Here is a 57,671-nt window from a genome sequence, read left to right as displayed (position 1 = left end):
ATGTCACTTGATGATTATATGTACCATCTGATGTCCAATCGCCACTCTTATAGAAATTATAAGTTGCCACAGAAGTATCGTTCGCTGCGTACTTATAACTTTCCAACAATGTCGCATGCGTAAAGATACCCTTATTATTTACTGTAGTATCCGGAAGCTTAATCTCCGAGAATCCCATGTTGATCTGATGTCCATTTTCCGAACCCGCATTTCCAATAATACTGGATGCCACTGCAGTTCCTTCTGTATAACCACTCGTTGATAAGTTCTTTATTTCTGTTTTTGTATAACTTCCAATCTGATTGATTAATAATGGTGCATACGATGAATCTGTATAATCTGTAATTTTCAAGCCCGACAAAACAATGTTGCTCAAATTCATCTTTGCAGTGTTCTGTCTACCGTTTGACTCCGAGCCTTGAACCATACCGGAAAATAGTACTCCGGATGCATTGGAATTTACTTTTCCTATGCTTCCTGCAAATGTAACATTGCTCAGTGTAATACTTGTAGCGGTCTCGTTTACTGAATGATCCAAGAATAATCCACAATGCATCATATAATGCTGCGACTGTGTTGTTGCCTGTGTTGATTTATTATTTGTTTCTGCCTGCTCAATCTGTTCATTATAAAATGTAATGGTTGCACCAGTTATTTGAACCCCCGTGTTCAAATGAATCGGATAATAGCTGTATTTATCCATATTCAACGTACCGCTGATTGTTGGATTTGAACTCTCTTGATTGTTGAATGTATAAAAATATTTTTTAATATTGGAATTCGCATACACTGCACAGCTCCATAACACCAGTTCTTCCGGTGTATCGATTTCACTGGTATTATTTTTTGTATATTCATCTAAATCATAATAATATCTGCTGTTTGCATTTATCTTATGTGATTTCCCAAAATTTGTACGATTTTGATAGGTCTTACAAGTAGTATTTTCTTTTACACCATTACGGTCTTTTGTTGCAATTGAGACAATACCATTTTCATCATTGTTAGCAATTTTTTCTTTTGAAGCTGCTGTATATGCTACAAACTCATCGAAAACAGCATTACTTCCACATTGCAAGTCCAAATTTGCATCCAGTTTGTAGGAATCATCCCAATCTGCAGTTGTTCTAAGATAAAGGGCACCATCCTCTTTATCATTTTTTTCATCTTTGTTGAATTTAACAGTGCTTTTTTCTCCATGGCAGACAAGCAAACCCAAATCATTACCGCAGTTGATGTTTAACGCCTGGATGTCTATCCCCTTGCTGCGAATTTCCCATAAACCACTTGCCTTATACGCCAGTCCACCAACACTTGCTTTTGGTGCTTCTATCTTTGTATTGTTTTTCACTGTCAAACTGGTTGTAGTAGCAGTATTATCACTTGCAAATGTAACTGCAGAACGCGCCCATACACCTCCAAGCAGCCCTCCGCATGCCGTCTGAGCATTTGAGGCCGTAATAGAGAATCCATCGAATGTAAGTGATTTGATATTTACTTGAGTACTCGTATCTTTATCACTTCCATCCGGAGGCATAAAACCTACCAGTCCACCTACATAAGCATACATCGATGCATCCGTAACAATTTTCCCTCCAATTGTTACGCCATTACACTCTAGTGATCCTGCAGACATATATCCAGCCGCAGCACCAACATATGTTAGCTTACCGCTGCCTGCATTACTAAGTGTAATGTCACTTTTTATACATGTATTTTCGTTTAATTTTACCTTTCCTGCACTGCCAAACAAACCACCAATGCAACTTATTTTGGAATCGCCCTGTGCGTCAAAAGCAATCGCGGTTGTTACTTGAACATTACTTATAACAGTCTCATTTATTTCTTGTCTTGCCGCGATACTGCCAAGCCACATATTACCATTACTGACGCCCGCATTAATGCTTCCAGTTATAGTTAAATTACTTACATTTCCTCCCATACGAGAAAACAAACCTATATTTGTATGTTTCGAACCTGAGGAATATATTTTCCCACAACCCTCTGTATCATTGGTTGCTATGTTTTCCCCTTTAAATCCATAGGTTTCGCCAATTGACAATGTCAATGTATGGGTATTACCATTGATATTTCCTGTGTACGCACTATCATCTATATCTCTTGAAATTCCTATAATTCCAGTGTTCTTCAAATTAACATCTGCGGTGAAGTTGATATTTTTACTCTGTAACGTTGTCCAGTTCTTATCTGTTAAATTTGAGTCTGCTGAAAAAAAGCCTCTGGAATTCCATGCAATTGAAAGCAATGCCAGATCTTCTTTCGAATTGATTGTAATCTCTGTATCACTCAAGCTGAAGTTTTGGTTTTTATATTGGATTGCATGATCTCCATTAATAGATAATAATTCACTATCCAATCCACCCTGTTCATCCGATATCGTTGTACTAGCCTTTAAGCGAATTACCTCTCCATAATTTCCAATATCATTAATTTTAAAATTTTTAGAATTTTTATTACTTCGAATATATTTCCATCCATTGCCATTTCCATCACCATGAGCAAATATAAGTGCACAATCTTGCATGCCAACAAGTTGTCCAACATATTCTGATTCTTTATAAGTCACATTTGACAAGTCTGTTGTTCCAGATATTTCAAGTATGCTTCCGGATGAAGCATTTCCGACAATTCCGCCACCAGCACTAAGCTTTGAATTACCTGAAATAGTCACTTTTACAGAATCAGCAATACTCAAGATACTGTTTGACGACAAATGCCCTACTACTCCTCCGAAACCGCATGCCTCATTTTTTGCAGTTGTGTTTGATACTGTTATCTCAGCATCGCTAACTTGCAGGTAAACATTTTTTCCAATTTCACCAACAATACCGCCTTGATAATAAGAGTTTCCATTAGTTGTAGAATTGCTTTTTACATGATTGATAATCAATGAAGACATTTTATTATCACTGATTACTTTTCCAATCACTGTTCCATAAGTGCCGCCATCCCCAGCTGTATACTCCGCTTTACCTTCTCTTTTCGCACCATCTGAACCGCTTATTTCATATTGAATATCACCTTGAAGTTCTAAAACCCCAAAATATCCTCCTATGTTTCCATCGTTAACACCTATAGCAGCTCCGTTTGTTTTTGTGATTGTTGTCACTTTCGGTGTTCCGGCTATTGCAATTTGCATCGGTAATTGTTTCACGGTATGATTGTTTGCTTTTACAATATAATCTCCGATAAGACCTCCCACAGCAGAATCTGTTTTATCTACACCAGGAGATACAGTTGGTGCCTCTACAGTGATGGTATTGTTGCCAGACAATGTAGAATTAACAACTTTCCCTGCAAATCCACCTGCATATTTCCCTTTTATAGTTGGGTTCGTAATCGTAATATTCTGATTCACCTGAATTTCAGCAGTTTCACTCATTTCACCGACAATACTTCCCGCACTGCCAGATGAACTGTTTACTGTAAGGTTTGAAATATTCGCTCCACCAATGGATGTAAGGTCAAGAATACCACCTTCCATCTTTCCAATCAGACCGCCTGCTGCACCGCTATCTGTATTTATCGTTGTTTCCGTTGGAAATACATATCCATCTAATTTAATCGTACCGCTTTCCAACGTGTTACAGATGAGTCCGATGTTGTCGTTACTTGTTGAACTTCCGGCTTGTACCTTATCTCGATATGTAACAACATTTCCTATCGTAAGGCAAGCTTCTGTTTCATTTGTTGCTTTCTTCACTGTTCCAAGCAAGCTTCCGTTTCCTGACGTGAATGTAATTGGAATTGTTCTATCGCTTTTCGTTCCATCGCTTTCCAGCAAGTACGTCTCGGCAAACATTGGTTTGGGTTCGTCTCCTAGCCACTCAACAGAAAGATTGTTGTCTATAGTAGCTTGCGAAGAAATCCCACGGAACAGGGTTGTGTTTGTTTTTATTGCTGGTGTCTGTCCTGTAATCGTGCCTTTAAAAGGAGAATCCGTGCTTCCCAATCCAAGATAGGTATAATCCTGACTGGCAATTGCTGCTGTATTTAAATACTCCGATAAATCTGTACCCTTCTCTATTTTTGTCGAAAGATTAAACACTCCGGTAGTATTAATATTAATTGTTTTATTTTGTATTTCATTTTGAGCACAATGTGAAAGCAAAATCAACTGTTGTGGGGATGTGATTGTTGCAGTTTTAGTAGTATCCGTATAAAATTTTAAGTTATTTAAGGAAATCGTGTCGGATATTTCCTGTGCTTCTGCTTCTGTCTCTGTTTCCGAAGCTTGCTGGCTTGCATCCTCCGCTGCTATTTCGGATGATGGTTCCTGCTTTGTTGTTTCCTCTTCTTGTGTTTCATTTGTAAGATCTGAATCCGAATTAGACGAAGCTGTGTCCTTTTCATTTGCATCTGGTGTTGTATTCTTTTCATCCGCTTTATTTTCCGTATCTGTCTTCTCGGATGAACTTACACTTTCTGCATCTGCGTGAGAAACTTCGTCTGAGTTTTCTGCCGATATCATATTCAAAGATGTGTTAACATTATTTGCATTGACTTCCGTATAATCCAGCAATATACTTCCTGCAAGAAGATTCACTGCCAGTATACCAGCTATAATTCTTCTGTATTTCAACATCGTTACTCCTTTTAAGCTATCTTATCTAAGGTATAATCACTGTGCTTTTTGTGTTGCTATAAATTGAATCATCTTCTCCATATCAGACCAGTTCTCTGCTATTTTGGACTTATCCTTTATATAAAACGATATCAAAAAGTCCCCGGTTCCATTTGACTGGTCCATTTTAAATTTTAATTCGCCGTTTGCTAAATCCTTACTCGTAATAAGATTCTGCGTTTCGAGTTTTTCTACAAAAAACTTATCAATCTCCAATACAGCAGCATTCCATGTCAGCACTGCATCCGCTGCTCCGCTTGAAATTGATATTCCATAATTAAAGCCATCGTATTGCTCCGGTTTTCCTTCCGCTTTATCCAAAAATATTCCTTCTGCCCTGAAGGTAACTTTTGATGCAGTTGTACATGGAACTAATGTTGCCGCCAGAAATTGATTGTTTGTAAGTGCAGCCTTCTCCGGTATAGCAGTGGCCGTAATTTGCAATTTATCGATTTCATTTCCCGGAAATGTAACAGTAAATACATCTTCGTTCGCTGTACGTCCAATCAATGTTTTCTTAATCTCACATACATTATTATCAGGTGTAATTGAAGTTGTGTCACTTTCTACTTTGTATCCATTACCTGCACCATTTTTAAATTCTATCCTCATTGTATAGGTAATATCTTTCTGGCTTACGAGGCTTGTGTTTCCATTCGCGTAATTGTATACATGTATATTAAACGAAACAGATTCCTTTTTCTTCTCATCCGTACCATATACAATATTTTTTGCAACATACGCATTTCCCGATGATCCTTTTGTGTAAAGCTGCAAATAATTTGATGTAAAACTGACTATCTCTGTATCTCTGTTTCGTGCTGTTCCTCTTTGATAGGCTTGTCTGGTGTATGCAGCATAAGTTGCGATTACCAGCAAAAGCACACCGACTAAACTGATTCCCACCACAGCGGTTCTTTTTTTATTAGGTTTCTCTGATAGATTCATATCGTATTCCTTCATTATCATTCTGCAATCTTCGCCAATATGTAAAATATATCTGTTTCTTTTTCTTTTGTTGTCTCTATCCAACTAACTTCACAGACATAATATGTTCTATATGTTTTTCCATTTTTTATCGAATTTGTTTTGTTTGTAGTCAGCGGCTGACTTGCAAGCCAATATACAGGTTCTGCGTGTATCTGAACCAGGTCATCAGTTTCATAATTTTTATCATGGTAGATATTATTCGCATATTTGTAATCAGAGTCTGTCTTATCTAGATTAAGATAACTGCCAGCTATTGCTGTGTTGTCGTACTTATATGTATGACCTTCGTCTGTTACAGTTTCTGTTCCATTATCTGAAACTTTGTAAATATTAAATGTAAGTCCTTTTAAATTTGTCGTGTGCGCAATTTCTAACCAATGCTTATCTGCACTTGTCTGAACACAGAAGACCCTCTTCACAGTAACTTGATCTCCTGTTTTTTCATCTTCTGTATAATTCAGATCAATGGAGCTCATCTCCGTTCCATCCGGACCTAAAATTGAAATATCGGATGGCTCTTTTATCGCTAATAATGTGCCCATATCCGACTGATAATAGAACCACGCACCAACTAACGCTGCAAATAAAATCAATACCAGGATTGTAGAAAACAATGTGTATCGAAATTTCTTTTTTTTCGCAGTTAAATTGTCTTTATCTTGCTTTTCTTTCGAATCATTACTCATTCTTCTAATTCCTTATTCTACTTTTACTTAATTTGCTTTTATTCCAACATAAATGTACTTTGCATTCGTACCAATATACTCATCTGCCTTATTGTAGTAGTTACTGCACTGGTCCAGCGTATCTTGTGCCATGTCTTTATTGATAGGAGATCCAACCTGAACCTTACCGGATTCATCATAAAACAATTTGTTTTGGCTCGTTTCTATTGTTCTTTGACTATTGATAAATGTATTGATTCTGGCATAATCACTGTCACTTGTCTGATTTGCCGCATCCGTGAACAAGTCTCCCTGCGTACTTTTCTGCGTATATACATAATTTCGGAAATACTGCGGCCAGATCCAATATATTGTCACTTTGTATGGAACATCTTTTTTGAAGGAACTATTCTTTGGTGCTTCTATCACGAAAGACTCATCCGCCTTCAGCCATTTTTGATATCCGTCTACATCGTCCAACTGTTGAAAGAAAAGAATATGTCCCTGAATCAGATTCTGCAATGTCGTATCCTCTGACTTTACGGCTCTTCTATCCGCATTCTCCTCGGTTGTATACACGTATCCATTTATATCAAATGAAACCGTCACAGACTTTACATTGTCTTTTTTAGGGATTATATAAAACTCCAGTTTTCCATTCGCCCCCGGCAAAATACTCTCCTGCGAATCCAGATACCAGGCAAGACTTCCTGTGCCGACATGATATGTTTGTTCCTTCTGCACTTCCGTTCCGTTCTCTATATAAGAAGCATATGTTTTTTCGGTCCCGGCACTGAGAATATTTTTTTTACTTTCATCTATCAAATAAAAAGCTTCTGCCGTCTGACGTCCCCCGACACTTGCAAGTTCAAACAATCGGTCATCCTGTGCCGATACACTTGTCCCGGTTGATGTTACCTTACTGTTCGACATAAACCATGCGATGCCAAGTGCTATCACTGCAATCAATGCCACAAATGCAAATACAAAGCCTTGCTTTAGCTTTCTTTTGTTTACCGCAATCTCTTCCAGCAATTCATCGCTTGTTTTTTCCTTTATGGAATTGTCCTGCTTTCTTTGATTTCGCATAGACAATGCTGCTCCTCCTTATAAAATCATATAGATATTCAGTGTTATAATAACACAGTTCTCTGCGTGATTCAACAAAAAACGACCAACGGGGGTGACCAACGGGGACGGGGTTAGTGGCTTTCTCATGTATGAGAAAGCCACTAACCCCGTCCCCATTGGTCACCCCCATTGGTCATCCTTGATCCTCTACAGCCACTGTTTTAAGACATCATTTAGCTTATTCATATCAAGCGGTTTTGCGATATGTTCGTTCATCCCCGTATTTTTTGCCAGCTGTACATCCTCGGCAAATGCATTTGCCGTCATGGCGATGATTGGCACTTCCTCTGGCACCCGGAAGTGAACGGATTGCCGCAGTTGCTTCATAGCCATTCATAATTGGCATCTGGATATCCATAAATGTGAGATCATACTCATTTTCGGGAGCATTTATAACTTTTTCGACCGCAATTTTTCCATTTTCGGCGACATCGATCTCTGCACCTGTCATCCCCAGAATCTCTGCAGCAATCTCGCGATTCAGTTCGTTGTCTTCTACAATAAGAATCCTTTTTCCTGTGTAATCTACCTTAGCAAATTCCTCAAGATAATCGCGTGCGTTTTTCTCTTTCTTCTCCGAGGTGAATTGCCGCAAGGCGGCTGTCAAACGCGAACGGAATAATGGTTTTGCTATAAATGCATCTACTCCTGCCACTCTTGCATCTTCTTCAATCTCACTAAATTCAAAGGATGTGAGAATGATGATTGTAACTTCTTTTCCTACCCGCTCCCGAATCTTTCTGGCTGTCTCAATGCCATCCATTTCCGGCATCTTCCAATCCAGAATCACTGCGAAGTAATCGCTGTTCATTTCATGACGTGCATAGCAGCGTTCCACAGCTTCTTTCCCTGTAAGTACCCATTCACCTTCTATCCCTATATCCTTAAGGGTTGCAATCGTACTTTCGCAACAGGTCTTGTCATTATCTACAACCAGAACCGGCAGATTGATCAGTTCTTTTTCCTGCTCTTTTCTACTCTCCTGGAGTTTTAAATAAATCGTTACCGTGATTTTTGTTCCTTTGTTTAAAGTACTGTCAACGGTAATATTTCCATTCATCAGGTTGATAATATTTCTGGCGATTGCCATTCCCAGACCCGTTCCTTGAACTTTGGTCGTCCTATGATCATCTGCACGACTAAAAGGTTCAAACATAATCTCTTGGTATTCGGGAGTCATCCCAATTCCGTTATCCTCGATGCAAAACTCATAGCATCCAAGTTTTGAAAATCCATTTGGCTTTTCTTTAATAGAAAATGTAATATTTCCTCTATCCGGGGTGTACTTGATGGCATTACTCATCAGATTAACAAACGCTTGCTGGATTCTTAAGCTGTCACCACAGACTGCTTCGTGTTCAATGTGTTCGATATGCACTTCAAAATTGTGTCCGTGCTCGTCTATTCCCGGCTTTGTAAGTGTGACCAAATTGTCAACCAGCTCTGACAAATTGAAATCTTCCTCCGCTAGAGACATTTTCCCGCTTTCGATTCGTGCCATATCTAGAACTTCATTGATTAGTCCCAATAAATGACGGCTCGACTTTGTAATTTTGCCAAGGCATTCTATCACTTTATCCTGATTTTCAATATTTGCCCCTGCAATGGCAGTCAAACCGATAATTGCATTCATCGGTGTCCGAATATCGTGAGACATATTTGAGAGAAAATCTGTCTTGGCGCGGCTTGCATTTTCTGCGGTCTGATATGCCTCCTTCAATGCCTTGTGCGATTCGATTTCCGCCTTTTTCTCTTGAGATACGTCCATAGATGCCAATAGAACCTTCGCCAGTTTTGTGCCTTTCCATTCTAATGGAATGAAAGACGCAATTTTATAAGTATTTTCATCCAACGAACAATATTCAAATTTATAAATGTCTCTTTCATCTGTCAGATTCTTCCGTAGATTTTCTGAAGACAGCAGAACCTCTATCGGTTCCAATGGTTCCAGCGTCTTATATTTTGCAGCCACCTGCCCCGCAAAATCGTGATACGTTCCAGATGGTTTGTATATCATTTCCCCCTGCAGATTATAAAATTTGTATTGATCTTCTTCCAGATTACAGACTACAAAACGGTCTACCAGACGCACCATACTCTTGATTAAGAGTTCCATGGATGCATTGTCAGATGCCATCTGCATTCGTCTCATAGTCTCAGCTTTTGACTCAGTGATATCTCTCAGGAAAATCATTGCGTATTCGGAATCTTCAATCTCGCCACGCATGACGACGTTGCGGACCCATCGTTCTTCCCCATTCAAAATGATACGACATTCCTGGCACAACTCCGTCTCAAGCCCTTTTAATTTTTCTGTGATGTATGAACGATTGTAGAAATCCGTTACCGTCTTTTTATCTTCTTCGATAACATAATTATCTACAAAAAACGTAACCAGTTCATCCCATGTATGACTCTGCTCAAAAGCCGTCATCAAGGAAGATTCCACTTTAAATGTATCAAATGTATTTTTTTCAAGATTTACATAGTATTCACAAAGATTTGCACTTGTGAACGCACGGTGAAAGGCTGCCAACTTCTGTGCCTGCATCACCGCAAATGCATTATCTCCCTGCTTCATTTCATCTATATATTTATTCATAAAACTTATTTTTATCCTCTCATGTTTAATGCCACCCGGGACGGGGTTTTCTGGCTTTTTTCACCTTCCTAATTTTTATCCTGCGAGGTCAAAAAAAGCCAGAAAACCCCGTCCCTAAATGGCATCTCGTCTAAACTGCCCCAAATATTCTGTTACTGATTTGCTCATTTCCTTCGAAAAGTCTGAATTATACTTTCGATTACAAAATGCGCTACACCACTCTTCGTAGGTGCTGTTTTTACACTTATATGCAAACATCTCTCGCAATTCATCCCCGTCCATATTACGATATGTATTCTCATGCACAATATGTTTCTGTTCACATCGTTCTGGTTTTTTACGTTCCATTTGTTGCTTTGTAGGCCAGCCAAATACTATCATAACTGCCGGAAATACATATTCTGGCAATTGTAAGAGTTTTCTCTGCTCTTCGCAATTCTCCATAATGTCGCCAATATAACAGGAACCAATGCCAAAGCTTTCTGCTGCTACTACTGCATTCTGTGCCGCAATGGCTGTATCTGTTACCGCAAGCATCAAATCTTCTACGCCTGGTTTTCTCGGTTTGCACCCTGCTTCCAGATAAGCATCATACCACTTCTTACAATCTGCACAGAACACCAGAACCATCGGTGCCTTTGCAATAAATGGCTGGTGGTCGCAGCTTTCTGCAAGTGCTTCTTTTAAATTTTGATCTGTAATATCCAAAATTGTATATAACTGCTGACATCCTGCTGTCGGGGCCTGCATAGCCGCCTCTAAAATCACATTTTTCATCTCGTTTGGGATTGCTTTTTCTTCATATACTCTCACTGATTTTCTGTTGTATAAACTTTCTATAATTTCATTCATTCTTTACTATCCCGCCTTCCTTTTGCATTACTTTCTGTCTTATAAATTTTATATTTTTCATTATAAATGTTGGTACTTACAAGTGCAAGATGATAGTATCCGCAGTGCTAGATTTTCTTCCATAACTCTCATTGTTTCTTACTGAATGATAATACTTTTGATAGGTATAACCCAAACAAAGCAATCTTTTAACGATTTTGAAACTTGCTTTCATAGGGCTTTCAGAGCGTATAGCTGTATGTTAGCTTGCATTGTCTGGGATTAGACTTAATTTTGGCTATTTTGCACATTGATTTTTTTATCCATTATACATATAATAATTTTAACAGGACTCCCCGCACCTCTCAACGATGTGCCCCAGGGGAGACATTTTTTTATACGGAGATATTTTATGAATGAAGTAAAACCACACCTGTCCTACGAGGGACAAATAAATAAGCTACGTGAAAAGGGATGCATCATAGACGATGATTCCTTTTGTAGAAATATTTTAGTTAACATCGGTTATTACAGGTTGTCTGCTTATTTTTTACCATTCAAAAGTTTTGATGGAACCTATATGGACAATCTTTCATTTAAAAGAGTATATCGAGTTTATGAATTTGACCGAAAGCTCCGCAATTTATTATTCTCTGCTATTGAAGTCATTGAGGTGAGCCTTCGCACAAAACTTGCACATTTTCACTCAGAAAAATATGGTGCTCTTGGATATTTGGATGCTTCTTCATTCAATTCAAAACATAATGCTGATAAATTTAAGCTGAACATTGACCGTGAAATTGAAAACAACAAGAAAGTTCTGTTTGTAAAGCACCATACAGATAATTACGATGGTCTGTTTCCGTTATGGGTAATATCTGAATTATTTACATTTGGTATGCTTTCGTATTTTTATAATGACCTAATAACCGCAGATAAGAAAGCATTTGCAGGTGCTGATTATAGAAATATGATCAGTTGGATGCGCTGTTGCACCGATCTACGGAATATATGTGCGCATTATGGCAGACTTTATTTTAGAATTTTCTCCGCAATGCCTTCCGGTTTTCAAATCTCCGAAGCTGCAAAACGAAGACTCTGGGGTGCAATACTTTCTGTAAAAGCATTATACCCATCTGCTGAAAAATGGAATTCTGAATTTATGCCAAGAATAGAAGCTCTTTTTGAAGAATACAAAGAGGATATTAATCTATATCATTTAGCTTTTCCAAGAGAGTGGGCAATACAATTGAAGAAATAATATAAAAGTGGAATTCTGGTTTAGGGAATTCCATTTTTATTGCTTGTATATGTTTTGTTATTAGTGTACTTTGCTCCCACATGATATCTTGCTTTTTTCGCATATTGCATTTCTCCCTTCTGAAGTTCTCTTTTCAGTTACATGACTATACCAGAAGTCGGGGAAATAGCAATTCATCAGATGTACCGAAAAAGAGTGGTGGAGATTGTGGATAGTAGACAATAGAGGGAATTTTAGAGAAAAAGAAAAGCCATGGCTTGTGCCATGACCTTTCAATTCATATTTGCTGTCTTATTCAGCAGAAATACCTGCCAGTTTTACATTTACGTTATAAGTTGCCGGATCTTCTGCAGCTTCATTATTGATGCAGTCAGCATCCGTACCTTCCATCCAGATATATACTCGCATCTTTACACCATTATACCCTACGGAAGAAGCAATTTTCTGTGTATCACTCGTTGCATCATAATCATTACCATTCTTTGTTGCAACCCAGTTTCTATTTTTCTGATCTGTATAATGAGTCGCATAAATATATGGATACGTAACCGTAAGCGGCTTTAACTTTCCATCATCGGCTGTACCAATATACGTCCAACCATCGATTCCTTCAGCATCATTGCCCTTGCCTGTTTCTTCATATGGTGCATAGACTACTTTCAATTCTTCGTTTCCATCATCACTGTATGTGCCATCTGCATTTTTCTTGATATTCTGAATAGTAATACCCACACGCATAGATTTTGGAATAGTATCCGTTGTTGGTGTTCCGTTCGTAGTCAAGGTAATCGGACTTCCTTCAGAAGCATCTAAATACACATCAGCAAGACCTGTTTCTGTAATTGTGTAAAGAACATATTCACTCTTGATGTATGCATAATGAGTTTCCCCACCTGCTATATATTCTCCAGGTTTCGAATTTTCTCCGGTAATAAAAGTGGGCTGCATATAAGAAGCTACTTTTCCTTCACCATTAATTCCCTGATTCACACACCATGTTTTTAAGTCATTTGTTGATGAGGGACTTATCTTTCCACCCTCTGTTGATGCCACCAATGATGTCTGTTCCCCACCATGCTGTGGTCCCTGCTTAGCAGTTGCAATCTGCAAAATAAATCCATTTGTTGTTGCACTGATATTGGTTGTGACCGCTTCAACAGTATTGTTTGCAACATACCATGCGTAAGTTACCGATGTTAAAGCTATTCCAGATATTAAAACGGACGCAGCAGTCGCTATTAACTGCATTCTCATTTTCTTTATGTTCATTTTCCATCCCACCTTTTCAGTTTCTACATGCCACAAAGTAGAAATCCTTTTCTACTCTTTGGCATGTACCCCACGCCACAACCGTGGGATACTATAACTATCTTATTTAAACTCTGTTGGTGTTGCAGAAAAAGATACTGTTGCACCAACATTCTCCTGAAGTGCTGTAAGCTGTGTTGTTTTAACCTCTGCATTTGCACCATCATAGAACGCATAAAGTTTAACATTAACATCGCCTTCTGCTTTTCCAAATGCATCAGTACGGATAATGCCAAGTTTCTTTGTCGTATCATCTGTCACAACAGTACCTGCCAGACAAGAAGCCTCAACACCTGTCGGAGAAACCAATGCCCAGTTGTTCTGATCAATATATACAAGAACTCTAATAGCACCTGCTAACTTTTTGTCTGAACCAGTAGATACTGTCATGCTATCAACTTTCAGATTTGTAAACTGTCCGTCATATGTACCAGTACCAATATAGAACTGATTCAGAAGTGCATAGTCAGCATTAACAGCTGCAGTTGGATCACCTACAGCAAAACGAGTACCACTCTTTTCTGCTGCATTATCTTTTTCTTCAGCATAAGCAGATTCAAACTGATAAATTTTTGTATCTGCATTTTCTTTAGAAACATTAAAGTTCTTTGCCCACTGTGCTGGATAAAGTGCAGCGTCTTCATATGTCTTTCCAGTTCCAACTTCTTCGGCAGCAGTTGCTGAAGATGTAGAAGATGTACTTGTTTTCTTTGTATCAATTACCAGATAAGCAGAGTTACTCTGCGCACTGATATTTGTTGTTGTAGCTTTTACATTATTGTTACTTACAAACCAAGCATATGTACTTGATCCCAGCGCTACAGCGGCAACGCACACCATGGCAATGGCTGCAGCGAGCTGTTTTTTCAGCGCTTTTACATTTTTTGATTCATTCATATTTTTTCCTCCCATTCGTATTTTACAACAGAACATCATCTCTCATAGAGATATTGGATTTCATATATCACCATCCGCATTTTTTCTAAAATAGCTTTTGTATCATCCATAATTTTCTACTCTCCTGTTATCAAATCGTACTCTCACCGGGCCCGGTGGAAAGAGTTTCTCCGTCACCTTTACCGGTGAGGATTCCATCTCATAACAGGTATGTATCTCATCCTTTTTATTCTGTTGCACTTTTCGTCATGTTATGAATTTTATATATATAAGCAGTTGTTGTGGTACTGTTTATACCTAAGTTATCATTTGTTTCTCCGATTCTCCCAAGTGATGTCGCGATCTGAATAGTAACTGTCGTTCGGAGCTTCATTTCCTGCTGCATTGATCGGCTTGTCTCCGCTCAATGTATCTTTAATGTCTTTTACAAATTTCCATACCAGACTTGTGTTGTCGTCTGTATCTGAATCTATATGCATGCTAAATTGCACGCTTCCACCGATGATGGAATCTACACATTCGGGATCATCACCTTCCATCCAGATAACAATTGTGTATCTGTCTACATTTCCTACCAGAAAATTTTCTTCATGATAGCTGCAGACAACATCCTCTGATTTGAAGTTCACGCAACCTTTTTCTGCCGAACCATCTTTTGCGGGTTCAGCATATACGACGCGCTTTCCATTTCTCCACACTGCAACACGCACTGCTTCTTCAGCGCCTTTTGCACATGAATCCAATGTAATTTTTGCGATGTATCCTAAATCCTCTTTTCCTGCATTTCTTACATAATATGTGTAAGCCATGTAGTTTTTTCCGTTATGGCTACCAGCTTCTCCATCCAAATTGTCCGGAATATCGTCTATCGAAATATTTGTTGCATCTTTTACAGAATTGGCTGTAAGTCTTGCAGTTGCATCATTGAATTCTCCGGTCTCGGAAATGCTGATTCCTCTTCGATATAATTCCAAACGGTTTAGGTTGATGGTGAAGTTTCCCATCTTTTCCTGTGAAAATGCAATGATGAACAGGACAGCTACTATGAGCAGCATTCCCATCAATACTAAGTTGAGTTTGTCCATTCTCAGAAGTGCAGCACCTATTCTCTTTTGTTTTCTGTGTGGCACGTACATGCTGACGATTGTTTCCGGATCAATGTCTTCTCCCGATTTTTCCAACATTTCTTCTAATTCTTGAATACGGACAATCTGATCGTTTGCTTTTTTTCTTTTTTTCTTGTTCTTTTGTTTTTTGTTTTTATTTTCTATCTTTTCGATATTATCGGTATTGTCGTTTTTATCTTTTTTCCACTTCATCCTACGCTACTCACAGCTTATATCTTTTCTTTACATAAGCTACATATTCTTGCATTTTTACTTTTTCATCTGTATTTGCAAATCTTAACTGAATACCTGTAACAAAGCGGAATGGTCCGCCTTTTGGCATCTCTCTCTCCCAGCAGATAACACCAACGACTTCTCTTGATGGCATCCCTTCGGAAGCATTTCCCAAACGAGGAAGTGTAAAAATACAAGTTTCTCCGACTTCAAACCAACGATTCATATATACAGCAAGACCATTGTTTGAAATATCCATCGTCTCGCCCGACTCTTGTTCTATCTCACCTTGTGAGTTTAATTCCCAAGTGTCTTGCATGAATTTGACCGGAAGCTCAACTTTCATACGAACATCGATACGTTTTACGAATTGTCGGTTTTCAGTTACTCTTCGAATCTTCCAATAACGACGGATTCCTTCTTTTATTACATCGTCAACGTAACCTGCAATGATGCGGGTTTCTTCTCCTTCTTCGTAGCGGAATAAGAATTTTTGACTTTCATCTGCCTGTAGTGGCTTTCCATCTAACATTGGAATCGATACAAGAAATGCTAATTCGTCGAGTTCTTTATTAAATGTACTTAGCATATTGAATACCGGCTCCTGGCCTACTGCTGCATCTTTTGCAAGCTGCATCTTCGTCCCGCGCTTGATATCTAATGTTCCCATTCTGTGTTTTGTCTCCTCTGGTTCTGTCTTGAATTATATTTTTTCATTTAGTATCTTACCATATGAATTGTGAGAAGTCTATCATTTGTTCACAGAGTATTCACTATTTTTTACATCTTTTTCCAGCTTTTAAGCTTCCATATTGCATATCCGATAATCAGTGCATGGTCAAACGCCAGTCCGTCATTTTCCAGAATGCTCAGTTCTGACTCTGGAATCCATTTTTTCTTTTCTTCGTGAAGAACCGCTTTTAGTTCTTCTTTGTCTGACTGTAATTTCAGCACCCAGTTTTTGTTTTCATTCTGCTTCATCGATACTGCAAACCATTTTGCATCACTGGCGTCATCTCCTGCTTTGATGGTATATTTTTCTGCATCTATCAGTGCTATATAGCTTGCGGATATTACTCGGTAGCGAGGGTCTCTGTCGACTGTGCTTGTAGTTCGAAGCTGCTCTAAGAATTCGCAATCCACGCCTGTCTCTTCCAGTAATTCCCTCTGTGCGGCCTCCTCGATTGTTTCATTAATGCCGACAAAACCTCCCGGAAGAGCAAATGCATTTTTATAAGGATGTTTTCCTCTCTTAACCAGCAAAATCTTTAATTCTTCTGAGTCAATATTTTCCATATTATATATTGAAAAAATTACGATATCTGCTGCCACTGAAGGTTTTTGATACTTCGATGCGTCGTATTTCTTTAAAAATTCCTTTTCTGTTTCTTCCATATATATACCGCCTCTTTCTGATTATTTTTGATGGTATTTACCAATCATATCTTTTCTATACTGTAACACAAATATTTTGTTATGTTCAATGCTGGATTTTTAAATACCACGAAACAATCTCATTTCCCCAAAAAGCAGCTATCGACAGCCCTATTGCAAGGAATGGTCCGAAGGCGAACTGATCTTTTCTATCTCGTTTTCTGTTTTTTAGCATGATAATCCCATAAACGCTTCCTGCTATGATTGCCAGGATCATTGCACACAGAATTAGTCTCATCCCTAAAAAGAAGCCTGATGCGGCCATTAGTTTGATGTCTCCGCCGCCGAATGCCCTTGGAATGAGTAAGGTCAGCAATAGCATTGGGACGGACACAGCCAGCATGCCGATTAATCTGTCTGTTATTCTGTATTCTGATATGAGAAGCATTTGCACAATTGCAAGGGAAAAGATGATGATATGAAATTTGTTACGGATTATTCGGGTTTTATAATCCTGCCAGGCTACGCATACTAGGATTATTACATATATTACATTTATTATAGTGCTCATTTTATACTCTCCTGGTGCCGTTAGGGACGGGGTTTCTGGCTTTTTTAGAACAATTTCGAAGGTGCTGGTGTTAGAACAAGCCGTTAGGAAGAGCCACTAAACCCCGTCCCTAAATGGTCCTTTCTCGTATTGCATTATTTATTGCAGTTCTGGAAATTCCCGTCAAACGACTGAGCTGACGTATGGAAATGCCTGAATAATGTAACTTTTGTAAGTATTGATTTCGCAGGGTTCGATCAAGATGTTGAAAATCAGATGCGGATTCGCAAGACGTTTTCTTATGAATTATTTTCAATGCTTCCGTGTCAGAAAGCCGTGATAAAGAATTATATTCCATGCATTTTTCATCAGAAATATATTGTAAATATTCTATGCATTTTTCATTACTTTGGAATAAATTTATCGCTTTGTCTATATCTACAAACGAAGATTGTGAGATTGCATAATCGTAATAACTGCTCCATCTATAAGTTCCAATAGCAGTTTCCAGTCCCGCATGAAGCGGATTTTGATGAATATAGCGGAATACTGTCCGAAAATATCCTTCATCGTTTATCGGTTCGCTTTTATATCTGTCTTGAAACAAATATCCGATGCGTTTATATTTTCGATTGTACCATTTAACAAATTTCACCTCTATCCTTTTCATGATTGTTTCTAATTCGGTGGTTGTTTGTTCCATTAATAAGTGAACATGATTGTCCATCAAACAATATGCATACAATTTGAATTCACATACTTCTTTGTATTTTTTTAATATACGGATAAATTGCAAATAATCCTCATTTTCTTCAAAAATGATTTGCTTGTTGACACCTCGCAAAATGACGTGGTAAATGCCAAATCTACTTTTTTCTCTTGGTTTTCTCGGCATAAGTTTTCCTTTCTTTATTATATTGTTTTACTTTTTGGAATTTTTTGATTTTTATTAATAGAATCGTTTTGAATAAAAATTTGATTTTTGATTTTAGAATAATCTATGATTTCAACTCGGAAGACTTTTCTTAAGTAGCTATAAAATATCATAAAGAGAAAGATTTTACAACCACTTCTGTAAAATCTTTCTCTTTTTTCTTTTGTTCTATGGAAATGTTATGTTGTGTGCCACTAAACTCCGTCCCTAAATGGTTGCTTCTACCAGATAAATGTTTTTCCTCGTAATTGCACCAATCTCTTCTAATGAATTTACCATTCGATAGACTGTTGCCATTCCGATTCCCGGATCTAGTTTAGAAGCTTTGTAATGGATTTCTTTACATGAAGAGCAGTCGCCCTCCAAAATAATATCAAGAATCGTCAGTCTCTGTTTTGTTATACGGCATCCACGTGCTCTCAACTTCTGAATTATTTCTTCTCTGTTCATATCTGACAATCCTTTCTTTTTTATTTGCATATTTATTATTTTATAAGTTTCATACCTATTTGGCCGGTTTAAAACTCTGAAGAGCCACCCATTGACCAGTACGAAGAGCCACTAAACTCCGTCCCCAATGGTCACCTGAAGAGCCACTAAACTCCAAAGAGCCACTAACCCCGTCCCCAATGGTCACCACTAAATGGTTCCTACGCTTACTTTTAATGTCTTGCTTTCTTTGTAAGGTCTGAACAGGAGGTAAAGGAATCCTATAATGAGAATGAATGCTACAACTGTTCCTACACCGAAAGTACCGGCTGTGATGAGTGTACCAATCTGGTAAATGCAAAGTGATACTACGTACGCGAGCAATGTCTGATATCCGATTGCAAACCAGAACCATTTTGCATTGTTCATTTCACGTTTAATTGCTCCCATTGCTGCGAAGCAAGGTGCGCATAAGAGGTTGAATACGAGGAATGAGTATGCTGCAACTGCTGTCATGCTTCCTGCGAGCTGTCCCCATATTTCTGTTCCGTCTTCTGCAACTTCTGCGAATCCAAATAGGATACCGAATGTACCTACTACGTTTTCTTTGGCGATAAGTCCTGTAACGGCTGCAACTGCCATCTTCCAGTCTCCCCATCCAAGAGGTGCAAACAGTGGTGCGATTACGTTTCCGATGGAAGCGAGGATACTGTCGTTAAGCTGTTCTGCTTCAAGCATTCCAAATGAACCATCTACCCAGCCAAAGCTCATTAAGAACCAAAGCAGGATTGTTGACAATGTGATAATTGTTCCGGCTTTTTTGATAAATGACCATCCTCTTTCCCACATGCTTCGAAGTACGTTTCCTACTGTTGGCATATGGTATGCTGGAAGCTCCATAACGAATGGTGCCGGATCTCCGGCGAACATTTTTGTTTTCTTTAAAATAATTCCTGAGCAAATGATTGCTGCGATTCCTACGAAATATGCACTTGGTGCTACCCATGAAGCTCCGTCAAACAATGCACCTGCAATCAGTGCGATGATTGGAAGCTTTGCTCCACATGGGATAAATGTTGTTGTCATAATTGTCATTTTGCGGTCACGGTCATTTTCAATTGTACGAGATGCCATAACTCCAGGCACTCCACAACCTGTACCGATTAACATTGGGATAAATGATTTTCCTGAAAGACCGAATTTACGGAAAATTCTATCCATAATAAATGCTACACGAGCCATATATCCGCATGATTCCAAAAATGCGAGGAAAATGAAAAGTACAAGCATCTGTGGTACGAAACCAAGAACTGCTCCGACACCGGCTACGATACCATCAAGGATCAATCCCTGCAGCCATGCTGCGCAATGAACAGACACAAGAAGCTTTTCAATTGCCGGTGGAATAATTTCGCCAAAGAGTACATCATTTGTCCAGTCTGTTACAAAAGCTCCTACTGTTGTAACGGAAACGTAATATACGATCCACATGATCACTGCAAAGATTGGAAGTGCCAGCCAACGGTTTGTTACGATTCGGTCAATCTTATCTGATGTTGTCAGCTCTCCTTTTGCTTTTGATTTTGTAATACAATCTCCGATAATGGAAGAAATGTATACATAACGCTCATTTGTGATAATACTTTCTGTATCATCATCAAATTTCTCTTCCATTTCTTTGATCTCAGCAGATACATCTACTGTTGCTTTCATCTGGTCTTTGATCTTATCATCTTTTTCCAGAAGTTTGATCGCAAAGAATCTCTTCTGTTCTTCTGGAACGATTCCTGATAATTTGTATTCTACCTTATCGATAATTGCTTCTGCATCTCTTGAAAATTCATGAACTGTTTCTGCAGACTGTTTTTTCTGGGCAAGTTTCACTGCTTTGTTTGCTGCTTCTTTGATTCCTGTTCCTTTTAATGCAGAAATCGCAACAACTTCACAGCCAAGCTTTTTACTTAATTTGTCCAGATGGATTTTATCACCGGTCTTTTCCAGGATATCAATCATGTTTACAGCCATGATTACCGGAATACCAAGCTCCATGATCTGTGTTGATAAGTACAAGTTACGTTCAATGTTTGTTCCATCGATAATATTGATGATTGCATCTGGTCTTTCACCGATCAGATAGTTTCTTGCAACAACCTCTTCCAAGGTGTATGGTGAAAGGGAATAAATTCCCGGCAAATCCATGATTATAACATCTTTGTGTCCTTTTAGTTTTCCCTCTTTTTTCTCTACAGTTACGCCTGGCCAGTTACCAACAAATTGATTGGACCCTGTCAGTGCATTGAACAGTGTTGTTTTTCCACAGTTCGGATTACCTGCTAGTGCAATTTTTACTGACATAATGCTTCTCCTTCACTCTCTCTTCTAAAAATTTATATCACTGTTGATTACTCAACAAGAATCATCTCGGCATCTGCTTTACGAAGTGATAATTCATATCCTCTAACTGTTACTTCAATAGGATCACCAAGCGGTGCTACTTTTCTTACAAAAATTTCAACACCTTTTGTAATTCCCATATCCATGATTCTTCTCTTAACAGGTCCCTCTCCGGTAAGTTTTGTAACTTTCACTGTCTGACCTACCGATACCTCTCTCAATGTTTTCATGCTGTTCATCCTTTCTTCTACGCTTTCTATACCATGATTTTATTTGCCATATCTTTTCCGATTGCTACACGTGATTCTTTCACATTCACAATCAGATTTCCTCCGATATCAGAGACTACCGTTACGGCTCCTCCTACGACAAAGCCCAGGTTCTCTAGAAATCTTCTTGTATCTTCTTTTCCACCTATACGCTTAATAATGTTTTCTTCTCCCGGATTTACCATTGTTAACGGCATCATGTTCATCCCTTCCTTAGTTTTTATTGATAATCATTTTCATTTTTCATACGTTAGTTTATGCTAATTCTTATTAGATGTCAATACCTTTATTGATAATTTTTTCTCATTAAGAAAAAAAGGGGGATCAATGGGGACGGGGTTAGTGGCTTTTTTGCAAGCAAAAAAAGCCACTAACCCCGTCCCCATTGATCCCACCCACCACAAAAAAAATGAACCACTTTCGTGATTCATTTTTTTGTCTAGGTATCGATTAGGGCGTCCATCCTAGACATGATATTATATTTTCAATTTTTTATGTAGTTAGCAATTTAATCTTATTTCAGTTTTTCACCTGTCAGCATCTCATATGCCTGAAGATATTTATTGATTGTTTTATCCACGATATCCTGCGGAAGTGTCCAGTCATTATCCGGATTTGCTTTCAGCCAGTCGCGGGCAAACTGTTTGTCAAAGGATGGCTGTCCATGTCCCGGTTCGTATCCTTCAGCTGGCCAGAAACGAGAACTGTCTGGTGTCAGCATCTCATCACCGATTACAAGATTACCATTTTCATCCAGACCAAACTCAAATTTTGTGTCTGCAATGATAATTCCTTTGCTCAGTGCGTACTCTGCACATTTTTTATATAATGCGATTGTACAGTCACGCAATTTTTCTGCGTATTCTTTTCCCTGTCCTGGGAAATATTTTTCCAGATGTTCTATACTCTGCTCATAGGAAATGTTTTCGTCATGGTCACCAATCTCTGCTTTTGTTGATGGTGTATAGATTGGCTCAGGTAATTTGTCAGATTCTTTCAATCCTTTCGGAAGCTTGATTCCGCAAACAGTTCCATTCTCTTTATAGCTTTCCCATCCGCTTCCTGTAATATATCCACGAACGATGCACTCGATTGGGAGCATCTCCAGCTTGCGGCACATCATGCTGTTGCCATCGAATTTTGGCTGCTGGAAATATTCCGGCATATCTTTCACGTCTACAGAAATCATGTGGTTTGGAAGAATGTCTTCTGTAAGATCAAACCAGAATTTTGACATCTGAGTCAATACAGTTCCTTTTTTTGTCACTTCATTATTCAGAATCACGTCAAAACAGCTGATTCGGTCTGTTGCAACCATGATCAGGCTGTCACCATTATCATAAATCTCACGTACTTTTCCTTCTTTAATTGGTTTTAATTCCTGCATCTTTTGCACCTCGTATTTATTCATCATAGCTTTTATTATAGCGATACAAACAGGAATTATAATCTCGTCTTACCTTTGCTGCATTTCCCATTCTTTCGCTACAGATAACCTACCACCATTTATGCTTGCATGTCAATGAATCCGACTGTTACATTTTCTTATAACTATTTATAAGAGTATCATTCAACGTTTTTTAATGCCTGTGATAATGGGATTTTTCGGATTTTTTTCGACTGGATTATATATACAACCAGATAACAAAGCATTCCCAACACAAACATTGTCGGATAAATCCAAGGAGCTATATAATATGTCAGCCAGCCTGAATAATCCTTCATCATAAGATAATAGATCACTTTTATCGCTTTATCACTGAGCGGTATCGCGATTATCAAAGAAACCGCCACAACAACACCCGTTGCAAGGCTGTATAAATTTCCGGCTTCTCTGTCGGAGTATCCAAGAATCTTAAGCATTGAAATCGATGCTGCATTTTTCTCGATGATCGTTTTTGCAAGCAAATAAATTACGATAATATAAATCATCAAAGCAAATCCATTCATCATAGAAAAGATTTGTCCCATAGAGTCTTCAAGCTGATCCGCCATAACTGTCAGATCATGTTCTGTAATCGTAGATACAATCATGGTATCATCGATATCTTCTATTTTTTTATCTGTAAAATATCCACTGAAATAATCCGGGTCTTTGTCAAATATATCGCAAAATGTGGATTTTGACAAAAATATACACATTGTAGCAGGATAATGATAACTTCCGCTCACCTTAAATGTATATTTATTATCTCCGTATTCTTCATGGAGCTTGATTTCGTCTCCAATTTGGATACCATATTTCTCCATATATCCGTCCGACAGCACGACTTCTCCATCTTTCAGATTCAAATTCTTCAAATATTTTGAATGATCTTCAATCCCATAAACCGTAATCTCTTCACCACTACTGTTTTTCAACTCTGACACTGCATATTTTTCAGTGCCTGATGTCTCCGTTTCCAAAGGCATTTTTAAAATATACTGATAATTCGCAATTTTTGAATCGAGTACTTCTGCTTTAAAATGCGTTAGCAGTGGTGATAACATCATTCCAAACAACATCAATACACTTGCGAAGAAAATACCCGCAAATAATGTCAGATACGCCGCTTTATTTTGCAGAATCACGCGGATGCGGAATCTAGTAATAAATTTCCAGTCTGGAAGGCCGATTGCTCTTCTTTTCTTATTTCTCTTAAGCTCGTGTCTTAAAAATTGTAATGGCGGTAAAGTCATCATGGACATGATTACAAGGAAATTTACAACCAGAAGTAAAACAAATGGTATGACTGTTGTTTCTATAAAAGCATCTGCATTCCAGATTGTCGTGTATGTCGGAAGCGAATAACTATGATAATACATTCCTGCCACAATATATTTCATCCATGTATACCCGAGTACATTTCCTACAACAGATGCGACCAGCATAACAACCACCGGCAGCGTCATATAATGGCGTACCAATTCGCCTCTCGTATAACCGGACGCCAGCAAGGTTCCAACTACGGAAGATTCCTGCTCAATCGTACTTCTCGCCGTAATCGCAAATATAAATGCCAGAATAACGATTACGATATAAAGCAGCCACTGTACCATTACCTGGTCTCCGCCCATATCGTCTCCTGTGAAGGTGATTGCCTGATTGTCCTGACGGGCAACAAAATCTGTCATGACAGCTTTTTTCTTTATGATATCCTTGATATCATTTGCCTTATCCTCCTGCTTTTTATCAGATAAAGCTGCATCATCATTTACCCATGCATAGCATTTCTTAAGACCGGCATCTCCCAAATTATCAAACGCATTTTCCGTTACAAGCGCAACTGTAAATTTATTCGCATCAAACATCATATCGGTATTATTTTTAAATAATGCACTGTAATCTGATAATGCGACTACACCTGTCACCTTGTATTTTTTACCTTCGATTTGCATGGTGTCACCGATGGCAATCTCATTATTTTCGGCATACAAGCGGTCAATCACGATTTCATCATCCGCTTTGGGATACTCTCCATCCATCAAGTCCGCCTTATTTACATCATCACGCATCTTATACAGACGGATTGTATGTTCTTTTGCGATTTCTTTATCTTTATAGAACATCGGATAAATCGTAATATCTTCTTTTTCTTCCAATTTCTCTTTTAATTCATCGGAAATGGAATCGGTCAATACGAAATGTCCATTCTCGATATTATATTTTTCAAAACTGTTATCATAAGCTGATTTGCAGCTTCCGTCTGCCACAAGAAAACCGGAACAAAATCCTATAATGATCGTAAAGAACAAAAAGAGGGCCAGATATTTTCCCCATTCCGCCCTCAGTTCACGCAGATATCGTTTTGATAATGGATTTTTCATACGAACACCCCCTTACCATTCCAACTCTGCCACTGCTTGTTTCTTATCATTGTAAATGCATTTGCGGATCTGTCCGTCACGCAATTTGATGACCTGATCTGCCATTCCCTGAATTGCATCATTATGTGTCACTAAAATAACCGTGTTTCCAAACCTTTGATTCACATCTTCGATCAATTGTAAAATTTCTTTAGAGGTCTGATAATCCAATGCTCCGGTCGGCTCGTCGCAGAGCAAAATATCTGGATTCTTAATCAAAGCCCGCCCAATCGCGGTTCTCTGCTGCTGTCCTCCTGAAAGCTGATTTGGAATTTTGTCTTTGTGTTCCCATAGCCCCAGTGTTTTCAGCAAACCATCTAACTCCAGCGGATTTTGGGATAAATATGCGCCGACCTCAATATTTTCCTTCACGGTCAGATTCGGAATCAGATTGTACGCCTGAAATACATAGCCCAAATGTTTTCGACGATACCCGGCCAACTGCTTTTCATTCATGCTCTCCATCTGCTCATCGCCGATTCGAATCGAGCCGCTATCGATATTTTCAATACCACCGATAATATTTAATAAGGTGGATTTACCTGACCCTGACGGGCCAAGTAACACACAGATATCACCTTTCTTAATCCCACACGAAATGCCTTTAAGCACTTCCGTTTTATTTTCTCCGCTTCCAAATGATTTTTTTATTTGATTCAGTTCCAGATACATAGCCCTTCCTCTCTTTCCTATTTATCCAGCAAATCTTTCATACTTTGCAAACTGATCAATAAGGTCGATGTGTTGTGCAATAATGCAGACGTTGTAGGCGGGAAGATTCCCATAACCCCACCTGCTATCAGGCAAGCATTGATTCCGACAATGGAACGATAATTATTATGGATTCGCTCCATTAGTCTGTCGCTTAGATTTTTCAAAACAACAATTTCTTCCAGATTATCTGCACCAATCGTAACATCTGCAATTTCTCTCGCAATCTCTGCTCCGTCACTGATTGCAATTCCAATATCGGAAGCTGATAGTGCCGGCGAATCATTTATTCCGTCACCAATCATAATGACTTTTCTTCCATTAGCCTTTTCTTTCTCTATGAAACTTGCCTTGTCCTCTGGCAACACCTCGGAGAAATACTCATCTACGCCTACCTTTGAAGCAATCACTTTCGCTGTACGGTCACTGTCTCCTGTCATCATAACAACCTTGATTCCTTTACTCTTAAGTTTCGCAATCACTCTTTGCGCCTCTTCACGAAGCGGGTCTTCGATGCAGACAACTGCAGCCAGTTTACGGTTAATTGCCATATATAAATGTGAGCACTCTTCCGGGAGCTGTTCATAGAGCTTCTCTTTTCCTTCCGGAATGGTACATTTTTCATCTTCAAACACAAAATGCGAGCTTCCGATGATAACGGATTTTCCCTCAATTGTCGATGAAATACCATGAGCAACAATATATTCTACTTTGGAATGTAGCTCTTCATGAACCAGATTTTTCTCTTTTGCCGCTGTTACAACTGCTTTCGCCATGGAATGTGGGAAATGTTCCTCCAGGCATGCTGCAATTCTTAGAAGTTCATCCCTGCCCATATCATTAAATGATACGATATCTACTACTGTAGGCTGTGCTTTTGTCAATGTTCCTGTTTTGTCAAATACAATCGTATCTGCTTCTGACATTGCCTCAAGATATTTTCCACCTTTTACAGTAATATTGTAGGTACTTGCTTCTTTGATCGCTGACAATACGGAAATTGGCATTGCAAGTTTCAATGCACACGAAAAATCTACCATCAATACAGATAATGCCTTTGTTACATTTTTTGTACACAAATACGTAATTCCTGTTCCAAGAAGTGTATATGGGACAAGCTTGTCTGCAAGATGCTCCGCTTTTCCTTCCAGAGAGGATTTCAGCTTTTCTGACTCTTCAATCATAGAAACAATCTGGTCAAATTTGCTGTTTCCATTGCTTTGTTTTACTCGGATCGTAAGTTCTCCTTCCTCCAATACGGTTCCTGCAAAGACACTTGCATCCATCGTCTTCGCAATCGGAACGGATTCTCCTGTCATGGAAGCCTGATTTACCATTCCTTCTCCGGAAACGATTGTTCCATCAAACGGAATTACATTTCCCATATGTACTCTTACCAAATCTCCTGCTTTGATATCCGAAGTTGAAACAAGCACTTCCTGGTCTTCAGTTACAAGCCATACTTTACTGATATGTAAAGACATGCTGCGTGCAAGATCGTCGACTGATTTTTTATGTGTCCACTCTTCTAATATCTCGCCAATTCCAAGCAAGAACATAATGGAGCCTGCGGTGCCAAAATCTTGTCTGAAAATAGAAACTCCGATAGATGTTGCGTCTAACACCGGAACTTCAATTTTACCTTTTGCAAGTGTACAGATTCCATGCCATATATATTTCACCGATTTTGCAGTTGTAAGCACTGCACGAACCGGAATCGGAAGAAATAGTTTGTTTCCATAATGAAGCACTACCGAAGTAACCAGTTTCTCCCAGTATTCACTGTTCAATTCTCGTCCTGAATTTTTCAGATAGGTTTCCGGAAGTGTCACCTCTCCATAGTGAAATGCTTTCAGGCTTTCAATTACGCTTTCTCTGTCTCCTTTATAGCAAATTGTTACGCATTGCGTACGTTCCTGCACTTTCACAGATGTAATCTGCATATTTTGTTCCATATAATATTGTATTTCGTCTGCCTGCTCAAAGCTCATTCGACTCTGAACAAACTGCACACGTAATCTTCCTTGTATATCATGTTTAATTTTAAACTTCATGTAAATCCTTCTTTCCGAAAACACCTGCAGATAAAACTGCAGGTGTTCTGGTTTTTGTTTGCTTTATAGCTTATATTTATTATGCTTCTTCGGTTTCTGTTTCTTTAAAGCTTTCTTCAACATCTGTTTCGTTGGCATCTGCCTCTTCTACATCTGCCTCTTCTACATCTGTCACAACTTCTTCTGCTGCTGCACGTTCTTCATTGATCTGCTGTGCTTCTGCATAAATGTCTTCTGCATTTTCCTGAATTGTTGTGGCTGTTTTCATCACACAAGACTTTGCACGAAGAATCGCTGCTGTACAGTTTGTGTAAAGCTTTTTCGCATCCTTACTTGCAAGTACCTTGATACCTGCTGTTCCGAATAACACACCTGCTGCAAAAATTCCTGTTGATTTACCATTTACTTTCTTTAAACATTTCAAATAATTTGACATGATAAAATTCCTCCTCTGTTTTTTATGGACAAATTATATATCCATTATTTTTCTTGTTTCAAGCCAATTCTGTCTTATTGAGAAATTTTATCCAATAAGCCGCTTGCAAATGAGATTCGCTATCATTTATAATAATAAATTCATTTTTTGCGCTTATGCAAGTGCCGCTCCCAACTCCTTGCAAGCTGTAATTGCATCCTCATCAGGTGCATCATTGCATACAACACTGTCGCAGGCAAGTTCTATTCCTGCCTCCCTGCAATCGTCTTCCCAGTTTCTCATCCATTCTCCATCGCCCCATCCATAAGAACCGAACAGTGCAACCTTCTTTCCTGCCAGTGCCAATTTGCACTCGTCAAACAGTGGCTGGAATTCATCTTCCTCCAAAACTTCTGCACCCATTGCCGGGCATCCAAAGGCAATTGCATCGTAACCCTCTACATCTCCTGCCTGAAATGCATCTGCTGAATAGATAGAAGCATCTGCTCCATTTTCTTTCATTCCTTCCAGAACTGCATTTGCCATTTCCTCTGTATTTCCTGTTCCACTCCAAAATACGACTGCTGTTTTACTCATTTCTTATTTCCTCCATTTTCATTTATATCAAGTGATTTTTTAAGCCACTGTGAGCTTCTGTATGCTTCTTCCATTTCTCCAAAGCCGGTTATATACATCTGTACATTTTTTATATTTGCAAAATGTTCTTTCTGCTTCTTCTTTATTGCAATAAACCTTCCAGCATCCAATGCAATGACAATTCTTTCCTTTATTAACAATAAAGCCGATCACATCATCCAATGGATATCCCAGGAATAATCCGATTTCATGTGGGAATGTTCCGTTTTCTTCTAAACGTTCAATCAAATGAGAAATAGCATGATGCGGATCCGTATCCTGATATCCATATTTTCGAAGCAAATTCATCACTCCTGGTTTTTCCAGATCTTGTTGCAACTTTTTCATGCGGCAGACATAAATTAACGCCCTGTTTTCTTGTTTTTGTAATATAAATAGACTTAATCCTTTTTCTTTCATCTCTCTTTCCCAATACATGATACTCATTTCAAGTGATTGTATACATGTATATTTGCACGTAAATAAATTTGCGGTTTTAAGAGATGCCAGTGTAGGGGCACAATGCATGATCAAGCACTGCTCCAGTCCCTCTGCAGTGTTTCCCGTATTACGTTCCTTCATATCTGCAATCCTTTCACTTCATTATTTATGCACAGCAAGATTTCAAAATTTCTGTCAATGCATTCTGGCTGCTTGTATGTGAACGCACAACATCTGTTTTGGAACTGTCAATTTCATCCAAAGCTGTCTTTACCATCTTATGTGATACTGTGTTTGTAAATAATACGAGAAGATCTGGACATCCAATCTGTTTGTCAAAATCCGCCTTCATATGTGTGAACACTTTTACTTTACATTTATAAGCTTTGCATATTTTTTTATACTGGGCTACCATTCTGTCGTGCCCTCCGACAATTACTACGCTCATTATTTTCCTCCTGTTTCTGATTATTATAATCTTGCATTTTCTATTTTCGTGTTACCTTCAATTATCATATGTTAGCTTTTTCTAACCACATGGTTAGTATATTCTAACTTTCTATCCTTGTCAATTCTATTCCATGATAATTTTTCTCATTTACTTTCTTCTATATTTGAGATTTTTCATATACTATACAACCTTACAATATTCTCTTTAGAAATTAATGACCATTCGTCATTTTTGCTTATAGAAATCATTTTTACTTTCTGATATACTGGTGTTAAATTGAGATTTTATACATACTCGTTGTTAAAGGAGGATTTTTATTTAGGATGAAGACAACACTTCAAATATTCAAACGTGACTGCAAGCGTTTGCTTCGCAATCCAGTTGCTATGCTTGTTGTGATCGGCGTCTGTATTCTGCCATCGCTTTATGCCTGGTTCAACATTGCCGCTAACATGGATCCATACAGCAATACAAAAGGGATTAAAGTAGCAATTGCCAGCAACGATACCGGAGCATGCTCGGATAAGCTTTCTCTTAATGCAGGTGCTTCGCTTATTGAACAATTAGGAAAAAATGATTCTCTTGGATGGACTTTCGTAGATGAAGATGCTGCTATTGAAGGTGTAAGGTCCGGAAAATATTACGCTGCTATTGTGATTCCTGAAGATTTCAGCGAATCTCTTCTAAGTATCATCAGTGGCGAACCTCAGAACCCGGTTTTAGATTATTATGTAAATGAGAAGAAAAATGCGATTGCTCCAAAGATCACAGACACCGGAGCCGGTACGATTCAGCAGGAAATCAACGATACTTTTTCCAATGTTGCCGCTGAAACAATTTCGAATTTAATTATTAAATCTGTCTCTAAAGTTTCCGGTAATATGAGTGATATGAATACTGAGACACTGCGCTCTATTTCTGATATTCAAAAGAATCTGGATGACTATCAGACTACTTTGAAGAATTTTCAGGAAACTGTAAAGAGCAGCTCTTCGATTATCGCAGACACGCAAGCCGCTTTGGATTCTGTCAATACAGCTGCTTTATCCGGTGCAAAAACACTTTCCAGTGCGTCTGATATATTGAATACCAGCCGCAGTGCAATTGGAACATTTTCTTCGACATTCTCTCAGAGCTTGTCCGATGGAGACCAATTGTTGAGCAATATTTATGGTTCTGCTTCTGACAAGCTTGGAACAATTGAAAATGATATGCAGACAATTAATGGGAAGATAAGTAATAGTATTGCTTCTGTCCAGAATCTGGTCGATTTGAATAATGAAGTGATTAACGATTTAAAAGCGATGACCGCTCATATTTCAAGTGAAGAGCTTGTCGCAGCTTTAAATAGTAAGATTGCTGATTTAGAAAGTCAAAATGCCAAATTGCAGGAACTTGTCAATTCTTTAAAAGCCGGAAATGACAATATAACAACTTCTTTAAATGGTGCTTCTACTGCACGTACACAATTAAACACACTTGTATCGCAGAGTAAACAGTCCTTGAGGGATTACCAGAACTCTATGAATCAGACATTGCTGCCGACTTTAAATCAGTCACTGGATACATTTTCTACATTAAGTGGAAATCTTTCCGCCACAATGAATGGAATTTCTCCTTCTATTACTCAGTTGAAATCCATCCTTGGACAGCTCGACAGCAGCTTAAAAGACAGTGCTTCTGTTCTTGACTCGACCGGCACTGCACTTCAGACAGTAAATGATAAGCTTTCCAGCCTCACAACGGATTTAAAAGCCTTGCAAAGCTCCAGTGCATATCAGCAGTTTCTTTCTCTAAAAGAAATTGATGCAGATGGTATTTCAACTTTTATGTCATCACCGGTAACTGTTGATACAGAAGTACTCTACGATGTAAAGAATTATGGTTCTGCCATGACACCATTTTACACAAATCTGGCTCTTTGGGTAGGTGGACTGATTCTGGTTTCTATTTTCAAACAAGAGGTAGATTTTGATGAAAAAATTCCAAATGCAACTGCAACTCAGTGTTATTTTGGCCGTTTTCTTCTATTTCTGAGCATCGGACTTATTCAGAGTGTCATCGTATGTGCCGGTGATATCTGGCTTATTAAAGCCCAATGCAATGAACCTGCCGCTTTTATTTTTGCCGGAATGGTATGCTCCGTTGTTTATGTCAGTCTGATTTATGCAATGGCACTTGCATTTAAACACATTGGTAAGGCATTGTGCGTGCTTCTGGTTATTTTGCAGATTCCAGGATCATCTGGTACTTATCCAATTGAGATGATGCCAGCTTTCTTCCAGAATCTGCATCCACTCCTTCCATTTTCGTATGGAATCAGTGCAATGCGTGAAGCTATTGCTGGAATGTATGCTCACAACTATCGTAGAAATTTATTGATCATGCTTGTATTCCTTGGAATCGCATTTCTCATCGGTCTTGGACTTCGTCCTCTGCTGATGAACCTAAATTACCTGTTTGACCGCAGACTTGCTGTTACAGATTTGATGTTGTGTGAGACTTCCAGTACAGAACGAAACACTCAGCAAGTATCTATGATTTATAAAGCAATGCTCTACAATGAAGTTACACGCAAGGAATTGACCGATAAGGCGGAAAAATTTGAACGCACTTATTCGAGACGAATCCGTCGTGGATTCAATTGCATTTTTATACTTGCTTTTGTTTTTCTGATTCTGATGTTCAGTTTGGAATCTAAGCTTGTATTTTTAATTTTGTGGATTGTTTCCGTAGTTGTATTGGCATTTTACTTGATTATTATGGAATACATCCACGACAAAACACAGAAGCAATTAGAACTTGCCAAGTTATCTGAAGATGAATTATTAAAACTTTTGAAGAAAGGAAATGAACGATCATGAGAAATATCCTGGAAATTTTTAAACGTGACATCGTGCGGATTAAAACAAATGTAATCGCATTGCTGGTCATCCTCGGAATCACGATTGTTCCGCCACTTTATGCATGGTTTAATATTGCTGCAAGCTGGGACCCTTATGGTAATACAAGTAGCTTAAAGGTTGCTGTTGCAAGCGTGGACGAGGGATATGAAGGGGATTTGATTCCTCTGAATATCAACATTGGTGACAATGTTCTTTCTGCTCTTCGTGAAAATACGCAATTAGACTGGGTGTTTACTACAAAGGATAAAGCAACGAAGGGTGTAAAATCCGGAAAGTACTATGCTGCTGTTATCATTCCTGAAAATTTCAGTAAAGATATGATGAGCATTTTCTCAAGTGATATCGAAAACCCAAAAATCACTTACTATTATAATGCAAAGGAAAATGCGATTGCACCGAAGATTACCGACAAGGGAGCGAGTGCAATTCAAAAACAGGTTAATTCTGTATTTATAGAAACGATATCCGAAACTGCACTTGTAGCACTTCAGTCTGTATCTGATATGGCAGATGAAAGTGGCGCTGATGTAATTCTTAATAACCTTTTAAATAACCTGAGCGCTATTTCAAATGATTTGACTGCTGCGTCCGGTACAATCCAGTCCTTTTCAAACCTGACCGGTTCTGCCAAGAATATGCTGGACACAACCTCAGAATTTTTAACTGAGTCAAAAACGCATTCGGACAGCAGCTTAGCTTCTTTGAAAAATACGAAAAATTCATTTTCCGACGTAAAAACATCTATCAGTGGCGCAACCGATGGAATTAACGCAGCAATTTCCGGAATCCAGAGCTTTTACACACAGCTCTCTTCCATTATTGACGATGCGTTTGCATCACAATCAGGAAGTGCAGAAACGCTTGCTAATACGTTAAATGGCCTGGGGGATAAGATTACTCCGATCATCAATGGGTATCAGACACTTATCCAGGCATTCTCTGATTTGAAAAATACGCTTCCTGATGAACTACCGAGTGGTATTGCAGACGAACTGGATTCTATTATCCGTCGTTTAAACAGTGCTGTTGCAACTCAGCAAAATTTGCAGAACAAGTTATACCAGTCTGCACAGGATATACAGAATTCGCCGGCTAACATTGCCGCCGCAAAGGCTGAGCTGGATCAACTGATCCAAACAAGCAGCAACAGCCTTGTTTCCATAAAAAATGACTACGAAAATAATGTGGAAAATAGTTTGAATACTCTGTTTGACTCTCTTGGAACGACAAGCTCAACCATTTCTACTTTATTTACACAATTGGATACAACAGCGGACAATATCCATAAGCTGTCAGGTTCTGCCTCTTCTGATCTTGCAAAGATTCAGACTACATTGTCAGACACCTCAGCACTGATTGACAAGACATCGAAAAGGATGAACACAACAATTGACCAGTTGAAGAAAATCAAAAGCAGCGGGGATTACAAACAGCTACAGCAGATTTTATCTGGAAACAGTGAAACAATTGCCAGCTTTTTATCTTCTCCTGTTACATTAAAAACACATGAAATTTATCCTGTGGCAAATTATGGTTCAGCAATGGCACCATTCTATTCTGTCCTCTCCCTCTGGGTAGGAGGCATTGTACTGGTTGCCATCTTAAAAGTAACCGTTTCAGCTTCTTCGACCGCCGGACTTAAAAACCTAAAACCATATCAGGTTTATCTTGGCCGCTATCCGATTTTCCTGATTGTAGGACTTTTACAAGCCACCTTAATCTGCATGGGGGATTTGTGTTATTTACAGATTCAATGTGAGCATCCATTTTTATTTTTACTTGCAGGATGGTTTAGCAGTATCGTATATGTAAATATCATTTACACGCTGACCGTCTCCTTCGGAGACATCGGCAAAGCAATCTGCGTAATCTTACTCGTAGTACAGGTTGCAGGTTCCGGTGGAACCTTCCCGATTGAGACTGCTCCTCCATTCTTTAGGGCTGTATATCCATTGCTGCCATTTGTACACAGTATGACTGCTATGCGCGAATGCGTCGCCGGAATGTATGGTTCAGCTTATTGGGTACAAATGGGAATTTTGGGGATTTTCCTGATTATTTCTTTGTTCTTTGGATTGGTATTGAGAAATCCGATCATCAAGTTAAATGATGCTTTTATGGAGAAATTAGAAAGTACACATTTGATTTAGAGAACGGGGAGAAGGCCGGGGAGCCGGTAGGGAGCCAGATAGGGACGGGGTTTAGTGGCTTTTTTCGCAGAGCAAAAAAAAGCCACTAAACCCCGTCCCTATCTGGCTCCCCGTCCCCGCTGGTCTCCCTCTTCTTAATCCTCCCAAGGTCGGATTCGGTATGTTACTCCAAGATCTTCACAAATCTTCACACACTGTGCTTCTTCTTCTTTTGTCAATGTTGTATCGACTGTTGACAATACAACATGTGGTACATACTGTTTTACTTCTTTTACAAAATCGAGCATTCCACGATACGCTTTATCTCCAAAAATGCTGCGGACCAATTCATTGTATTTCTGCTCATTTGGTGTATTTAAGCTGATTGAAATTGTATCTACCAAGCCTTTAAATTCTGGTGCTGTATCACGTTTATTGATCAGACTTGCCTGTCCGTTTGTATTCACACGAATTGGTTTCTGATATGTCTCTTTTACGAATTTTGCAACTTCAAGCAACGCATCTAATCTTTCTGTAGGCTCTCCAAATCCGCAAAATACAACTTCGTCAAACTTTGTCATATCGAATTTTTTAAACTCTTCTTTTACTTCTTCTACTGTTGGTTCATGTTCAAGCCAAAGTGAATCGGACTCTTCCATGTGATCTCTTGTCTGTCTCAAACAAAATGTACAGGCGCAAGAGCAACGATTTGTCAGGTTTACATACAAATTGTTATGCACTTTATATAAGATTGTCATTGATTTTTTCATTGCGTTCTTCTCCTTCTATTTATCTTTTTCGGTTCAATGTGTGTAGTACCTCTTCAAAGCATACACCATCTGTTACAGGAATATCCAGTTCTATTGAGCGTAAAATACATTTTTTAATAAATAAAGACGCTCTTTTTACAGAATCATGAAAATTTACTCCATTGACAGCGTCTGCTGAAATGATTGCAGAGAAAATATCTCCTGTTCCGGAACGCTGTGTTCCAACCTTCTGCGTCTTAACGATAGACGGCTCCGTTCCTTTTTCATAGCAGAAATTGCAAATATAACTCTTCTGGGACACTCCGGTTATAACAACTTTCTCCGGTCCTTGTTCGGAAAGTTTTTCTGCCAGCTCTATTACCTCTGCAACTTTCCAGTCTTCTTTATATGGCGTATCCGTCAATATACATGCTTCTGTCAGGTTTGGAGTTAAAATATCAGCCTTGCACGCCAGCTGCTTCATACGTTGACACATTTCCTCTGTATATGTTGAATACGTTTTTCCATAATCTCCCATAACCGGATCTACAATAACTAATGTATCTTCCGATTTGAATTCAGAAATAAATTCCTGCACGATTCGTATTTGTTCTGCTGAACCCAAAAATCCAGTGCTGATTCCATTGAATTTCAAATCCAACTTTTTCCATTCTTCCATATAAGGCTCCATATTTTTTGTAAAATCTTCAAAAAAGAATGATGGAAAACCCGTATGATTTGAAAAAATAGATGTTGGCAATGGGCAGCACTGTACCTTTAACATTGAAATAATGGGCAGGGACACTGCGATTGAGCAGCGTCCAAACCCAGAAATATCATTTATAACAGCTATTTTCTTTTGATGATTGTGTGATGTCATCTGTTATACTCCTTCTGAGATAAATTTTGAAGCATGGCACTTTTCCATAACAAATCCCAGAACATAGAATCCAATAATTCCAATAATTCCTTCTGTTGTCAGTCCAGGTACCTGTGCAAGTCCTGTCGCAACACTTCCATACATGATTCCACCGGCAATTGTATATCCTGCAATCATAATTACGATAGAAACCACTGCTCCGATAAATGTTCTAGCTGACAGCATACGTGCAGGTGTTTTCCCTGCATGTGTAACTTTTGAACCTGCATATCCCATAATACCCTTAATAATCAAAGTAGGCAATACCCACTGCGGATATCCTGTCAATAAATCTGACAATGCAGAACCAACACCGCCGGCTAAAAGCCCGATATCCCAAGGAAATAAATACGAACACAGAAGAATACAAATATTTCCTAAATGCATATAACCAAGCGGAATCGGAATATGAATGATTGCTGTTGATATGCAGACAAGCGCAATTGATAAGGCTGCAATTGTAATTTTTTTTGCTGAAAATCTTTTCATAAATAATCTCTCCATTCCTCACAGAAACTTTTCTGTATTTTCATTTTTCCAAATCATAACACATGATTGGATTGATAGAAACAGCCAGAATCATCAAATTTAACCAGTCCAGTTTACCAAATGGGGACGGGGATAAGTGGCTTTTTCAAAAGCCACTTAACTCCGTCCCCATTTGGCACTTAACTCCGTCCCCGTTCATCCTTAATTTTAATTTTTTATGAATTTTACATTTTTTTACTTGTCTTCGCAAAAAAAACATTATAGGATATACTACATTGATTATTTTTTATAATTATCATATTTTAAAGAAAGGGGTTTTTATTTTTCATGGCTTCTTCAAAAAATGACTCATCCTGGTTCGACGATAATTTTGAAGTTACATATGATGATGATTCAACATTACGACCATCCATTGATTTTGATACAACAAAATTAGAGAATACCTCTCAGAAAAATACAAAGAAGACAAAAAGAAAGAAAAAAGGAAATGCTTCTTCTAAAAGCAGCAATAAATCTGTTGATTTAAGTATTCCAACTAATATTTCACGCGAGGAAGAGAAGGCACAAGCTATTCGTTATGCCCAGCAGCCTTCCAATCGTTACGATGATGATATGGATTATGATGACGATGACGACTATGACTTTCCGAAATCCAGAAGACGCAAAAGTGGACCCACACGACTTGCAGCACCACTTCAAAAAGGTGGCAACGCACTTTATAAGGTTTCAAAAACATTTATCCGAAATCTGACTATACTGCTTATCCTTATAATCATTGCCATTTTAGCTTACAACTTTTATGTAGGAAGTGCTCCATATGGCGACCTTGAAAATTCACTTGAATCACAAGCTTTCTCGCCAACTTTTCTTGCATATGCCGCTGTAGCTGCAATTGTAATTTTTTGCGAAATCATTGCACTTTTCAGGTCTATGACAAAAGAACGTATACGAGATGAATATGGAGTTCATTGGGAAGATGTAGGACGCGGACGGAATTCATTTATCATACTTTACATTTGTTCCTATGCGGCATTTTTATTCGGTGATTTTATCCCTGAAAATATAGAAATATTACCTGCATGCATCGAGATTTTAAAAGGAATCAAAGGTGCCCTGGCAGTTTTCGGTTCTCTTCATAACCAATTATTCGGTCTTTGCGTGGCAGGCGTTGTTTCCTGTATAATCCGTAAGTATCGGAGATAGAGACCAAACGGGGACGGAGTTAAGTGGCTTTTTCACACGTGAAAAAGCCACTTAACTCCGTCCCCGTTTGGTCTCCCCGGCTTAGTCTAAAATAATCAAAGCCATAAATACAAGATCATCTGTTCCTGTATTCTTTAAACCATGTCCGCAATTATCTGGTGTAAATGTCTTATCGCCTGCTTTTACCATGCGTTTTGTTCCGTTGTCATCATATTCTCCTTCTCCTGAAATGATGTAATATGTTTCACTTTCGTTGTGGTGTTCGTGGTATCCAAGAGAACATCCCGGCTCGATAGTTACCTGTGCATATAATCCGCACTTGCCATTCAGTTCCTTTGCATCAAGAATTCTTTTTACAATTACATGCCCCTCTCCACCACACATGTTTTCAATACGCTCTGTTGTCATAATATCTGCTCCCTTTCAATTTTAATTATTTTTATTTATTATAAAACGCTGTTCAAAAATGTTCAATCACATTTATATCGTATTTTTATATTGAAAGTACTCGAAAGTTGTCGAAAGTGACAATTGACGAAATCTATATTTTATGAGAAAATAAAGTAAGTGTGATGTTAATTAATTATCAAACATTATACGCGAGACAAATCATACATATTTGAAAGGAGTTTTAACATGATTTATTCTAAAGAAGTTGAACTGATGTGTCCGGTTGCTCAGGGTGCAAATCACGGACCAGCTCCAATCCCGGAAGAGGCTAAATGGGTACAGGCAAAAGAAGTGAAAGATATCTCTGGTTTTACACACGGTGTAGGCTGGTGTGCTCCACAGCAGGGTGCTTGTAAACTTACTCTTAATGTAAAAGACGGAATCATTCAGGAAGCATTGGTAGAGACAATTGGATGTTCAGGAATGACTCATTCTGCTGCTATGGCATCTGAAATTCTTCCAGGTAAAACAATTCTTGAAGCATTGAATACAGACCTTGTATGTGATGCAATCAACACAGCTATGAGAGAGCTGTTCTTACAGATTGTATACGGAAGAACACAGAGTGCATTCTCTGAAGACGGACTTGCTATCGGAGCTGGACTGGAAGACCTTGGTAAAGGACTTCGTTCTCAGGTAGGAACAATGTACGGAACACTCGCAAAAGGTCCTCGTTACCTGGAGATGGCAGAAGGATATGTAACAGGTATCGCTCTTGATGAGAACGATGAGATCATTGGATACCAGTTCGTAAGCCTTGGAAAATTCACAGACTTCGTTAAAGCTGGAGATACTCCAAACGAAGCTTGGGAGAAAGCAAAAGGACAGTACGGACGTGTTGCTGACGCTGTTAAGATCATCGACCCACGTAAAGAATAATCACAACGAACGGACTTGTCCGTTTTATGGAAAATAAGCGTTAAATAAATCAGGAGGACAATTAAATGGCTTTATTTGAATCATATGAGAGAAGAATTGATAAAATCAATGCAGTACTGAACAGCTATGGCATTGCTTCTATCGAAGAAGCAGAAAAGATTACAAAGGATGCCGGTCTTGATGTTTACAATCAGATCAAAGGTATTCAGCCAATCTGTTTCGAAAACGCTTGCTGGGCATACATCGTAGGTGCAGCAATCGCAATTAAAAAAGAATGTAGAACAGCTGCTGAGGCTGCTGCTGCTATCGGTGAAGGACTTCAGGCATTCTGTATCCCAGGTTCTGTTGCTGACCAGCGTAAAGTAGGTCTTGGACATGGTAACCTTGGAAAGATGCTTCTGGAAGAAGATACAGATTGTTTCGCATTCCTTGCAGGTCACGAATCATTCGCAGCTGCTGAGGGTGCTATCGGTATCGCTGAGAAAGCTAACAAAGTTCGTAAAAAACCTCTTCGTGTTATCCTGAACGGTCTTGGAAAAGATGCTGCAAAGATCATTTCAAGAATCAATGGATTCACATATGTACAGACAGAATATGATTACTACACAGGAGAACTGAAAGAAGTTCAGAGAATCGCTTACTCTGACGGACTTCGTTCTAAAGTAAACTGCTATGGTGCTAACGATGTACGTGAAGGTGTTGCTATCATGCACAAAGAAGGTGTAGACGTTTCTATCACAGGTAACTCTACAAACCCAACACGTTTCCAGCATCCAGTTGCAGGTACATATAAAAAAGAATGTATCGAACAGGGCAAGAAATATTTCTCAGTAGCTTCAGGTGGTGGTACAGGACGTACACTTCACCCAGATAACATGGCTGCTGGTCCTGCTTCTTATGGTATGACAGATACATTAGGACGTATGCACTCTGATGCACAGTTCGCTGGTTCTTCTTCAGTTCCTGCTCACGTTGAGATGATGGGTCTGATCGGTGCTGGTAACAACCCAATGGTTGGTATGACTGTTGCAGTTGCAGTTTCCGTAGAAGAAGCTGCTAAAGCTGGCAAGTTCTAAGAACTCGCGTAAAATAGCCAGTTCTCAAACTTACAAGAACTGGTAAAAATCAATAAAATTTACTTCATTTGTCGATTATTTGTCGATAATTGTAGATTTAAAAAGGGAGAGAAACATTAAGTTTCTCTCTTTTTATTAAGACAGTAACAATTTATATCCCCCGGTATTTCTACCGGGGATTTCTTATTAGAACAACTGGAATCTATCCATTGGAACACCAAGGCATCCTGCGTAACCATCCTGACCATTTTGGGATCATTCCAGTTACATCCAGAAGCTCCACCATGAATCTCGACAGATCTATGCGGACATGATGTTGCATACATTTCTTGATGTAATCGAATTGTGTTCTGGTTTTGTTCGATGCCGTACTGCTTACATTTCTGCGCTGCTAACTGTAATGCTTTCTCTTCTTTGCTCTTGAAAATATCGATATCGCCCATGCTCTGACAGACTTCGATTGACAGATAATTATTGTTTCCGTTGGTATCTCCACAATGCCATGCGTGATTAATATCATCTTCTGCCTGCAATATACCATCATGTGCTACATAATAATGGGCAAACCCATTTTCCAGAAAATCCATTATTCTCTATTCTTCTGTACGTTCATTAATAATTGAAAATATTTTCATGTTTCGTGAAGTTTTTCTTGTATTTATGAAAAAATCATGATAATTTCCTATTAAAAGCAGGACATGACATAGGGAGAATACAAAGCACGTGTTTGCACGTGTATTTCATCGACACACGTGTTAGTACGTGTTATAATATAGTTATGATAAGGAAAGGTGATACAAAAGATGCCTTTAACATCAAATGAAATGCTTAAACTTCTAAAGAAGATGGCGGTTTCTGGATTACATTTCCAGATTTTCCAGAATCTTTCACTGAGGGAGACGACATGCAACAGGCTTATGAAATAGCTGTTGATGCATTGGGGCTTAACTTTTCGCAGGTTCTTCAAGAAGCATTGATTTCGAAGCTTTAAATAAAATAAGTCTCACTTATAGCATTAATTAAAATCAGGCATATGCTTTATACTATCAAAGAAGGGATGTGATTATATGCCATTATTAAAAAAGGATATTTACACTATTGAAGACATCTACGCACTTCCCGCTGGACAGCGTGCAGAGCTGATAGATGGTCAAATTTATAATATGGCACCACCAAGCTATCTTCATCAGAGACTTGTAATGGAACTTTCCGCAACAATCCGAGATTATATCAAATCCCGCAAAGTATCTTGCGAGGTTTTGCCCGCTCCCTTTGCCGTTTTCCTCAATCAGGACGACCGAAACTATGTAGAACCGGATATCTCCGTTATCTGCGATCCTGATAAGCTAAATGACAAAGGATGCAATGGTGCTCCTGATTTCATCATTGAAATTGTATCACCTAGTAGCCAACGAATGGATTATTTAACCAAGTTATTCAAATACCGCACAGCTGGTGTTCGTGAATATTGGATTGTGAATCCAATGACACAGACGATTCAGACTTACTTTTTCGGTGACCAGGAAGACTTCCATCAATATTCTTTTAATGATGAGATTACTGTTGGCATCTATGATGATTTGAATATCTGCATTTCAGATTTGCTGAAATAACAAAAACTGCTCCCACACCAATAGAGAACAGTTACCAATATATAGAAAAGCGACTATGCCTCCAGTTTAACCGGAAAGCATAGTCGCTTCTTTCTGATATATCACTCTTTTTACTTTATATAGAGCTTTTTATGAAATATTTGTATATCCCATCAATGACTCATCCACAGCCTTTGCTACAGCTCTTCCCTCTGCTATAGCCCATACAACTAAAGACTGTCCTCTATGCATATCGCCTGCTGTAAATATGTTTTTCTTGCTACTTTCATATTCTCCGGGTTTTGTCGCTACATTGGTTCTATTGGTCAGATCAACACCAAAATCTGATGTCACATACTCCTGACTTCCCAGAAATCCTGCTGCAATTAAAACTATATCTGCCTTTAATTCATGTTCGGTTCCTTTGACCGGCTTGAAATTCTCAAGTTCTACCGTCTTTACTGCACAAAGCTCGCCTTTTGCATTTTTCAAAAATTCTGTAACCGTTGTTTTGAAAATTCTAGGATCTTTTCCGAATTTATAAATTGCTTCCTCCTGTCCATAATCAGTCTTAAGGACTTTCGGCCACTCTGGCCATGGATTATTTTCTGCTCTTTTAAGTGGTGCCGCCGGCATCATCTCAAGCTGAGTAACATTTTTTGCACCCAATCTTATAGCAGTTCCGACACAGTCATTTCCTGTATCTCCGCCACCGATCACGACAACATTTTTCCCTTTTAAACAGCCAAATGAAAAGTCTTTTGCTTTTATTACCTTTTCATCATCGTAGTCATTATCCATTAATTTTTTGCTTACTTCTGACAAGAAATCAACTGCAAAATAAATGCCTTTCGCATCTCTTCCAGGTGCATTGATATCTCTTGGATTGGATGCCCCACAACAGAGTATAACTCTGTCATAGGCTTTTACCAAATCCTTTCCTTTTATATCTTTACCCACATTTACACCGCATTTAAATTCTATTCCTGCATTCTCCATAAGCTGCACACGTCTGTCTATGCTTCTCTTATCAAGCTTCATATTCGGAATTCCATATCGAAGCAATCCACCTACACGATCTTTTCTCTCGTATACTGTGACACTATGTCCTCTTCTATTTAAAAGCAGTGCGGCTGTCAGTCCGGCAGGTCCGCTGCCTACTATCGCAATTTTCTTTCCAGTTCTTACCTCTGGTTCCTTTTCTTCTACCAGTCCATTTTCGAAAGCATAATCTATAATCGCTCTCTCGTTACTTTTTGTAGCAACAGGCTGTTCATATATGCCCTGTGTACATGCCGCCTCACAAAGTGCAGGACACACTCTTGATGTAAATTCCGGAAAACAATGTGTCTTGCTAAGTCTATAATATGCCTGCTCAAGATTTCCCATACTAACCAGATCATTTGTCTCTGGAACCAAATTGTGGAGTGGGCATCCTGATGCCATTTGTGCTATCATTGTTCCTGCCTGACAAAAAGGTATCCCGCATGACATACATCTTTTAGCTTCGCATATCTGTTCTTCCTGTGGAAGACCCTTATGAAATTCTTCAAAATTCTGTATTCTTAATTCTACGCTAACTGTCTCTCCCATAATCGTCTCCACCTCCTTATGCATTTTCTTTCTGACTTTTATAAAAAGCTTCTATCTGTGCTTCTTTGATGCTCATTCCGTGCTCGATAAAATCTTCTGTGTACTGAACGATTTTTTTGTAATCGGAAGGAATGATTTTTTTAAATTTTGGAAGATATTCGTCAAAGTTATCTAAAATCAATTTTGCTTTTGCAGAACCTGTGTATTTAGCATGATTTTCAAGAAGCTTTTTGAGTTCTTCTCTGTCAGACTTATGCTCTATGCTTTCCATCAGAACCATCTCTTTGTTCAGGTTTCTATAAAGCGAATTATTTTCATCCAACACATATGCGATTCCACCGCTCATACCTGCTGCAAAATTCTTTCCTGTAGGTCCAATGATCACTGCGACACCACCGGTCATATATTCACAACCATGTTCTCCTACGCCTTCTACTACTGTTTTGGCACCTGAGTTACGTACACAGAATCTTTCTCCTGCCATTCCACCTACGTAAGCTTCACCGGATGTTGCTCCATAAAGAGCTACATTTCCAACAATAATATTTTCCTGAGGATTATATGCTGCATCAGCCGGAGTTTTTACTATAAGTTTTCCTCCAGAGAGACCTTTTCCAAAATAGTCATTGCTGTCTCCCACCAGATTAAGTGTCAGTCCTGCCGGGATAAATGCACCGAAGCTCTGACCTCCAGATCCTTTACAGTTTACAGTAATTGTATCTGCTTTAAGACCATCGTGATGATGTCTTGTAATTTCAGAACCGATAAGAGTACCAAATGCTCTGTCTGTATTTATTACATCTACACCTACAACGGTCGGTTCTCCCTTTATTACTGCATCCATGAATTTGCGGTTCTTTGTCATCAGAAGTTTATCTTTCTTCTCATCCAGCTTGAAATCATAATAGCTCTTATCGTGGAAATCTGCTGAAACCGCATCGGAATCTCCAAGAATGGCGCTAACATCAATTTTAGCCTCCACTCCGCTAAGATCCGTTCTTTTTCTCAGTAAATCTGTTCTTCCGACCAGCTCATCTACACTCTTTACACCTAATTTTGCCATATATTCACGGAGTTCCTGTGCGATAAAACGCATAAAGTTCTCTACATATTCAGGTTTTCCCATGAATCGTTTTCTTAGCTCAGGATTCTGTGTAGCCACACCCATTGGACATGTATCAAGATTACATACTCTCATCATTACGCAGCCTAATGTTACCAATGGTGCTGTTGCAAAGCCGTATTCCTCAGCTCCCAAAATTGCAGCAATTGCTACATCTCTTCCGCTCATAAGCTTTCCATCTGTTTCCACTACAACTCTGTTTCGAAGTCCGTTCTGGATAAGCGTCTGGTGTGTTTCTGCCAATCCGAGCTCCCAAGGCAATCCTGCATTATGGATTGAACTTATAGGAGCAGCTCCTGTTCCTCCATCATAACCTGAGATAAGAATAACGCCTGCTCCGGCCTTTGCTACACCGGCTGCGATTGTTCCCACTCCTGTTTCAGATACCAGTTTCACAGAAATTCTGGCCGCATCATTGGCATTTTTCAAATCATAGATCAATTGTGCCAAATCTTCGATCGAATAAATATCGTGATGTGGCGGTGGTGAAATAAGGCTTACTCCCGGTGTTGAATGTCTTGTTTTTGCGATCCATGGATATACCTTCTTACCAGGCAAATGTCCACCTTCTCCTGGTTTAGCACCCTGAGCCATCTTAATCTGAATTTCTCTTGCACTGCTTAAGTATCGGCTTGTAACACCAAATCTTCCACTTGCTACCTGCTTGATAGCCGAGCTTCTGTCTTCTTTACTTCCAGCACTTTCCAGTCTTTCATCGCTCTCTCCACCTTCACCACTGTTTGATTTACCATGTAAATGATTCATCGCAATAGCTAATGCTTCATGTGCTTCCTCAGAAATTGAGCCATATGACATCGCACCTGTTTTAAATCTCTTTACGATCTCATCAACGCTTTCAACTTCCTCTAATGCCACTCCCTTTTCAGGGTAAGCAAATTCCATAAGACTTCTGATATATCCTGTCTGCTCTCCGTCTACCATTTTGGTATATTCTTTAAATTTTTCATAGTCGCCCTCTCTTGTAGCCATCTGCAGCATATGAATTGTTGCAGGATTATATCTATGGCTCTCTCCCTGAGAGCGCATTTTATGTCTTCCTAAAGAATCAATAGACATATCTGTAGCCAGACCTAATGGATCAAATGCCTGTGAATGTTGTTTGTCTGTATTCTGTGCAATATCATCCAATGTAATTCCGCCGATTCTTGAAACTGTTCCTGCGAAATATTTATCTATCACACTCTTATCTATACCTAAAGCTTCAAAAATTCTGCTGCCCTGATATGACTGCAATGTAGAAATTCCCATCTTAGAGGCAATTTTTACTATACCCTGCAAAATTGCATTATCATAATCCGAAACTGCTGCATAATAGTCTTTTTCTAAGAGACCGTCCTCTATCTGTTCTTTTATAGACGCATGAGCCAGATATGGATTAATCGCGCATGCTCCATATCCTAAAAGTGTAGCAAAATGATGCACGAGACAAGGCTCTGCAGTCTCAATTATAAGTGACATAGCCATACATTTTTTTGTCTGAACCAAATGATTATGAACTGCAGCCACAGCTAACAGTGAAGGGATAGCTACATGATTTTCATCTACTCCTCTGTCTGACAAAATGAGCACAGTAGCTCCATCACGATACATTCTGTCCACTTCAACAAACAGATGATCAAGCGCTCTGTCCAATGGAGTACTCTTATAGAAAAGTGTAGAAACCTTCTCTACTTTAAGTCCATCCTGGTTGAGTTTTGAAATCTTTAATAAATCAAGATCAGACAAAATCGGATTCTTTACCTTTAACACCTTACAGTTAGAAGGTTTTTCTGATAAAAGTTCTCCATTTTTTCCAATATATACTGTAGTAGCTGTCACGATTTTTTCTCTGGCAGCATCAATAGGAGGGTTTGTAACCTGAGCAAACAATTGTTTGAAATAGTAAAATAATGGCTGATAATGTTTTGAGAGTACTGCAATCGGTGTATCAATTCCCATCGCACCTACATGCTCTGCACCATTTGTAGCCATAGCCTTTATCTCATCCTTATAATCTTCATAGCTATAACCAAATGCTTTTTGCAGTCTTACCAATTCTTCCTTTGTATAGGAAGGTACTTTTTCATTCGGAATTTTTAAATCCTTCAACTTGCAAAGATTCGAATCCAGCCATTCACCATAAGGCTCTCTTCCTGCATACTTATCCTTAAGCTCTGCATCCGAAACAATTCTTCCCTCTCTTGTATCTACAAGCAGCATTTTTCCCGGGTGAAGACGTTCTTTTCTTAAAATGTGTTTTTCATCTAAAGGAAGAACACCGACCTCTGATGAAAGAATAAGTCTGTCATCATCCATTACATAGTAACGTGAAGGACGCAGACCATTTCTGTCAAGGATTGCTCCCATAACATCACCATCAGAAAAAAGGATCGAAGCAGGTCCATCCCAAGGCTCCATCATTGTTGCATAATATTGGTAGAAATCTCTTTCCTTCTGTGTAATTGTATCGTTGTGTTCCCATGGCTCCGGAATTAAAATCATTGCTGCAAGTGCCGGATCCATTCCACCCATAATCATAAATTCCAGTGCATTATCAAGCATCGCTGAATCGGATCCGGATGTTGATATAACAGGCAATACCTTTGTCAGCTCTTCATCTGTGAAGCAACTTGTATGAATCGTTTCTTCTCTTGCCAGCATCTTATCAACATTACTCTTGATCGTATTTATTTCCCCGTTATGTACTACCAGACGATTTGGATGTGCACGAAGCCAGCTTGGATTCGTATTTGTAGAAAATCTTGAATGTACCATCGCTATCGCTGACTCATAATCTGCATCTAACAAATCAAGGAAAAATGTTCTAAGCTGACCAACCAAAAACATTCCCTTGTAAACAATCGTTCTGCAAGACAATGATGGCACATATGTATTATCGTTACTCTGTTCAAAAACACGTCTGATAACATATAGTTTTCTGTCAAAGTCCTGATCATTCTCCATACCTTGTGGTCTTTTGATAAATGCCTGATAGATTGCCGGACAGCTTTCCAAAGCCTTCTGTCCTAGTACAGTTTCTCTGGTAGGAACCTTTCTCCATCCCAGAAACTGCTGTCCTTCTTTTTCTACAATTATTTCAAACATTTTCATAGCCTGACTTCTTTTTAACTCATTCTGTGGGAAAAAGAACATACCTACTGCATATTCTCTTGCTCCACCAATCGTTATATTCGAATCAGATAATACTTTTTTAAAGAATTTATGAGGAATCTGGGTGAGGATTCCTACTCCGTCACCCGTCTTTCCCTCTCCGTCTTTACCTGCTCTGTGCTCTAAATTTTCTACAATTTTTAAAGCATCATCTACAATTGAGTGACTCTGCACTCCTTTTATATTTACAACGGTACCAATACCGCAATTATCATGTTCAAACGATGGGTCATATAAGCTTCTTTGATTCATACTATTGTTCCTCTTTCATTTCCACTTTTTTTCACTCATTTAATCGTACTATAAACCACTCTCGCCATAATTTGATAAAACTCTGGCAGATGGGTCATCCACATTACAGCCCTCCCACGCTTTATTCGGCATCCAGAAATCTACAACCATTTCGGCCTGTCCCGGATAATACTCTTCAAAAATTTCTCTGTATAAAAGAGATTCTTTTGTGAAAGGCTTTGCAAAAGAATATTTCTTAATCTTCTCATTGTATTCTTCGTCACTGTATTTTTCCTGTGCATACTCTTTGAGATAATCAACCATTGAATGTCCTACTGCATCAGAAAATGCAGCCTTCTCTCTCATAAGTATGGATTCCGGAAGGTAATCTCCCTCAAATGCATGTCTAAGCAAATATTTTCCTTTATTGTACTTATTCATTTTCATTTCCGGATCAATACTCATTACATACTCTACAAAATCCAAATCACCAAATGGTACTCTGGCCTCCATTGAGTTTGATGATATACATCTGTCTGCTCTCAAAACATCATACATATAAAGCTCTCTTATACGTTTTGCTGACTCTTCCTGAAAGCTCTTTGCATCTGGTGCAAAATCTGTATATTTATATCCAAATAATTCGTCTGAAATCTCTCCTGTTAAAAGCACTCTGACATCTGTCGTATTATGAATTGCTTTGCAGATCAGATACATTCCGATGCTTGCACGAATTGTGGTAATATCATAGGTTCCTAATACTGATATTACTTCTTTCAAAGCTCCTAATACTTCTTCCTTTGTAATAATGATTTCCGTATGTTCACTTCCGATATAGTCCGCTACTTCTTTGGCATATTTTAAATCAATTGCATCCGTACTCATACCAATCGCATATGTCTTTATTGGTTTTTTCAATAATTTTGCTGACACCGCACATACCAAAGAGCTGTCAAGGCCTCCACTTAACAAGAAGCCAAGCGGTGCATCAGCATCCAGTCTCTTCTCTATGCCTGTGATTAATTTTTCTTTAATTTTGTGACATGCAGTTTCCAGATCATCTTTACTTACTTCCTTTACCTCCGTCATATCTCTATATGAAATGAACTCGCCATCCTTATAATAATGTCCCGGAGGGAATGGATAAATTTTATCTACTATACCTACTAAATTTTTTGCTTCACTGGCAAAAATGATTTCTCCCTCTTTTGGATATCCATAGAAAAGTGGTCTGATTCCGATAGGGTCTCTTGCTGCTATCAGATTTTTTGTTTCTGCATCATAGATGATACAAGCAAACTCAGCATCAAGCTTTCTAAACATTTCGACACCGTATTTTTCATACAACGGAAGTAATATCTCGCAATCTGAATCACTTTTAAATTCGTATTCTTTTTCTAATTCTTTCTTTATCTTTCTAAAACCATAAATTTCACCATTGCAGACTACCTTGTTATTCTTACAAGAGAATGGCTGCATACCTTCCTCTGTAAGCCCCATAATTGCCAATCTTTCAAAACCCAGAGTCACATCCCCAACTTTTTCAATCCTTTGCATATCAGGTCCACGTGAAATAGTTTTATCAAAATGTTCTTTAATCTGTTCTTCTGTAAGAGATTCACCCTTATATCCTGTTATTGAGCACATATCGTTTTCACCATTTCTTTCTCGTTCTGTTGATTATAATAAAGAATGTGCTTTGCACATTCCGGCACCTGCGGCGGTCGCTTGCGACATCTACATTGTACGACGCAGTGTGCATCCTGCCGGAGGCTTTTTATTACATAGGAAACAAAATTTTCTATGTAATAAAAAAAGACGCCTTGAGCCATTTAGCTCAAAGCGCCTTTGCTTTTTTATGATTTGTAATATAATCCTTTTATTTTTATTTGTCAATAATTAATTTTAAAAATTAACATATAAATATTTTGATACAATCATCTGCATCTTCAAACTTCCTCCTCTTACAGATAACTGATATCTCTGTTATACTCCTCAATTACTCCGTCAGATGGAAAACATCCTGCTTACACAATATTTGTAGCAGTTCCAATTATCACCGCTTCATAAGGACGCAATATATTTCCTTCTCTGCCGTCCTCATAATTCTGGATCCAGACTTCCCCGTCTTTCCACTCATCAAGCAATGGGCAGCTAACTTCCTCATCCGTAAAGTTTGTACATACCAGTATCTTTGTATGTTCATCTGTTCTCGTATAGGCAAAAATCTTCTCATCTTCCGGCAGAAGAAGGTCAAATTTTCCGTCCACAAATACTGGATTTTCTTTTCTTAAACGAATCAGCTTCTGATAATAGTAAAATACCGAATTTTCATCTTCCAGTGCCTCTTTAACATTGATCCTGATATAATTTGGATTCACCGCAAACCATGGTTCTCCTGTTGTGAAGCCTCCGTTCTTCTCACTGCTCCACTGCATCGGAGTACGGGCATTATCACGACTTCTTGCGTAAATAGAATGCAGGATTTCTTCTGGCTGATATCCTTTTTTCAGACGCTCTTTGTACATATTCAATGTCTCAATATCTTCATATTCTTCAATGCTGTCAAACTGCACATTCGTCATTCCTAGCTCTTCTCCCTGATAAATGTAAGGAGTTCCCTGCATTCCATGAAGCATTGTCGCCAGCATTTTTGCCGACTCTTTTCTGTATTTTCCGTCATTTCCCCAGCGCGACACGATTCTAGGAAGATCATGGTTATTCATAAACAGACTGTTCCATCCTGTCTGATATAAAGTATTCTGCCACTTTGCAAGGCATTTTTTCAGCTTTACCAGATTCAATGGAATCGTGTCCCATTTTTCCTTTCCTTCTTCCTGATCAAGCATAATGTGCTCAAACTGAAAAACCATGGAAAATTCACTTCCATCCGGATTACTATATTTCTTTGCAATTTCCGGTGTTGCTCCCCAGGCTTCTCCTACAGTGATCATGTCGCCCTTCTGAAATGTTTCCCTGCTTAATTCACGCAGAAATTCATGCAACTTTGGTCCGTTATTTGTGATCTTAAGATCTGGCTCTTTTGCAATCTGATCAATTACATCCAGACGAAATCCGCCTGCCCCTTTTTCCATCCACCAGAGAATCATATCATAGAGTTCTCTTCTCACTTTCGGATTCTCCCAGTTCAGATCCGGCTGTTTCACTGAAAATTGATGAAAATAATACTGTCCCAGTTCCGGAACCCACTCCCATGCCGGTCCGCCGAATACAGAATTCATATCGTTTGGATAAACGTCTTCTTCTCCGTCACGCCACACATAATAATCATGATACGGATTGTCTTTGCTTTTCTTTGCTTCCAAAAACCATCTGTGTTCATCAGAAGTATGATTCAATACAAGATCCATCATAATTCGGATTCCGCGTTTCTTTGCCTCCACAAATAACTGTTCCATATCTTCCATTGTTCCGAACATCGGCTCAATATCCTGATAATCTGAAATATCATATCCATTGTCATCCTGTGGAGAACGATACACCGGTGAGAGCCAGATTGCATCTATTCCAAGTTTTTTCAAATAATCCAGTCTGCTGATAATTCCTGGAATATCACCGATTCCATCTCCGTCCGAATCTTGAAAGCTTTTCGGATAAATCTGATATACAACTGCATTTTTCCACCATTTATTCTTATTTTCCATACTCAATTTCGATATCTCACCGGCAGATTATCTGGTTCTACCGGGATATCCTCTCCTTTCTTTATATTCTCTCTAAATTCTACGAATGAGTGTTCCGTTCACACCAAGTATCTCTCCATCAAATTCTCGGGCAAAAAGAATTTTTCCATTCCCTTTTACTTTTATTTCTTCCTCCGATGCATTTAATAGAACCTCAATTTTATTACCTTCTTCATCTAATTTTATATATTCTACACATCGATCATTTTTGTACGTATCTGGAAAATGGAAATGCGGGCTTCTGCACATTTTCTCGTTTCTTCTAAGCATGATTAGTTTCCGCATCATTGCAATTTTTTCCTGATTCTCTTTGCTTTCGATCTCACTCCATGGCATACATCTTCTACAATCCGGGTCATGTGCACCTTCCATCGCAATCTCTGTTCCGTAGTAAATGCAAGGACTTCCCGGAAGTGTGAAGAGAATTGCAAGCTGCTGATAGAATTTATCGAGATTATGAAAACGGTTCATAAGTCTCTCCGTATCGTGGGAATCCAGCAGATTGAAGAGTACATCGTTATTCTGCTGCATATACATAGTATAGCAACGATTTACCATATATTCAAACCCCTCTTTTTTCATCGTTTTATCTAGAAAAAAGTCATGGATTCCACTGAGCAGCGGGTAATTCATAACGGAATCATATTCATCTCCTTGCAGCCACTGGCTTGCATCGTGCCAGATTTCTCCCAACAGATAAATGTCCGGTTTTATCATTTTTAAATGATCTCGCATCCGCTTTAAGAACCGATGTGATACTTCATTTCCTACATCAAAACGGATTCCGTCTATATCAAATTTTTGAATCCATTCCTCGCAGACCTTACAAAAATACTCAATTACTTCTTCGTTATTCGTATTTAATTTTGGCATCGTATCTGCAAATGCGAAAGAGTAAAAGCGCTTGTCTCTGGTGTCTGCTCTTTTTCCAATCTGTTCCCAGTCTTCTATCATAAACCAGTCCGCATAACGGGAATCTTTCCCATTCTCCAGTACATCTACCCACGGCGCAAATTTTCTTCCGCAGTGGTTAAATACTGCGTCAACCATAATACGGATTCCTTTTTCGTGTGCTTCCCTGCAAAGTGCTTTCATCATTTCTTCATTGCCGAAAGCCGGATCAATCTTTGTATAATCTGTAGTATCATATTTGTGGTTAGATTCAGCTTCCATGATCGGATTCAGATAAATTCCGGTAATCCCCAGCTCCTGAAGATACTGTAGTCTCTGACGGATTCCCTCCAGATTCCCTCCGAATTTTTCCTGATTTGTCACTGTTCCGTGATTTCTCCACGGTGTGATATCATTTCCATTCTTTTCCGGTGTCCCATTGCAGAACCTGTCCGGGAAAATCTGATACCAGATCGTATCATTCACCCATGCAGGTGTACGGTTTATATCTGCAGGATTCATCCATGGTACAATAAAACACTGCTGCATACGGCCATCCATCTGAAGCTGTTCTTCTGTCAGGAAACCGTCTTCAAAATAATACCAGACTTCCTTTTCTGTCCTAAGTTCAAAATAATATTTACATCTTTTATATGCAGGAAGAAGCGTTGTTGTCCACCAGATTTGATAAGGCAGACGTTTTTTATAAATAATTTCCTCTCTTTTTCCTGTCCATTTTTCATTTCCACCCAGAATCCCGGCCTCATAAGGATCTCCGTAATGGATAAACACCTGTTTTACATCATATCCTGTCTTAATATTTACGATCAGCCTGTCCTCATCCAGAGGATAACTCATCTGCTCTGATGTTTTATGATATACACCGGTAAATTCCATCTTATTCTTCCTCCAATTTTTCATAAACGCGCAGAATTTCTCCCACACTCCATGCCTGTGCAAAACATCCTTTTGAAGAAACCGGAATCTCTCCATCATAAATTTCAGGGAGCTGGCCAATACATCCTTCACGCATTGCACTTTCCAACACTTCCAGCTGCTTTGCCACAACCTCTTTTGCTTCTCTTGAATCTTTATTTACTTTTAGATATGCGAGATAATATCCACCCATCGGAAAAGTCCAGACAGTTCCCTGATGATAAGCAAGATCTCTTTTTATCATCTCTCCGCCGTAGCTTGCATGAAATTCCTCGTCTTTTGGATCTAATGTTCGAAGTCCATACGGCGTATATAGCTTTTCAAATACCGTATCTACAATCCGTCTTTCTTTTTCTTCGTCCAGCATTGTAAATGGCATAGACACCGCCCATATCTGATTACAGCGAATTTGTGTATCTGCCTTTGTTTCTGAGATTACATCCTTCAGGCAGTGTTTTTCCTCCATCCAGAATTCTCGTGCAAAAGATTCTTTCACTTTCTGTGCGAGTTCTCCATATTTCTGCTCTTCATTTTTCTTCAAAACTTCGGAAAACTTTTGCATGATACAAAGTGCATTATACCAGTAAGCATTGATCTCCACCGGTTTCCCATGTCTTGGTGTCGGAAGGATTTCTCCCACACGTACATCCATCCATGTTACCTGATCCAGCCCCGCTCCGGCACTGATAAGACCATCTTCTTCCATATGGATATTGAAATTTGTTCCTCTCTCATAACCGGAAATAATTCTTTGCATTACCGGATACATTTCCTCTACAAATTTGATGTCCTGAGTTTTTTCATAATATAACCACACGCAGTTGATAAATAATAGTGCCGCATCTACAGTATTATAAAGTGGCTCATTCTCCCCCTCCGGAAACAGATTTGGCATCAATCCATCCTTTTCATAAAATGCAAATGTCCGCAAAATTGATTTTGCACTTTCAAATCTTCCTGTGGAGATGCAGATTCCCGGAAGTGCAATCATTGTATCTCTTCCCCAATCCTCAAAAAAAGGAAAACCGGCAAGAATGGTCAATCCATCCGTAGACTCTCTGTTCGACAGGAACTTGTCTGCACTACATACCAGTGTCTGTGCCAGTTTATTTTTCAAACCTGAAGTCTTTATAAGCTTCTCTTGATGATGGATCTGTTCTTCCTTAATTATATCAAATAATTTTTTTGCGTCCATACCAATCCGACTTTCCAGCGAATAAATTACTGTCAAATCTGTCTCTTCTCCTGGCTTTATCCGTTTTTTAATCTGATACACTGCGCTTGCGGTTCCATTTTCCCGTCTTCCGTCACATTCATCATAGCGATAAAAATACGTTTCTTTCTTTTCCTGAAAGCCCTCTACTTTCCCATTTGTTTCAAAGAAAAGATCATACTTTCCATCGGTAATCTTTTGCTCTTGTCTTGAAAATATCTTATCTTCTTTCAAATCTTCCCCTTTCGGTTCAAATTGAAAAAACGGAGTTACACAGAGAACGGCCTCTTTCTGACCTCGGTTTTTCAGATGATAATTCACTGCGATCTGATTGCTGCCCTGTGCCATCGCAATCTCTTTTTCCATTTCCACTCCACTTATTAGATAATTCCATACAGGAAGAGTTTCAAAAGAAAATTCCGTAAAATAGCGATATCCTTCTTCTTTTGTTCCATCCGCAAATTCCTGAGTTGAAAGAACATACTTTGTTTCCCCAATACCCAGTTCTTCTTTTATACGATGAACCATATTTACTCTGTGATTTGGAGCTTTCGTACATGCCATGAATACCGAATGATCATTTCTTGCCACAGCTCCGGTCATCGTAAGCGAAGAAAAACCTCCCAGACCATTGGTTAGTAAATAGCAATTTTCAAGTCCTCTCTCCAACGTTTTCCAATCTTGTCTTCCATAAATCCATTTCATGCACCACTCCTCCTTAATCATTATTTACGTCCAAGTATCAACACGCTCTGCGGTGCGGCTTCTATCTGTCTGTCTACACAAATTCCTTTTTCCCAGCACCAGCTGTCATCCGCATCGCTTAAGATTTCCCAGCCATCATTCAAAAATTTTACTTTATAACTACTTTTTCTTGCATTATAAATTATCTTTACCTGACTCCATCTTGCTTTTTTATCATTGAGCACAGTAAATCCTACTACGTCTTTTTCTTTCCACATATCTGTAATTCGTTTATAACTGTCTTTTGATTTGTCACAAAGCCCAGAAAGCTGTTTGCGAAGTGCAATCAGCCCCTGATAATAATGAACCAGTTCCTTGTTTTCCCATGCCTTTTCCCAGTCGAGACGGTTTAGAGTGATCGGTGCCTTAAAGGTATTATCCTGTCCATCTTTTGTACGGGCAAATTCTTCTCCTGATAAGAAAAATAGTGTTCCCTGACAAGTCATATAGACTGCTGCAGCCATTTTATTCAGCCTCATACATTCTTTTTCCTCTACGACTGTCTCTTTTAATTTATCCCACAAGGTATGGTTATCATGTGCTGATACGTAGGTTACGATCTGTGAAGGTGCTTTGACATTCTCAAATCCTTCCGCATGATAAGGATTTGTGCACCATGCTGCCACACTTGCAAGTATTTCATCTTCTTTTTCTTCTGCACCGTTTATAAACCCGGCTTCCTTTGTACGTAGCGCAGAGCCTTTGATTCCATCTCGGGTACTGTCACAGAACGCTCCGATATTTTCATCCAGAAGCCCAATATTCTCTTTTGTTGCCAGTTTTTTACCACCTTCTACAGCTGTCTGTTCTGCTGTCCAAGGTTCTCCGTAAATAATCTTCTTTCCTTTTCCGTATCGCTGATCCAGTTCGCTTCGGATCCGATTCATTAACTCCACATCCAGAAGTCCCATCAGATCAAAACGGAATCCGTCAATATGATATTCCTCTGTCCAGTAAAGCACTGATTCCAGAATATATTTCGCACACATCTCTCTTTCGCTTGCAACATCATTTCCACATGCGGAACCATCGGAGATCTTCCCATCCGGAAATACCCGGTAAAAATACCAAGGTACAGTTCTCTGAAACCAGGAATCCAGCGAATAAGTATGATTGTAGACAACATCCATGATTACACCAAACCCGGCTTCGTGGATTGCCTGAATCATTTCCTTCATTTCCCGAATTCTAACTTCACCATGTCTGGCATCTGTCGCATAGGAGCCTTCCGGCACATTGTAATTGACTGGATCGTACCCCCAATTGAATTCTGTATCTTCCCCTGCTTCATTTACAGAACCATAGTCATACATCGGCATGATCTGAATGTGTGTCACCCCGAGTTCTTTTAAATAATCCAGACCAGTAGGATGAATCCCATCCTCATTCAAAGTCGTATGTCTGCACGTAAATGCTTTGTATTTCCCACGATATTCTTCTGGAAAACCACCCGCCTTATCCCAGGAAAATTCTTTTACATGAAGTTCATAGACGATTCT

The 57,671-nt window shown here is 38.9% G+C and carries 44 protein-coding genes (2 of these 44 cut by a window edge); 7 read left to right on the top strand and 37 right to left on the bottom strand.

The features are described 5' to 3' along the window. The 6 genes from D8Q48_RS00460 to D8Q48_RS00425 all read right to left on the bottom strand — a co-directional run. On the bottom strand, positions 1–4,606 hold the beginning of the coding sequence (locus D8Q48_RS00460; protein WP_121055020.1) for a hypothetical protein. It extends 6,071 nt beyond the left edge of the window; 4,606 of the gene's 10,677 nt are visible here — the first part of the coding sequence; its start codon is at positions 4,604–4,606; its stop codon lies off the left edge, out of view. A gap of 36 nt (positions 4,607–4,642) precedes the next feature. After that, positions 4,643–5,614 carry a hypothetical protein gene (locus tag D8Q48_RS00455; RefSeq protein WP_121055018.1) on the bottom strand — a complete coding sequence of 324 codons (972 nt, stop codon included), beginning with the start codon at positions 5,612–5,614 and terminating at the stop codon, positions 4,643–4,645. Further along, the gene (locus tag D8Q48_RS00450; RefSeq protein ID WP_121055016.1) at positions 5,611–6,321 is read right to left on the bottom strand and encodes a hypothetical protein; all 711 of its coding nucleotides are present in this window, start codon (positions 6,319–6,321) and stop codon (positions 5,611–5,613) included. The genes D8Q48_RS00455 and D8Q48_RS00450 overlap by 4 nt, the downstream gene beginning before the upstream one ends. A 27-nt stretch (positions 6,322–6,348) precedes the next feature. Next, positions 6,349–7,389, bottom strand: coding sequence for a hypothetical protein (locus D8Q48_RS00445; RefSeq protein WP_121055014.1), 1,041 nt, complete (start codon positions 7,387–7,389; stop codon positions 6,349–6,351). A 229-nt stretch (positions 7,390–7,618) separates the two neighbouring features. After that, the gene (locus D8Q48_RS00430) at positions 7,619–10,033 is read right to left on the bottom strand and encodes a response regulator (RefSeq protein WP_330514117.1); all 2,415 of its coding nucleotides are present in this window, start codon (positions 10,031–10,033) and stop codon (positions 7,619–7,621) included. A gap of 114 nt (positions 10,034–10,147) precedes the next feature. Further along, on the bottom strand, positions 10,148–10,885 hold the full coding sequence (locus D8Q48_RS00425; RefSeq protein ID WP_121055012.1) for a nitroreductase family protein: 738 nt from the start codon (positions 10,883–10,885) through the stop codon (positions 10,148–10,150). A gap of 391 nt (positions 10,886–11,276) precedes the next feature. Here D8Q48_RS00425 and D8Q48_RS00420 point away from each other — a divergent pair, with 391 nt between their 5' ends. Then, on the top strand, positions 11,277–12,125 hold the full coding sequence (locus D8Q48_RS00420) for an Abi family protein (protein ID WP_121055010.1): 849 nt from the start codon (positions 11,277–11,279) through the stop codon (positions 12,123–12,125). 291 nt (positions 12,126–12,416) lie between these two features. Here D8Q48_RS00420 and D8Q48_RS00415 read toward each other — a convergent pair whose 3' ends face one another. From D8Q48_RS00415 to D8Q48_RS00325, 19 genes are all read right to left on the bottom strand, one after another. Beyond that, entirely contained in the window at positions 12,417–13,394 is a 978-nt protein-coding gene (locus tag D8Q48_RS00415; protein WP_121055008.1) for a hypothetical protein, read from the bottom strand. Between the two features lie 102 nt (positions 13,395–13,496). Next, positions 13,497–14,330 carry a hypothetical protein gene (locus D8Q48_RS00410; protein WP_121055006.1) on the bottom strand — a complete coding sequence of 278 codons (834 nt, stop codon included), beginning with the start codon at positions 14,328–14,330 and terminating at the stop codon, positions 13,497–13,499. A 305-nt stretch (positions 14,331–14,635) separates the two neighbouring features. Next, a complete protein-coding gene (locus D8Q48_RS00405) occupies positions 14,636–15,649 on the bottom strand; it encodes a hypothetical protein (RefSeq protein WP_172696931.1) in 1,014 nt (337 codons plus the stop codon). 10 nt (positions 15,650–15,659) lie between these two features. Then, on the bottom strand, positions 15,660–16,340 hold the full coding sequence (locus tag D8Q48_RS00400) for a PilZ domain-containing protein (RefSeq protein WP_121055002.1): 681 nt from the start codon (positions 16,338–16,340) through the stop codon (positions 15,660–15,662). A 110-nt stretch (positions 16,341–16,450) separates the two neighbouring features. Beyond that, positions 16,451–17,065 carry an NUDIX hydrolase gene (locus D8Q48_RS00395; RefSeq protein WP_121055000.1) on the bottom strand — a complete coding sequence of 205 codons (615 nt, stop codon included), beginning with the start codon at positions 17,063–17,065 and terminating at the stop codon, positions 16,451–16,453. Between the two features lie 85 nt (positions 17,066–17,150). Beyond that, entirely contained in the window at positions 17,151–17,615 is a 465-nt protein-coding gene (locus tag D8Q48_RS00390) for an A24 family peptidase (RefSeq protein WP_121054998.1), read from the bottom strand. Between the two features lie 109 nt (positions 17,616–17,724). Beyond that, positions 17,725–18,489, bottom strand: coding sequence for a transposase (locus D8Q48_RS00385; protein ID WP_121054996.1), 765 nt, complete (start codon positions 18,487–18,489; stop codon positions 17,725–17,727). A 246-nt stretch (positions 18,490–18,735) separates the two neighbouring features. Next, complete coding sequence (locus tag D8Q48_RS00380; RefSeq protein ID WP_121055352.1) at positions 18,736–18,978, bottom strand: transcriptional repressor; 243 nt, start codon at positions 18,976–18,978, stop codon at positions 18,736–18,738. Between the two features lie 189 nt (positions 18,979–19,167). Further along, a complete protein-coding gene (gene feoB, locus D8Q48_RS00375; protein WP_121054994.1) occupies positions 19,168–21,312 on the bottom strand; it encodes a ferrous iron transport protein B in 2,145 nt (714 codons plus the stop codon). A gap of 47 nt (positions 21,313–21,359) precedes the next feature. After that, positions 21,360–21,581, bottom strand: a complete 222-nt coding sequence (locus D8Q48_RS00370; protein WP_117989315.1) for a ferrous iron transport protein A — start codon at positions 21,579–21,581, stop codon at positions 21,360–21,362. A 26-nt stretch (positions 21,582–21,607) separates the two neighbouring features. Then, complete coding sequence (locus tag D8Q48_RS00365) at positions 21,608–21,820, bottom strand: FeoA family protein (protein WP_022075313.1); 213 nt, start codon at positions 21,818–21,820, stop codon at positions 21,608–21,610. Positions 21,821–22,134: 314 nt separating this feature from the next. Next, entirely contained in the window at positions 22,135–23,031 is an 897-nt protein-coding gene (locus tag D8Q48_RS00360) for a phosphoribosylaminoimidazolesuccinocarboxamide synthase (RefSeq protein ID WP_279230724.1), read from the bottom strand. A 155-nt stretch (positions 23,032–23,186) separates the two neighbouring features. Then, a complete protein-coding gene (locus D8Q48_RS00355) occupies positions 23,187–25,427 on the bottom strand; it encodes an ABC transporter permease (protein WP_121054990.1) in 2,241 nt (746 codons plus the stop codon). Between the two features lie 12 nt (positions 25,428–25,439). Beyond that, positions 25,440–26,138 (bottom strand): ABC transporter ATP-binding protein, encoded by a 699-nt coding sequence (locus tag D8Q48_RS00350; protein WP_117989318.1) that lies wholly within the window; start codon positions 26,136–26,138, stop codon positions 25,440–25,442. Between the two features lie 17 nt (positions 26,139–26,155). Next, positions 26,156–28,231, bottom strand: a complete 2,076-nt coding sequence (locus D8Q48_RS00345; RefSeq protein ID WP_121054988.1) for a heavy metal translocating P-type ATPase — start codon at positions 28,229–28,231, stop codon at positions 26,156–26,158. A gap of 79 nt (positions 28,232–28,310) precedes the next feature. After that, complete coding sequence (locus tag D8Q48_RS00340; protein ID WP_118689149.1) at positions 28,311–28,667, bottom strand: DUF6110 family protein; 357 nt, start codon at positions 28,665–28,667, stop codon at positions 28,311–28,313. Between the two features lie 153 nt (positions 28,668–28,820). Next, complete coding sequence (locus tag D8Q48_RS00335) at positions 28,821–29,243, bottom strand: flavodoxin (RefSeq protein ID WP_121054986.1); 423 nt, start codon at positions 29,241–29,243, stop codon at positions 28,821–28,823. Between the two features lie 39 nt (positions 29,244–29,282). Further along, the gene (locus tag D8Q48_RS00330; protein ID WP_117989322.1) at positions 29,283–29,864 is read right to left on the bottom strand and encodes a DUF3793 family protein; all 582 of its coding nucleotides are present in this window, start codon (positions 29,862–29,864) and stop codon (positions 29,283–29,285) included. Positions 29,865–29,889: 25 nt separating this feature from the next. Next, positions 29,890–30,171: a DUF2325 domain-containing protein gene (locus D8Q48_RS00325; RefSeq protein WP_022075800.1), complete on the bottom strand. Its 282-nt coding sequence runs from the start codon at positions 30,169–30,171 to the stop codon at positions 29,890–29,892. A gap of 326 nt (positions 30,172–30,497) precedes the next feature. Here D8Q48_RS00325 and D8Q48_RS00320 point away from each other — a divergent pair, with 326 nt between their 5' ends. Next, positions 30,498–33,038, top strand: a complete 2,541-nt coding sequence (locus D8Q48_RS00320) for a YhgE/Pip domain-containing protein (RefSeq protein WP_121054984.1) — start codon at positions 30,498–30,500, stop codon at positions 33,036–33,038. Further along, positions 33,035–35,230 (top strand): YhgE/Pip domain-containing protein, encoded by a 2,196-nt coding sequence (locus D8Q48_RS00315; protein ID WP_121054982.1) that lies wholly within the window; start codon positions 33,035–33,037, stop codon positions 35,228–35,230. Before D8Q48_RS00320 ends, D8Q48_RS00315 begins: the two co-directional genes overlap by 4 nt. A 134-nt stretch (positions 35,231–35,364) precedes the next feature. Here D8Q48_RS00315 and D8Q48_RS00310 read toward each other — a convergent pair whose 3' ends face one another. Genes D8Q48_RS00310 through D8Q48_RS00300 form a run of 3 tightly spaced genes read right to left on the bottom strand, consistent with a single transcriptional unit; the run spans position 35,365 to position 37,366 of the window. Beyond that, the gene (locus D8Q48_RS00310; protein WP_243116187.1) at positions 35,365–35,979 is read right to left on the bottom strand and encodes a TIGR04100 family radical SAM protein; all 615 of its coding nucleotides are present in this window, start codon (positions 35,977–35,979) and stop codon (positions 35,365–35,367) included. Between the two features lie 19 nt (positions 35,980–35,998). Next, positions 35,999–36,838: a pyridoxamine kinase gene (locus D8Q48_RS00305; protein WP_118689154.1), complete on the bottom strand. Its 840-nt coding sequence runs from the start codon at positions 36,836–36,838 to the stop codon at positions 35,999–36,001. A 3-nt stretch (positions 36,839–36,841) separates the two neighbouring features. Next, the gene (locus D8Q48_RS00300; protein WP_172696930.1) at positions 36,842–37,366 is read right to left on the bottom strand and encodes an ECF transporter S component; all 525 of its coding nucleotides are present in this window, start codon (positions 37,364–37,366) and stop codon (positions 36,842–36,844) included. A gap of 327 nt (positions 37,367–37,693) precedes the next feature. On the opposite strand from D8Q48_RS00300, the gene D8Q48_RS00295 reads away from it, so the two are divergent. Beyond that, entirely contained in the window at positions 37,694–38,569 is an 876-nt protein-coding gene (locus D8Q48_RS00295) for a hypothetical protein (RefSeq protein ID WP_121054978.1), read from the top strand. Between the two features lie 81 nt (positions 38,570–38,650). Here D8Q48_RS00295 and D8Q48_RS00290 read toward each other — a convergent pair whose 3' ends face one another. Then, entirely contained in the window at positions 38,651–38,977 is a 327-nt protein-coding gene (locus tag D8Q48_RS00290; protein ID WP_117989329.1) for a cupin domain-containing protein, read from the bottom strand. Between the two features lie 228 nt (positions 38,978–39,205). Between D8Q48_RS00290 and D8Q48_RS00285 the strand changes: the two genes are divergently transcribed. Together D8Q48_RS00285 and D8Q48_RS00280 are read left to right on the top strand one after the other, a co-directional pair. After that, a complete protein-coding gene (locus tag D8Q48_RS00285; protein ID WP_117989330.1) occupies positions 39,206–39,898 on the top strand; it encodes a hypothetical protein in 693 nt (230 codons plus the stop codon). A gap of 65 nt (positions 39,899–39,963) precedes the next feature. After that, positions 39,964–40,974 (top strand): GGGtGRT protein, encoded by a 1,011-nt coding sequence (locus D8Q48_RS00280; protein ID WP_118688649.1) that lies wholly within the window; start codon positions 39,964–39,966, stop codon positions 40,972–40,974. 116 nt (positions 40,975–41,090) lie between these two features. Here the strand turns inward: D8Q48_RS00280 and D8Q48_RS00275 are convergent, their stop codons facing one another. Further along, entirely contained in the window at positions 41,091–41,561 is a 471-nt protein-coding gene (locus D8Q48_RS00275) for an N-acetylmuramoyl-L-alanine amidase (RefSeq protein WP_121054976.1), read from the bottom strand. Between the two features lie 480 nt (positions 41,562–42,041). Between D8Q48_RS00275 and D8Q48_RS00270 the strand changes: the two genes are divergently transcribed. Further along, entirely contained in the window at positions 42,042–42,587 is a 546-nt protein-coding gene (locus tag D8Q48_RS00270; protein ID WP_121054974.1) for a Uma2 family endonuclease, read from the top strand. Between the two features lie 129 nt (positions 42,588–42,716). Here D8Q48_RS00270 and D8Q48_RS00265 read toward each other — a convergent pair whose 3' ends face one another. The 7 genes from D8Q48_RS00265 to pulA all read right to left on the bottom strand — a co-directional run. Further along, the gene (locus D8Q48_RS00265; RefSeq protein ID WP_243116186.1) at positions 42,717–44,159 is read right to left on the bottom strand and encodes a glutamate synthase subunit beta; all 1,443 of its coding nucleotides are present in this window, start codon (positions 44,157–44,159) and stop codon (positions 42,717–42,719) included. 16 nt (positions 44,160–44,175) lie between these two features. Further along, a complete protein-coding gene (gene gltB, locus D8Q48_RS00260; RefSeq protein ID WP_121054969.1) occupies positions 44,176–48,705 on the bottom strand; it encodes a glutamate synthase large subunit in 4,530 nt (1,509 codons plus the stop codon). 48 nt (positions 48,706–48,753) lie between these two features. Beyond that, positions 48,754–50,331 (bottom strand): asparagine synthase B, encoded by a 1,578-nt coding sequence (gene asnB, locus D8Q48_RS00255; protein WP_121054967.1) that lies wholly within the window; start codon positions 50,329–50,331, stop codon positions 48,754–48,756. A gap of 380 nt (positions 50,332–50,711) precedes the next feature. Next, entirely contained in the window at positions 50,712–52,349 is a 1,638-nt protein-coding gene (locus D8Q48_RS00250; RefSeq protein WP_121054965.1) for an alpha-glucosidase, read from the bottom strand. A 72-nt stretch (positions 52,350–52,421) separates the two neighbouring features. Then, positions 52,422–54,200 carry a glycoside hydrolase family 13 protein gene (locus D8Q48_RS00245; protein ID WP_330514104.1) on the bottom strand — a complete coding sequence of 593 codons (1,779 nt, stop codon included), beginning with the start codon at positions 54,198–54,200 and terminating at the stop codon, positions 52,422–52,424. Further along, entirely contained in the window at positions 54,178–56,133 is a 1,956-nt protein-coding gene (locus D8Q48_RS00240) for an amylo-alpha-1,6-glucosidase (RefSeq protein WP_121054961.1), read from the bottom strand. The genes D8Q48_RS00245 and D8Q48_RS00240 overlap by 23 nt, the downstream gene beginning before the upstream one ends. Positions 56,134–56,153: 20 nt before the next feature. After that, positions 56,154–57,671: the 3' portion of a type I pullulanase gene (pulA, locus tag D8Q48_RS00235; protein WP_121054959.1), read on the bottom strand. Its footprint extends 420 nt past the window's final position; the window shows 1,518 of its 1,938 coding nt (coding positions 421–1,938); its start codon lies beyond the right edge, outside the window — the gene reads right to left on this strand; its stop codon occupies positions 56,154–56,156.

The sequence above is a fragment of the Ruminococcus sp. B05 genome (assembly GCF_003628495.1).
GTDB classification, from domain to species: Bacteria; Bacillota; Clostridia; order Lachnospirales; family Lachnospiraceae; genus Schaedlerella; species Schaedlerella hominis.
Note: the sequence above shows the minus strand (reverse complement) of the source record. Positions and strands in the feature narration are given on the sequence as shown.

Bases quoted from the DNA above. Each gene is read 5' to 3' on its own strand.
- D8Q48_RS00455 (WP_121055018.1), bottom strand. From the start codon at position 5,614: ATGATAATGAAGGAATACGATATGAATCTATCAGAGAAACCTAATAAA.
- D8Q48_RS00450 (WP_121055016.1), bottom strand. From the start codon at position 6,321: ATGAGTAATGATTCGAAAGAAAAGCAAGATAAAGACAATTTAACTGCG.
- D8Q48_RS00445 (WP_121055014.1), bottom strand. From the start codon at position 7,389: ATGCGAAATCAAAGAAAGCAGGACAATTCCATAAAGGAAAAAACAAGC.
- D8Q48_RS00430 (WP_330514117.1), bottom strand. From the start codon at position 10,033: ATGAATAAATATATAGATGAAATGAAGCAGGGAGATAATGCATTTGCG.
- D8Q48_RS00425 (WP_121055012.1), bottom strand. From the start codon at position 10,885: ATGAATGAAATTATAGAAAGTTTATACAACAGAAAATCAGTGAGAGTA.
- D8Q48_RS00420 (WP_121055010.1), top strand. From the start codon at position 11,277: ATGAATGAAGTAAAACCACACCTGTCCTACGAGGGACAAATAAATAAG.
- D8Q48_RS00415 (WP_121055008.1), bottom strand. From the start codon at position 13,394: ATGAACATAAAGAAAATGAGAATGCAGTTAATAGCGACTGCTGCGTCC.
- D8Q48_RS00410 (WP_121055006.1), bottom strand. From the start codon at position 14,330: ATGAATGAATCAAAAAATGTAAAAGCGCTGAAAAAACAGCTCGCTGCA.
- D8Q48_RS00405 (WP_172696931.1), bottom strand. From the start codon at position 15,649: ATGAAGTGGAAAAAAGATAAAAACGACAATACCGATAATATCGAAAAG.
- D8Q48_RS00400 (WP_121055002.1), bottom strand. From the start codon at position 16,340: ATGGGAACATTAGATATCAAGCGCGGGACGAAGATGCAGCTTGCAAAA.
- D8Q48_RS00395 (WP_121055000.1), bottom strand. From the start codon at position 17,065: ATGGAAGAAACAGAAAAGGAATTTTTAAAGAAATACGACGCATCGAAG.
- D8Q48_RS00390 (WP_121054998.1), bottom strand. From the start codon at position 17,615: ATGAGCACTATAATAAATGTAATATATGTAATAATCCTAGTATGCGTA.
- D8Q48_RS00385 (WP_121054996.1), bottom strand. From the start codon at position 18,489: ATGCCGAGAAAACCAAGAGAAAAAAGTAGATTTGGCATTTACCACGTC.
- D8Q48_RS00380 (WP_121055352.1), bottom strand. From the start codon at position 18,978: ATGAACAGAGAAGAAATAATTCAGAAGTTGAGAGCACGTGGATGCCGT.
- feoB (WP_121054994.1), bottom strand. From the start codon at position 21,312: ATGTCAGTAAAAATTGCACTAGCAGGTAATCCGAACTGTGGAAAAACA.
- D8Q48_RS00370 (WP_117989315.1), bottom strand. From the start codon at position 21,581: ATGAAAACATTGAGAGAGGTATCGGTAGGTCAGACAGTGAAAGTTACA.
- D8Q48_RS00365 (WP_022075313.1), bottom strand. From the start codon at position 21,820: ATGATGCCGTTAACAATGGTAAATCCGGGAGAAGAAAACATTATTAAG.
- D8Q48_RS00360 (WP_279230724.1), bottom strand. From the start codon at position 23,031: ATGAATAAATACGAGGTGCAAAAGATGCAGGAATTAAAACCAATTAAA.
- D8Q48_RS00355 (WP_121054990.1), bottom strand. From the start codon at position 25,427: ATGAAAAATCCATTATCAAAACGATATCTGCGTGAACTGAGGGCGGAA.
- D8Q48_RS00350 (WP_117989318.1), bottom strand. From the start codon at position 26,138: ATGTATCTGGAACTGAATCAAATAAAAAAATCATTTGGAAGCGGAGAA.
- D8Q48_RS00345 (WP_121054988.1), bottom strand. From the start codon at position 28,231: ATGAAGTTTAAAATTAAACATGATATACAAGGAAGATTACGTGTGCAG.
- D8Q48_RS00340 (WP_118689149.1), bottom strand. From the start codon at position 28,667: ATGTCAAATTATTTGAAATGTTTAAAGAAAGTAAATGGTAAATCAACA.
- D8Q48_RS00335 (WP_121054986.1), bottom strand. From the start codon at position 29,243: ATGAGTAAAACAGCAGTCGTATTTTGGAGTGGAACAGGAAATACAGAG.
- D8Q48_RS00330 (WP_117989322.1), bottom strand. From the start codon at position 29,864: ATGAAGGAACGTAATACGGGAAACACTGCAGAGGGACTGGAGCAGTGC.
- D8Q48_RS00325 (WP_022075800.1), bottom strand. From the start codon at position 30,171: ATGAGCGTAGTAATTGTCGGAGGGCACGACAGAATGGTAGCCCAGTAT.
- D8Q48_RS00320 (WP_121054984.1), top strand. From the start codon at position 30,498: ATGAAGACAACACTTCAAATATTCAAACGTGACTGCAAGCGTTTGCTT.
- D8Q48_RS00315 (WP_121054982.1), top strand. From the start codon at position 33,035: ATGAGAAATATCCTGGAAATTTTTAAACGTGACATCGTGCGGATTAAA.
- D8Q48_RS00310 (WP_243116187.1), bottom strand. From the start codon at position 35,979: ATGAAAAAATCAATGACAATCTTATATAAAGTGCATAACAATTTGTAT.
- D8Q48_RS00305 (WP_118689154.1), bottom strand. From the start codon at position 36,838: ATGACATCACACAATCATCAAAAGAAAATAGCTGTTATAAATGATATT.
- D8Q48_RS00300 (WP_172696930.1), bottom strand. From the start codon at position 37,366: ATGAAAAGATTTTCAGCAAAAAAAATTACAATTGCAGCCTTATCAATT.
- D8Q48_RS00295 (WP_121054978.1), top strand. From the start codon at position 37,694: ATGGCTTCTTCAAAAAATGACTCATCCTGGTTCGACGATAATTTTGAA.
- D8Q48_RS00290 (WP_117989329.1), bottom strand. From the start codon at position 38,977: ATGACAACAGAGCGTATTGAAAACATGTGTGGTGGAGAGGGGCATGTA.
- D8Q48_RS00285 (WP_117989330.1), top strand. From the start codon at position 39,206: ATGATTTATTCTAAAGAAGTTGAACTGATGTGTCCGGTTGCTCAGGGT.
- D8Q48_RS00280 (WP_118688649.1), top strand. From the start codon at position 39,964: ATGGCTTTATTTGAATCATATGAGAGAAGAATTGATAAAATCAATGCA.
- D8Q48_RS00275 (WP_121054976.1), bottom strand. From the start codon at position 41,561: ATGGATTTTCTGGAAAATGGGTTTGCCCATTATTATGTAGCACATGAT.
- D8Q48_RS00270 (WP_121054974.1), top strand. From the start codon at position 42,042: ATGCCATTATTAAAAAAGGATATTTACACTATTGAAGACATCTACGCA.
- D8Q48_RS00265 (WP_243116186.1), bottom strand. From the start codon at position 44,159: ATGGGAGAGACAGTTAGCGTAGAATTAAGAATACAGAATTTTGAAGAA.
- gltB (WP_121054969.1), bottom strand. From the start codon at position 48,705: ATGAATCAAAGAAGCTTATATGACCCATCGTTTGAACATGATAATTGC.
- asnB (WP_121054967.1), bottom strand. From the start codon at position 50,331: ATGTGCTCAATAACAGGATATAAGGGTGAATCTCTTACAGAAGAACAG.
- D8Q48_RS00250 (WP_121054965.1), bottom strand. From the start codon at position 52,349: ATGGAAAATAAGAATAAATGGTGGAAAAATGCAGTTGTATATCAGATT.
- D8Q48_RS00245 (WP_330514104.1), bottom strand. From the start codon at position 54,200: ATGAAAAATTGGAGGAAGAATAAGATGGAATTTACCGGTGTATATCAT.
- D8Q48_RS00240 (WP_121054961.1), bottom strand. From the start codon at position 56,133: ATGAAATGGATTTATGGAAGACAAGATTGGAAAACGTTGGAGAGAGGA.